Below are 43,939 nucleotides of genomic sequence, written 5' to 3' on the forward strand. Positions count from 1 at the left end.
TTTTAGAGGGGAAAATCCCTAGAACCCCAACATACTAAGGAAAACAGCGATATAAGTTTAATTGATATTTTGAATGAGTATGCATCATGTGAAACTATTCACTGCCAAAAATCTGTTCGCTTTTTGCACGTTGCGAACAAAATTTGACATGATAGCTTCAAATGCGTGCAATATATGTTCATTAGATTGTATAGTGAAAAAGCACGACACGACGTCATAGGGAAGTTGGCGTATTTAAGATGTAAAGGACTGTACGCATTTGGACGCGACCTTGTCGTGATTAATTTTGTTTAAAGCCCACCGCTTTTGAAAAATAAAAAGAACCAAAATGAAGTCACTTACACACGCTTTGTCTTGTAATAGCTCAAGCATATCTACACCCCAAAACGCCATTACGCGTTGCCTATGTAGTTCGCCGTTTATTGCCTCTATTATCTCGTCGACACTTGCTTTGGCTCCCCACGCTCTCGCCGATGAGAATGATCTATCTACTCCGCATAACAAAAAGGCGCTGGAACACATTGTTGTACAGGCGCAAAAGACCAGTCAAAACTTGCAAGATGTGCCCGTTGCGGTCACTGCGCTTTCAGGTCAAGACCTAGTTGAAACCGTAAGCCGAGATGTGTTTGACCTGCAAAACTACGTACCTGCTTTTGGCGCGTTTCAAAATCAAAGCGTAACAAATTCAGGGTTTTCAATACGCGGCATTGGCACGTCTTCACAAAACTTCGGCTTCGAGTCTTCGGTGGGTTTATACGTAGATGGTGTGTACCGTGCACGACAAAACGCGTTAATTAACGACTTAGTCGATATTGAATCTATTGAAGTGTTGCGTGGGCCACAGGGCACACTATTCGGAAAGAATACTGCCGCTGGCGCAATGACGTTAACTACGGTCGCACCTTCACACGACGAGCGCGACGGCTTTGCCGAAGCCATCATCGGCAATGATAACTTAGTTCGTTTAAGCGCTGGCTCATCGTTTTCGCTTATCGACGATGTACTTGCCATGCGAGTATCTGGCTTTAGTTCTCACAGTGACGGTTTTATTACAGACGAGCGCAGCAGGCAAACCCTGAATAACCGTAACCGTTCTGCGATAAAAGCACAGCTGCTTTACACTCCAACAGCTGACATTAGCGTACGGCTTATCGCTGATTACGGCGAGCTAGACGAACGGTGCTGCGGCGCACTAACTTTTCAAAACAATATTCAGGCTAATGACATAGCGGGTAAATTCGGCACTGATGCGCTGCTGCTACAACCGCCATTCAATGCTACTATTTATGAGCGCGATAACTTTTACGACTTTAAAACCTCGCTGTCGCAAACTCCCCTTTCAAAAATGGAAGACAAAGGACTATCAGTTCAAGTAGATGTGGCTTTAAACAAAGCATGGGATTTTGTGAGCATAAGCGCTTACCGCGCGTTTGACAGCTTAGATACGGTAGATACCGACTTTTCTGATGCGGACCTTCTTACTGCCACTAACGACGCCAAGCAGCAATCGTTTTCTCAAGAAATTAGATTACATTACACCAGTGAAGATGTGCGCGGTTTAATAGGTGTTTACTATTACAGCCAAAACTTAGATCTAACCTTTGATACTACCACGCAAGATGATTTTAGTGCGTTCTTTAATGCCGCCGCGCCCGATCTGATGCCTTTGGCTAACGCCATCAACGAGCTATCTGCAGTTACATCAGGCTTTATTGCGCCTGCTGCAGCACCAGCGCCGTCCGGTACTGCTTTCGCGCACAGCGCCGATCAAGAGCAAGACAGTATTGCTTTATTCTCTCAGCTGGATTGGCTGTTAAACAGTGATTTCACCTTAACAACGGGCTTGCGCTATACCCGCGAAGAAAAGTCGATTATCGGAGCCTACGATGAGCAAGGGCCTGGTATTGATGGACTAACTCAAGACCCAGCGCAATGGCCTAATGTAGGTCGTGCTGTAGTGGGGTTACAAAACATCGCTGCTGCGTTAGCGGAGGGACAAACTCCTACAGCACAGTCCCTTAACGCTATCGCACCATTTCAACGAGCGGGCTGGGGATATTTTTTCTTGGGATCTGCAGCGGTTATGCCACGCCCTGACTTAAACGAAGAGCTTGATGATTCACAGTTAACCGGCACGGTAAAACTGGCTTATCACCCTAATGACAACACGCTAACCTACGCTAGTTTTGCGACTGGTTACAAAGCTGGCGGTACGAATACCGACAGAATCTTACCTTCGCTTAGCCCGCTTTTTGATGCTGAAAAATCGCGAAGTGCTGAAATAGGTATAAAACACGATTTTGAAGAATACGGCGTGCGCGTAAATGCTGCGGCGCACTATACACAAATTAGCGACTTTCAGGCGACGACCTTTACCGGAACGGGGTTCAACCTGCAAAATGCGGGCGATATCATAGTAAAAGGCATAGAGCTTGAAGCTACATGGCTAATGACAGAAAGCACCGAATTACATGCAGTTGCGTCGCGCACATTGGCGAATTTTGATGAGTTCAAACGCGGTACCTGTTGGGTAGCGTACACGTGGCACACGGGCATTGACGACCCGGGCCGTGTGGAGCCAAACGACCCGTTCTGTTCAAGAGACGGTGACCGCGTAGGCTTCGAGCCTCAGAACTCACTGTCTCTTATGCTGAATCACTATTTCGAAGTTGGGAATTATCCTGCCTCCGCCAGTATTGACTACCAATACACGGGCGACGTATTTCTTGATGATGCGAACGACCCGTACAAATACGCTGACGACTTTTCATTATTTAACGTTCGCGTAAGTTTCACTATCCCACAATGGGATAGCGAAATTATTGCGTGGTCGCGCAACGTTTTCAATGAAGAGTACGTTGCACGAAGTGGCTTTGATGTACCCGTACAAACCGGAAAGATCATGGCCTACCCAGGCGCGCCTAGAAGCTTTGGCGTTACCTTCAGAAAGTCTTTCTAACGCTTTAAATGTGTAGGTTTGGTATGAAATACCGCATGGCACTGAGCAATAACAGACAGCGCTATATGCTCTGGTAGCTCACCACCAATGTCGAAACCAGCGGGGCTTGCGAAATACTGAGTAAAGTTGGTATCACCAAGCCCAGCTAAATCCATAATTTCCTGCTTACGGTGCAGCGGACCTAGCATCGCCGTATAGGTTATCGATTGCTTGCTTAGCACCTGCAGCGCTTTTGCATCAATTTCTCGGTGATGGGACATAAGCACCGCAGCTTGAATATTATGTTCGCCCATGTGAAGACGTAAGCCTTCAGTAGACGGGTCTTCAATTAAGTAATTTACCTCGGGAAAATGTTCAAGTCTTGCTTGTGCAGGCCTTGGATCCCAAAGACTGACTAAATAGCCCTGCAAACTAGCAAGCTTAGTCATAAAGGTAGCGTCGTAACCGCCTCCAACAACAAGTAAGTGGATAGGCGGCAGCATCAAAACTGACAACATGCGCTTGCCATCAACGTTGTCTAGCACAGCTTTTCTAGGTGTAGCAGAATGGTCTTCCAATTCCGTGCACTCACCCAAAGTGCCATCTACAGAGCAGCGCCACTCACACGCTTTCCCGTTTGATAAGCTTTTGCTCACCACATCCAATGATAGATACTGGTTGCTCTCGTTAACTGGTACGAGTGCTAAGTGCACCACACCGCCGCATCCAACACCTAGCTTAAACGCGATGTCTTCTTCATCTTCATCATCGTAAACTGCAGTTCGACTAACGCCGTCCGTCATTACTCGCTGGGCTTTTTTAACGATATCACTTTCTAAGCAGCCGCCGCTTAATATACCTAGCTGATGCCCTGCATCACTAAACAACATCATAGCGCCGGCTTTGCGATAGCACGAGCCTTCGGTTTTAAAAATGAAACCTAGCACCCATTTGTGCTTGTTTTTAAGTGGAAGCCACTGGGCCAACAAATGGTTAACGTGATTACTCATAACTACCTCTACACCCGTTTAACCTGCTTATTGCTGTGATGCCGCTTGGGCAATAAATGCAGCCAATGTTGCAGGCTCTTGCGCACCAGCCACACCCTGATTACCGATCACAAAAGTAGGTACACTTTGGATACCGCGCTGCATCCAAAGGGTTTCTTCCTCGCGAACTACTTGCGCGTATTTTTCACTTTTAAGGTTTTGTTCGGCTTCAGACTTATCAAGGCCAACCGTTTGTGCCAAGTCTACTAAAACACCTATATCATTAATGTTTTTACCATCTGTGAAGTAGGCACTAAATAAGGCCAGCTTCATTTCTTCTTCAAGGCCGTTTTCTGCTGCAAAATGGATAAGTTGGTGCGCCTTAAACGTGTTCTGCATGCGAGAGTCGTCAGTAAAATTAAACGAAAAGCCCAATTGCTCGCCTGCTTCTACTAGCCGCGCTCTGTTCTGCGCGCTTTGCTGCTCACTTATGCCGTACTTTTCCATTATATGCTCGCGAAGGTTTTGCCCTTCTTCTGGCATATTGAGGTTCAGCTCGAACGGGTGAAACTTAATATCCACTTCAATGTTATCTAGGGTTTTAATGGCTTCTTGTAGGCGCTGGTATCCAACAATACACCAAGGGCACACCACATCAGACACCATATTTACCGTTACTCTTTTTCCATCGCGCACATTTTGTGCACCTTGTAAATCTGCTGTCATGAAAGGGCTCACTTTATTGAATTCGAGAATGTGTAAGGGCTTAGATAAGGTTACAAAAAGAAACTTCAACCCCAAACTGCGATTATTTCGTCGCAGTTACATCAGTTTTTGCTGTGACTTTTTTTGTCGTGTCCATTGTGGTGCTGTAAAGCGTGGAAAGTTTTTCAAGGGCTGAGTGTGCCCATATTTCATAGCCTTTCGTGGAGGGATGAAAGCCATCTTCTGCCATCAAACCACTTTGCTGAATATCCGTCATAGTTCCGCTCACATTAAGTGCACTAACATATAATACGTCTACGTTAGCCCGGGCTGTTACGCTATCAGCCAAAGCTTGGTTTAGTAACCAGGCGCGGTAACCTAATAGTGCACGCAAAGGTTGCGGAAGCGCAGGAAAGCAATGAATTGGCGGTAGCGCAGTAAACAATATTGTTTCGCCCCCAAATTTATCTGACAGTAGTGTACTAATAGCATCGATGTTTTGTCGCCACCGTTTCAACGGTACAAATTTGGTCACGTCGTTAACACCAATAGAGACGAGCACCGACGAAAAGTGCTCGGCAGGCATTTCATGAAGAAGCTTGAGCACATCTTCACTTTTATAACCTGTTTTAGCATTCAACGTCACTCGCGTTGGCCCATGCTTAACAAGGTTTGAGTACAGCAGACCTGTGAGTGCCCCCATTTGCGTCGTTGCACCAACACCAGCGGCGGCAGAATCGCCTATAACCAAAACGTTATTAGTTAGCAGTAATTTACTATCGGCAGAGGTTAATACCCGCTCGCCGTCAGGCTCTGGTAGTACAGCGGTCTTCTTCCTCACCCACAATGCTTGAAGCAAAATGACTGGAAGAAGTAAAACAATTATCAGGTTTAATACCAAAACCTTGAAGTAGATCAAATCAGCCTCCTAAGCAATCCATTAAGCTTTAACCATCGAATTGAATTCGCGCCTAGATATCTACATATAAGTGCAGAGCCAATATGACAATAATTGCCGTACAACAACGTCCTGTATCAACCATTACCAAATATGCGTTGAATGCTCCTCGCTATACCTCTTACCCTACTGCACTTAAATTTGAACCGCTACACGATGACATACTTCCACAAGCACTTGCAGTGTCAAAAGCGCCGGCAGTAAGTCTCTACGTGCACATTCCATTTTGCAAAACGCTGTGCTACTACTGTGGCTGCAATAAAATGGTGACACGTCACAATGAAAAAGCGGACGAATATTTAGATTACATAGAAAAAGAAATTCTGTCTAAGCGTTATTTAACTGACGGCAGGCGTGCAGTTTCTCTGCACTTGGGTGGCGGTTCACCCAGTTTTTTGAGCGAGACTCAGCATACTTATTTAATGTACCTGCTTAAGAAACACTTTACCTTTGAAGCAGGTGCTGAACTGTCAATTGAGTTAGATCCCAGAAATATCGATAAACGCTATCTTCAAAACTTAAAGTGTCTTGGCTACACACGCATTAGCTTTGGTCTACAAGATACTGATTACAATGTTCAGAAAACCATAAATCGCGTACAAAGCACGTCTCACATTGCCGATTTAGTATTCGAGGCTCGGTCGCTGGGTTTCGACTCAGTCAACTTAGATCTAATTTATGGTTTACCGAATCAGTCAATTGAAACGTTCTCATCAACCATCGCCGCGACAAAAGCCATGATGCCAGATCGTATTTCGCTTTTTAGCTATGCACATCTTCCCGAGAGGTTTGCAGCGCAGCGTAAATTTGCTGAAGAAACACTGCCAAGTAGTGAAGAAAAAGCGGCGCTTTACAAGCTTGCCGTTAACAGCTTTACAAACATAGGTTATGAAATGATTGGTCTTGATCATTTTGCCTTAAGCAAAGACTCACTGGCTATTGCGAAAAATAAAGGCGAGCTTCACCGCAACTTTCAAGGCTATACTTTACGTGGAGACACCGACCTTATAGGGTTCGGCGTTTCAGCCATTAGCACGGTAGGTAATGCCTTTGCGCAAAATGCTAAGGAGCTAAAAGAATATTACCATCGGTTAGACAACCACCTGCCCAATGCGAAGGTTGGGCTGTCATTAAGTGCCGACGACCTGATTCGCAGAGACGTGATTTCTAGCTTAATGTGCAATTTAGCGGTAGACAAGCAAGCAATTGCCGACAAGCACCACATCATTTTTGATGAATACTTTGCTTCAGCCTTAAACAACCTTGAAGAACTTAAAGAAGACGGGCTTATCGAAATGACATCTCGGTATATTCGAGCGCCAGAGCCTGCTCGTATTTACATTCGGGCTATTTGTGCGCGTTTCGACGCTTATTTGAACGCAAGTGAAATACTCAGTAGCTACTCCAAAGCCATTTAAACCTAGGGCAGTTTAAACCGCGCAATCACTTGCATCCCTACATCAAGCTTGAGACGCGATAGAGAGATACAGCTAATGCTGGCATAAAGGGTTTGGTTACTGCCTAGTACATCAAGTTTTAACAACACTTTCGCGCTGTTTACGGTCGCTAGCTTTTTAGAAATTAGCTTTGTATCTGCGAGTTTTGTATCGGCGCTATTTTCAGGCTCGTTCAGGGGACTGAGTGGATTCACCACGGGTTCGATGCTAGATATAACACATGGCAGCGCATTTAAAATACTGATTGTGCTGGCATTGCCAAAGTCAGCAGTATTGGTATCGATGCTTACATCACAAGCTTTAACTGCAAAACGAACAGAAACTTGCCCACCGCTTTGCTTAGGCAAATAGGACACTGATTCCGCAGTGACGAATATCTCTTGCCCCGCTACCTCAACGCGCTCAATTCCGTTTTCCGACTGGCACTGCTCATTGCCCTGTAAGGTTAGAGCATTTTGACCTTGTTGCGTTTGGCTACCGTGTTTGTAGCTGACAACGGCGTTTTGTGACTGGTTGCTGTCGTGTGCGTCGCTTTGCGCAGTAACTTTAAATCCCTCAAGTACGCTAGACGGTGTCGCAAATCCTTCTTTTTCGAATACTTGAGTCAAAACATCGCGCGTTTTTCCACAAAGCTCGGTGCGGCCTTGGTCAATAAAAACCAACTCATCGCTAAACAAGGCAAGGTCATCTAAATCGTGAGAAATCACAAGGCATATGAGCTGCCCCGACACACACAAGTTGTTCAAGAACTGGTAAATTTTGCGGCGGGTGAAGATATCAATGGCGCTTAACGATTCATCTAGCAACAACACATCTGGCCCATTGACCAAGGCCCGCGCAATCGCGACCCGCTGCGCTTCTCCACCAGAGAGCGCCTGAACAGGCTTATCGATTAAATGTTCGCAATAACAGCCGCGCAAGCAGACGTCGATAGACATTGCATTAGGGCTTGCGTGACGCTGCGCCAAGGCTAAATTACCGCGCACATCGGTATGGGGAAATAACATGGGCTGCTGAAAAACGATACCGACCTTTTGAGAGGTCCACGGCGTTTGCACTTTTGCGCTTTTTTCTACGCCAGCTAGGGCGCGAAACAAGCTGCTTTTTCCCGCACCTGATGGACCGGTAACCCCAATGAATCGGCTTTGTGGCTGCAATGAGATTTGTGCGTTAATGCGATTTGGTAGTAGCGCAGATATTTGCATGTTAACGCGCCTCATCACTACGGGTGACACCGTTAAAACGATAGAGCGCCGCGAGCATTACGAATGAAAAAATCAAAAGGGTCAACGCAAGGTTGTGTGCACTGTTATATTCCAACGCTTCTACCTGTTCATATAGCGCGATAGACAGCACCTGAGTTTCTCCAGGAATATTGCCACCTATCATTAGTACTACGCCAAACTCGCCTATGGTATGTGCAAAGCTTAAGCCTAATGCCACCACGATGGGCGCTTTGCTTAAAGGAAGCGCTATTTTTATAAACGCTTCAAAGGCCGAAAACCCCAGCGTTTTTGCTACATCTAAATAACGGTTATCCAATTGCGAAAAGCCGCTGTACAAAGGCTGCAGAGCAAATGGTAGGGAGTAGATGACAGACCCCAACACCAAACCTTCAAAGCTAAATGCTAAATTGCTCCCGGTTAGGCTTTGCCATCCCTGCCCCAACGCACTTTGCGGCGAAAAAGCAATAAGCAAATAAAAACCCAGCACAGTTGGCGGTAACACCAAAGGCAACGCGAGTATCGACATCACCAAAGGCTTAGCTTTGCTCTGCCAGTTCGCTAAAAACCAAGCTAGCGGCAATGCGATTAACAATAGTAAACCACTGGTTATAAAGGCCAGCTTAAAGGTAAGTAATATAGCTTCAAGTGTCGATGCCCCAAAGAATTCTGTGAGCATACTTAGTTACCGCCGCCCGATGCAATGGTAGGTTCGTAGCCCCATTCAATTAAGCTGTGCTGCACCCCTTGCGACATTAAATACTGTACGAACAGGCTGGGTGATGACACTCCATTAGCGTCACTCAAACGAAACGCTCTGGTTGTCTCTTTGTCGCCTTTGAGAACAGGCTCATCAACTGGCGCTGCCGCATTTTTAATTGGAAGTGGTTCGAACAGATTCGGAGATAATGTAGCTACCGTTTTACTATTAACCACCAACGACTGAATGATGGGTTGATACAAGGTTTCAGGTACTGGGACGATAACCGTAACAGCATCGGCGCTTTTGGTATTCACAACACTGTTAAAGTTAGAAGGCAAATTAGAGGATAAGTCTGCGGGCAAATCTAAGGCCAATGAGTACGCAACGAACGCCCCTTTCACGCTGCCGGTGGTATAAAACTGCAAGGTTTGTAGCACGTTTTTACCCATCACTCTGTGAGGTGAAAACTGTTGCCATAAGGATAAGTTTTGCAACGTCTGTTGCGCAGCATCACCATAGGGAGCCAGTTTAGGATTTGCGATAGCCACCTTGTTTTGTGGATTTTCCATTAATTGAACAAGCTGCTTCGACAAGCAATCGGTAAGCTGAACGTTTATTTGTGCAGTTGTTTCACCAGTAGATGAGCGCGCGATTTGCTCGCAGTTTCTTTCACTCGATTTCTTACTAGATATTTCGCTGAATGACTCTCTTGATAAGTCGCCAGCATAGACAAACGCCAGTTTGCCTTTAGCATAATTCACCAGATTGCCGTGGTGAACTAGGTTATTATCAACTAACGCTTGCGGCCTAGCGCGATCTGCAGATAGAAACACGTCGAAGCTAGCACCATGTTGAATTTGCGCATACAAAGTGCCGCTAGAAGATACCGTTACCGCGACTTCTATGCCGGTTAGCTCAGTAAACTGCTCGGCAATACTCTTTAGCGGTTTTGCAAAGTTTGCCGCAACGGCTACGTTAATTTTTTCGTCGCGCTTGAAATTTACTGACTGGTTTTGTTTTTCGGCACTAATAACGCTCCCTTCATTTACAGTATTATTCGCCGCTTCAAAACTGCTCGCCTGTGCCACAGAACTTGAAAAAGCTGTAACGCCTAGGGCTACACTTGCACTTACCAAAATAAGCATGGCCAAGTTAACAAAGCTTGAAAGTCGCATTGCCAAAGAAAAAACCATTACTTTTTATGCATCCACTTGAGTGCCGCTTTATCGTCAGATGCTTTCGCCTCAACCCATTCAGATTTATCGCCCTTAAATTCTTTTTTCCAAAGCGGTACCGACTGTTTAAGCATGTCCATTAAGTAGCAGGCAGCGTCAAACGCCGCTTTACGGTGGGGAGCGGCGGCACCTACCCATACAATTTGTTCGTTGTTGTGTATGCGCCCTACTCTGTGCAGTGCGCCAGCACTGTTAAGTGAAAAGCGTTCGCTCGCTTGTTCAACCAGAAGCATTAACGCTTTTTCAGTCATGCCCGGGTAATGCTCTAATTCGATGCCGTCTATATCGCCAGCGTTATTAAAATCTCGCACTAGCCCAGTAAAAGTAACAATCGCGCCGGTGTTGCCGCAGGCCTTCTCATCTGCCGACTGCTTTAGCCTAGCGTAAAGCTCTCCTTGATCGAAATCTTCAACTTGAACTAGCGCGAACATAGCTAGCCCCCTGTCACAGGTGGAAATAGCGCCAGCTCATCACCGTCGCTAAGTACTGTTTGGAGATCGCAAAGCTCTTGATTACAGGCAGTAAGCACACTGCCCTCTAGGGCTAATGCCCACTTGTCACTACGCGTTTTAAGCTGCGATATCACGGTCTCAATAGTGCTGTTTTCGCTTATATGAAGCGCGATATTGTCCTCTCCCGTAATCTCTCGGGTTTGTGCGAATGTTTTTACCGTTACCTGCATGCTTTGCCTGTTATCTACGTTGTTAAGGTCGCTTTATGCGCGCAAATTAATCTTTCCAAGCCTCTGAAATGGGTTGAGCCTAAAGTGCGTTGCTTTTTGAGCACGTGTACGCTTTATGCACGTCATTTTTTAGCTCACTGGCCTTTGTGAAAACTAGGTGTCGAACTGCCAGTAGCCTGTCTTACCGCCTTTTTTCTCCAGAACCCGTACCCCTTCCATATGCATGCCAGGGTCGATGGCTTTGCACATATCAAACAAGGTTAACAGCGCCACATTTACACCCGTGAGCGCTTCCATTTCAACGCCGGTTTTACCGCTTAGCTTGCAATAGCAGGTGGCTTGAATTCGGTTTTGGTCGGCCTGAATGTCGAAGTTTATATCCACCTTTGACAGTGCCAATGGGTGACAAAGAGGAATAAGATCGGCGCAGCGTTTTGCCCCTTGAATACCCGCTACACGGGCAACTGCAAATACATCACCTTTTGCAATTTTTGATTCAGAGATTTGGCGAATAACGTCTTCGCTTACGTATAAAAAACCTTCTGCTGTGGCTTCTCGCTTGGTAACGTCTTTATCGCTAACGTCGACCATATTGGCTTCGCCGCCAGCGTTTAAATGGCTAAAGGTGCTCATGCTTCCACCAGATGCTTTACGAAATTACACGGTCTAAAGTCGGCATCAAGCTGGCTAGAAATAATTTTTTCCCACGCCGTACGACACGCGCCTGTTGAACCTGGCAGGCAGAAAATAACCGTATTATTAGCAAAGCCCGCTACTGCGCGAGACTGAATGGTTGATGTACCAATCTCTTCATAGCTAATTTGGCGAAATAGCTCGCCAAAGCCGTCGACTTCTTTGTCGAACAATACACTGATGGCCTCTGGCGTTGAGTCCCGGTGGGTGAAACCTGTACCACCGGTAATTAATACGGCGTGAATGTTTTTATCGGCAATCCACTTCGACACCACGGCGCGCTGCTGATAAATATCGTCTTTCACCAAGTCGCGATCATAAAGGTTATGGCCAACCGAGGTAAGCGCCTCTTTCAAGTAGTCTCCCGACTTGTCGTTTTCGAGGGTGCGCGTATCTGAAATAGTGAGTACGGCAATATTAAGGGGTTGGCTGACAACTGACATATGAAATCCTAATTTGATATGCGACATTTTGGCGGTTTTTGATAAAGTACCAGCCAAAATACTAATTGGTAATCACTTTATAAGGGTGCATGCCATGAATTCAACAACTAAGTTGGCATAAACTATGTCTAAAAGCCTAACTAATCAGCAGGCTATGCGCTATAACCGCCATATTGTACTTCCCAAAGTCGACCTAAACGGTCAGGAAGCGTTGTTAAACGCAAATATCTGTATCATTGGCATTGGCGGGCTTGGTACCGCGGCCGCAACTAGTCTGTGTGCCAGCGGCGTAGGCTCGCTTACACTCATCGACCATGACATTGTAGAGACCACCAACCTGCCAAGGCAAACCTTGTTTAGCGAACAAGATGTAGGCACAAGTAAAGTGGAGGCGGCTAAAGCGCGGCTTACTGCAATAAACAGCGACTGCGACATTACCGTAATGGCAGAACCGTTTTCGGCGCCCGACACTAGTCAGTTGTCACCAGAATTAAAGCAGGCCATAGAGCGTGCTGACGTTGTGCTTGATTGCACCGACAATACAAACTCGCGAGATTTAATAAACCTATTGTGTTTTAAACTAAATACTCCGCTAGTATCGGGGGCAGCCATTCGCTTTGAAGGCCAGCTTTTCGTCGCTATACCCGGTGAGAGCCGTTGCTATGCGTGCTTACGAACGCTATTTGAATCGCCCGATTTAAGCTGTGTAGAGGCAGGTATATTCTCGCCAGTAGTAAATATTGTTGGTACTTACCAAGCTATGCTTGCCATGCAAGTATTGATGGATTTCGATAATATTCCTAAAAACACGTTAATGACGTTTGATGCTCTGTCGCACGAGTGGCGAAACTGGAAGCTACCTAAAAGCGTGGACTGCGAGCTATGTGCTTGTTAAGTTTATGTGCATTTGCGGTATGAATTCTAAAAACGTGATTAAAAACAACAGACTAAAACAAAGAACAAGACAGAAAATAGGTTGATTTAAATGACAACCCAAGTAGTGAAAAAACACATGGTAGTGGCGCAAAACGCGTCTGGACGTAACATGAACGTGCCAATTTATCGTATGAAAGGCGCGCGGCCTGGCCCTACTGTGTATATTCAAAGTTCTATTCACGGCGCAGAAGTACAAGGTAACGTGGTTATTTACCATCTTATTCAGCGCTTAAAAGACATGGATATTTGCGGCGAGATTATCTTAGTGCCCAACTGTAATCCCATTGGTACAAACATTAAAGCCGGTGAATACACATTAGGACGTTTCGACCCTGTGAACGGCACAAACTGGAACCGTGGCTATTTCTTTGACAAAGGTGCAGTTGAGCATTTCGCCAAAACCGTCACCCGCGAAGAGTCGATTGAAGGCATAAAACAACGTTTTCGTGCACACCTGTCTAATGCTATCGACAACAAGTTGGCTGAACCCTGGGGTTTAGGGCTTGCGCAGCAGCTAAATCTAAAGCTACAGCAAATGGCGGTGAACGCCGACTTCGTACTAGATCTACATAACGGCCCAGTATCTACCCGCCACGTTTATGTTCCCGAATACGCCAAAGACAGCGCCAAATTATTTAACATTCCACACTGTATTTTTATTCCGAATGTATTTGCAGGCGCATTAGACGAAGCAACATTTTGCCCGTGGTGGACACTGCAAGAAAGTATAAAAACTAATTTAGAGCGTGAGATCAGCTTTAACGTTGAAGCCTTTACCCTTGAAATGGGTAGCCAAGAAGTTATCGACTTTAATGAAGGCAATATAGACGCCACCAGTATTCTTAGTTACCTAAACGCAAAAGGTGTATTGCACGAGTGCGATATTAAGCCGAAAGAGATGCAGCGTTTAGGCGTGTATTTAAAAGACTATAAAACCCTGTTTACTAACTGGGGCGGCATGGTGGAGTACATGGCGAAACCAGGCCAAACAGTTAAGAAAGGTGAGCCGCTAGCGCAAATTTTAAATATTGACGACCTAGATACGGACAACGGCAGCAGAACTTTAGAAGCGCCCTGCGATCTTATCCCTATTTTACACTTCCCTTCAGCATCAGTGTTGAGTGGTACGCAGTTGTATAAGGTGTTTACGAATTATAAGGAGTTGTAGGTTTTTGTACGCAATTTGATGGAATAAAACTTTATTACAACATGGTTGATTAGAGTACCTAGAAATGTCTCACGCTAGCTGCTGGTTTAATTTTTGAATTACTTCCTGCCGTTCAATTTATTGTATTGAACGGCAGAAGAGTACCTTAAGCGGCCCATCGCTCAAAGACCCTTCGATGGCTGCAATGAGCGTAAAGCGGACCTTGGGATAACGAATTTTTCCACCTAAAAGGACAGTAGACTATCAGCTAAACCAACTGCACACTCGCATCGTACAATATCTAGAAAAAGCAGCGCTGATCCAACATGACCCAGACAATACCTATCTAGACTTGCCGATAGATGATGAAGGTAGCTTACTACCACTTCCAGCAGCATCGGTCAGCTATAGGATAGCGGTAGGCGCAGATGCAGGTAAAAAAATATTCAGCTTGCGAACATTGCCATTCAAAGATTTGGAAAACTATGGCCAACTAGCAAAAAATAGCTGGATTTAGCCTACATGCAGGAATTTTTGCAGCTCAATCAGACAAACTAGAAAGATCGTGTCGCTATATCGCAAGACCAGCGGTGGGTGAAAAACGTTTAAGCCTCACCTCCACTTGCAACGTCAGAAATGAACTTAAGACGCCCTATACAGACCGAACTACACATGTTTTTTTCCACCACTTGACTTCATCAGTATGTTGGCCGTATTGGTACCACCGCCCAGGCTCAACCTTACCCGTTTTTATGGTGTGTTTGCTCCTAACAGTAATGTAAGAGCACGAGTTACCGTTTCCAAACGCGGTAAGAACAGCCCTCGCATAGCTGAGCGCCTGAAAGACTCAAATAAGCCATACCGTGCTCGTAGCATGAGTTGGGCGCAGGGATTAAAGCGAGTATTCAACACTGACATCACCATTTGCGAAGCTTGTACAAAGACGAATATTACAATAATCGCCTGTATTACAGATGCTGCAACCATCCAAAAGATACTTATGCATTTGAATAAAAAAGACTCACCGCTTACTGCCAGTCCGTGCAGAGCACCACCACTTGTTGAGTCAATATAGCTTGAATATTAACTTGTTGTGGCATCCTCTTTCACAATAAAATTTCAGCACTAATAGTCAGCCCCTTTTACCATATGGAGAATATTTAGTTCACCTTTTTATTACAAGGCTTCAATTTGCGTCACATGAAACGCCCCTTAAATCCAGCTGCGACAAGGGATAGCAAATACCGTTAATTCGCCTTATACTCGTTGGTGCTGTATTAACCAGAATTGTTAAACCAGCTTATGTACTAACCGGCAACGCTTTAATGGCAATCATTTTGTTAATCACTACCACTCAAACGTCAGTTTTAATCGCTATGGTGGTCTGTGATAGCGGTTGGCTTTTTCAACTCTATCATGTTCCCTACCATTTTTTCGCTGGCTATTCGAGGTCTTGGAGAGCTCACCAGCCGAGGCTCTGGACTTCTATGCCAAGCTATTGTGGGTAGCGCCTTATTACCTATGATTCAAGGCATGGTAGCAGATATGACATCAGTTCAACTTAGTTATTTTGTTCCAGTATGTGCGTACATTTACATCGCTTGGTACGCGGTTAACAGCCAACGCTTTTCTTAACTATTCACGATGCATCACATTTTTCAATTTTAGAGGTAGTGCTATGCGCTTTTTTGATCAGACTTTTCTATTATCACACTGTAAATCAATTCTCGATTTTTACACACACCGTGTTGTAGATGATACAGGCGGTTATCATCAAAATTATTTGGACGATGGTTCACTTTTTAATACTCATTTAAAACAACTTGTGAGCAGTACACGTATCATCGTCAATTACGCAACAGCCTCGATTGTTTTTAACAACGAAGACTATCGCCGCATTGCTAAACATGGTCTTGACTACTTAGAGAAAACCCATTGGCAAGCTGAATCCCAAACCTATGCCTGGACGCTTAATAACCATCAGCCGCTTGATATGACGCAGCAAGCATACGGCTACGCGTTCGTTCTACTCGCTTACTCGGCCCTTTTTAAGGCGAAAATAATAGAAGATAAAAAAGCCTTAATTCGCACTTACAACCTGTTAGAGGAGCGTTTTTGGCAAGCTGAATATGGCTTATATGCTGACGAAATTAGCCCAAGCGGAGAATTAAGTGAATATAGAGGCCAAAATTCAAACATGCACTTATGTGAAGCAATGCTTGCGGCTTATGACGCAACAAAAGACGTGCTGTTTTTAGACCGTGCATCAAAGATTGCCAGCAACATCGCACAACGCCAAGCGGCCCTCACCGACGGTCTGATTTGGGAACACTACACCCCAAATTTCCAACCTGACTGGGAATACAACAAAGACGATCCTAAAAATCTGTATCGTCCATGGGGATTCCAACCGGGCCACCAAACTGAGTGGACAAAACTATTACTCACTTTACACCGTTGCCGACCTGAATCATGGCAGGTCGACGCTGCTCAAACTCTGTTTGATCGCGCTTATGACATTGCATGGGACAAGGAGAATGGCGGCTTGATATATGGTTTTGCCCCCAATGGTAATTGGTGTGATACCGACAAGTACTTTTGGGTACAAGCAGAGAGTTTTGCTGCGGCAGCCATGCTCTATCACGTGACTAACGAAGCGCGCTATCTGGAATGCTACAACAATCTATGGAATTACAGCTGGGAACATATGGTCGATCACAAGTACGGCGCTTGGTACAGATTACTAGATCAACAAAATAATGCTTATAACAACGAGAAAAGTGCGGCTGGAGCGAAATGTGACTATCACACATTAGGCGCTTGCTTTGAAGTGTTACGGACTTTAAGACACAGCGCATAACAAGGACATACAGCCGAGAGTGCGGCTTTTTATTTAAAGGACGAGTTCATGAAATATACTGTATTACTAGCGCTAGTAGTCGCTCTTTTTTCGTGTAAACAAAGTTATATCCCAAAGACACAAAAAAGACGCACTTAAGGAAGACGTGCTTAGTTACGTTGACCCGTTCATCGGAACTGATGGTAAAGGTAAAACATTTCCCAGTGCAACAATACCTTATGGAATGCTTCAGTTAAGTCCAGATAAAGGTCGAGGCGGATGGGATTGAATATCTGGTTATTTTTACCCAGACAACATTATTGCAGGGTTTTGTCATACGCATCCGGAAGTTTTTTGTAAAGGAAACGTTTTTACTAACCAAATAACGGCCTTAATCAATGGAGGTCATCAGTGCATTACCTTAGAGTATGACCAGCATGACAACCTGAGCGATGTTGCGAGTCACGCGTTGCGCCTTTTCAATGGGCGGTATGATGACGTTTGAACTTTTAGCGCGCGTTCCCGAGCAAATGGAAAAAATAGCATTGCTAGACAGCAATGCACACGCAGATAAATCCCAAGGGCGATAAGTCTGGAGCGAGCATTTGAACTATGCTGTTTCGCATGGTCTAGACATGCTTATTCGCGATCAGTTTAGCAATGTATATCTACATAAGGCCATTGAAGCATTAATGAAACTAATTGCTCAGATGGCGCAGGATACGGGAATTGAGCGTTATAAAGCCCAGCTCGAAATTCTTGCAACGCGCCGGGATGCTAGCTAACTGTTAGCTAATTGCGCACATCCAATGCTGATAATTGGCGGTTGCAACGATGTGCTTTGCCCGCCATCAGAACAGCAAAGAAAGCATAACCTGGCGGCAAGTAGCAAATTGGTTATGGTTGAAGACTCGGGGCATTCTGCAATGCTTGAGCAAAGCGCACAAGTGAACCTGCATTTGTATGACTTTTTCGGAGGTGCTGCACATGCTTAAACAAGCGCTTAAAAACAAGCAAAGTCTTATGGGTATGTTCATAAAAGCGCCCCATTACAATGTAATTGAAGTATTCGTGCACGCTAGCATGGACGTTCCTGAGTTTGTTGCAAAAAGTCATAATTTAATCGCGATTGATGTAGTCTATTATGCTTACCTAAAACAGGAAAAAATGAACTGGTTTACAAAAAGAGATTGGCTTCAGGTTGGTTAGCACAAATATCCGATTATTGTGAAAACATTGGCTGAACATAGTCCTATGACGAGCCAACTCACCAGCCAGTTTTTCCGTGCTGGATGAATCCACTAGATAAGCCTTTCATCATAGCCGCCAGTAAAGTATATTTGGTATAGTAGTCATCAAGCTGTACATCACTGAAAGTCAGCCAGCACGGATGTTTAATCCCTTGCACGTAGGCAGGCCAATACCTGAAGGAACTCAGTTATATTATCGTCTAATTCGTTTGAGCTATTGTCTGAACACTTTCCACTTACCCGCAATCAAGACCTCTTCAGTGCGTCTGCCCGTCAAATCACCAGTAAGGTATTTTGGCAACCGGGAATATCCCAACGGGAAATTGTTGACCAAACGCAAATAGCACAGCAATCAGCCTCAAGAATCATCAAAGAGTTAGCCGAGCAAGGTGTGCTCAACACACAAGAGCGCGCCCCTACCGGAGGTCGTGGCAAACCCGGTATCGACCTTTTTATCAATCCAGACTTTGCTTACGGACTTGGATTTTCTATCACTCCCGAATTCCTCAGCATGACACTTATCGATCTCGAGGGGAAAACTCGCCATTCCTACACAGTGCGCCCAAGTTACCTAGATGTCGATACTGTCATGGACACATTCAAGGTTTTCTATGCGCAAATGGAGCAAGAAACCGATCTGGACTTATCCAGAATATTGGGTTGTGGTGTGGGAATCGCTGGCTACTTTGTCAATGACGAGACTCAAATGAACTATCCCTACTTTATCGAATCTTGGATGAATGTGGATATTCTCGCCTTGTTCGAAGACACATTTAAGGTACCAGTATGGGTAGAAAATGACGCCACAGCCGCTGCCGGCGGTGAAGGTGTAGCCGGAGCTGGACGCCAATACACAGACTTTGCTTATGTGTATATTGCCACCCTATTCGGTGGCGGTATTGTGGCAAACCGAGAAGTGTTGAGAGGTGCCAATGGCAATGCGGGCGAATTGGCAGAACTGTTACCCCCAGGTATTTACCCTCACCCCAACTTGAACCTACTGAAAACCATACTCGATCGCAATAACCAGCCCTATGAGTCGGTCATAGAAATGCTCGACAAACTCGACTTAGATCAGCCAGGTGTGGACGAATGGGTACATTATTGCAAAAATTCACTCACCTTGGTGATGTCTTCTTGCGCAGCCTTGCTGGATACTCAAGCCATCATTATCGGTGGTCGAATTACTGAAGAGTTAACTAATAAGCTGTTGGAAGTATCACATATTTACGCCCAAAATCGACGTAAATCTCCCCGCCCATTACCGGTGATGATAAGCGCAAAAGCGGAAGGTGATCCTGTCGCAATCGGTGCTGCAGCAATCCCCTTCCGGCATTTTATTACTTAGTATTGGTCAACCATACTGACTGATACGGCGACAACTCGATGTCCTGATGTAAATCCGATACTGTTTCACCTGACAATAAATCCGTCCATTGATCCGTCAACGCTAGGTTAAGCTCGCTCAGTGGCAAGGTTTGTGGCTGATTAGAAATATTGTATACGCAAAAAATCGACTGTTTGCGATCCAAGCTTTGACGCCAATAGCCAAACAACTGTAGTCCCAAGTGCAAAATAAACTGTGTTGCATTAGGATGGAAAGCGGGTTGCTCTTTGCGTATCCGAATCAACTGTTTCATTGCATCGTGAACTTGACTGTGATGAGAAGCATCATCGTCAAGTTGGGCGCACAGTGCGTCGTAATCCCAGCGGTGGCGATTAATAGAGCGATTGTGTTGAGTATTTTTCACTTTTTCATAATCGTTCTGCGTAGCCAGTAAACTGTGAATGTAAATACCGGGGATCCCTTCCATACCTAACATCACGGCATGGGCACACATAAAGCGTTGGAAATTCCACTCATCAGCACCATCTGTCGTTCCTTGCAGCGCGTTATACAGAGAAATATTCATTTCATAGGCTTTCTTGCCGCCATTTTCGGTATTGCGCCAGGAAATTTTGCCGCCAAAATTAGCCATAGTGGTGGTCAAAGTATCCACTTCCTCATCGCTGAGCAAACCTTCCACAGGGCGCAAACCTATACCGTCATGAGAGGCGATAAAGTTAAAATAAGTCGTCCCGTTTTGCGCCGGTGGCATACTCATCAGCCAGCGCTTCAAGTACAAACAATTGCCAGTTATCAAGGTATTAACCAACAAGGGTGGCAACGAGAAGTTATAGATACAATGGGCTTCGTTTGCGTTGCCAAAATAGGTAAGATTTTGGGTATTAGGGATATTGGTTTCGGTAATGATCACTGCGTCGGGGTAGACGTGTTCAATCATAGTGCGCAACAAGCGAATGATTTCGTGGGTTTGCGGTAGGTTAATACTGCTAGTACCGGCGATTTTCCAAATAAATGCCACAGCGTCAAAACGAAAAATGCGCACACCTGCGTCCAAATACTGACGAATAATTTTAGCAAAGGCAATCAACACCTCTGGGTTGCGAAAATCAAAGTCGACTTGGTCGTGACTAAAAGTACACCAAACGTGCTCAAGCCCTTTGCTAGTTGGGGTTTCACGTAACAAGCTAGATGTCCGGGGGCGTACCACTGCAGACAAATCAGTGGTGGGGGATTCGGTAAAGAAAAAGTCCGCCCCCGTACCCTCACCTTTAATAAAATTTTGAAACCACAAACTGCGGCTAGAGCAGTGATTGATCACTAAATCTGACATGAGTTTGCGCTTCGATGCTATCGAACTGATATGTTCCCAGTTGCCCAGTGACTCGTTCACAGAAGAGTAATCAATCACAGAAAAACCGTCGTCAGAGCTATAGGGGAAAAATGGCAGAATATGTACCCCTGTTAGCGTTTCTTCGAAACGTTCGTCGAGAAAATTATCCAGGGTTGCAAGTGGCGTTTCACCGTCTTTAACAATACTGTCGCCATAGGTGATCGCGATGACATCCTGCTCGGTCCAATTGTTCTGAAAGGGCTCGGGCATTTTAAATTCTTGATCAATACGCATGATTGCGATGAGCTCATCGGCCACATGGGACAAGGTTTTTGTTGTCTCAACGCCATCGTAAATAAAGGACAATTGATGTTGGAGTTTTTGGTGGACTTGCTCAACAGACTGGTACATAACTGACTTCACCGTAATTATTGATTGTTTTATTAATTTTCACTGGGCAATGACTTGCCCGAAACTATGGTTCTAGTCTCATCGAGACTAAATACCTGATCACATCGCGCAGGCAAATCGCGAAGTGCGTGTTGGGTTAAACGCTCAAAAAACTGCACAAAATTAGCCACTTGAGCTTCGTCCATCACACCCGAATTAGCTCTTCCCGAACTTTTTCGAGCCAGTTTTTGCTCTTGTTCTAGTCGCCACTGAAACACTTGGTCGAAGGAAGGTGCTTTTAACATCACCCAATGGTCCATTTGGGCATACAGTGGCTCGTAGTATCGAACAATTTGTTCATTCACATAGCGACGCCAGCACCCCTTTTGATCTTGTTCGCGTTCTAGGCCGTTTTGTGGCTCGCTCAGCTCGCTATCATCTTGCGCGTTGACTCCCCAACTCCAGCCTTCAAACAACACAATGTCCACGGGCGTGTTAACCACAGGCCACTTAGATTCGGGGGCAGGATTGTCAATGGCCTTGTTAAAACGGGGGAGTTTCACCTCACCTGACGCCTTGCTAAGCTGGGACAAAACTAATTCGATTAAGTTAACATCGTGAGTGCCAGGCACGCCCCGTGTCCGAAGCAAAGGATGAATACTCTCGGCTAACTGATTGCGCTTTTCTGTGGAATAGTAAAAATCATCCAAAGATAAAACCGCCACAGACAGTCCTTCTTGCCGACTTAGATATTCGGCAACAAAGTCAACCAAAGTTGATTTTCCAGAGCCTTGACAACCATTTACACCAACCATCAAGGTTCGATTTAACACTTTTTGTTTTAAGCGCAACTCTTCAGTTAACGGAATAAACCAACGCTGCACCGTTTCAATATAGCTAGCAGGTAATTGATGGCGATGCAGAAAATCGGGTAAAAATGAACTGTTAATAGCGGTAACTCCCAAGCAACTAGATTCAACGCGCAACATTAATACTCAATATGGGTATTAATATCAAGAGGAGATTGAGACAAGTTGGATTTTTTGTAAAATAATTGTTGAAATCAGACCAGATAAAGCATCCAAAATAAATACTAGAAGCCATTAAAATAAAACTCTTGATAAAATTTTAGAAATGTTAATTTTCAACTCTACTTCAAGCTTATAACTTTGAGCATAGCTATCATCACTGGTACACAAAAAAGACTAAACTCAGATCAGACCATCAAATTAGAACCCATCTCCAAAAACGATAAAACCAATAAAAAACAATGCCATATAAAAAATTAAAGTTAAATTGACGAGACAAAGCCATAACTTAATCAATCAATTAAAACCCGAAATGGGTTGTAAAGTTTTTGTAAGTGATTTATAACTGCGGTGTTGCTTCACTACAGCCTGGTGTAGCAAGCCGTCGATTTAACCAAGGCAAAGTGCCTTGAAAAGATCGAGTCACCCTAAAGCTAAGAGCATAAGAGACGTACAATGAGAATAAATAAACTTACCGCTGCAGTTACAGTCGCACTTGCCACTACTCTTCCCGTAATGGCGCAAGAAGCTGAAGAGCAAGACAAGGATTTCGAACAAATCATTGTCACCGGCACAAGTGTTGCCCGTGCAGAAGCTGATACACCAGCCAAAACAACACTCATCCCTGAAGAGGCAATTGCCCGTCGAGGTTTTTCCAGCCAAGCCAACATCTTGTTAACGGTACCCGGGATCAAGGTTGAAGGTGGCGGCGGTGAAGTCGCAACAAACGCATTCGTACGTGGTCTTCCATCTGGTGGACAATTTCAATTCACCCCATTAAATTACGACGGTTTACCTGCATTTCAGTCGGGCATGACATCATCTGCACAAGACGTTTATTACCGTCCTGATATTGGTATTGAGCGGGTTGAATTCGTCGGTGGCGGCGCATCAAACTTGTTTGGTCCAGGTTCAGTGGCAGGGATTATTAACTACATTTCTAAAACTGGCTCTGATGAAGCTGAAAGTACCGTACAGGTTGAAGTCGCGGAAGAAGGCCGTCTGCGCACCGACTTTTTCACCAGTGGGCCTCTGTCCACCGATGATGAGCTTTACTACGCGTTTTCTGGTTACTACCGTCACGACGAGGGTCCGTTAGATACAGGACTTGATACCAAGGGTTATCAAGTACGAGGCAACATCAAAAAGCTATTGGACGACGGACACATCACCGTCTACGGGCAAATGATTGACGATCAAGTGCAGTTTTTCTTGCCTCTGCCACTAAGTGGCGGCTCTCGCGACCGTTTAACAGGTAACAATGGCGAAACTGTCTACGTCACTCAAACCGTTGCAGCGGCCGACTTGCGTTATCAAACTGCCGATGGCGAATATGAATCTCCTATCCGCGACGGTGTATCTACCGTGGGTGGCTCACTGGCTATCGACTTTCAAAAAGAACTGAGTGATACCTGGAGTATCAGTGGTAAAGCAAAAGCCGCCGACTACGATCACCAATTCAACTTGTTCTTAGACGGTGATGGCGTGGCTAACTCGCCAGAACCGCTAGATGGGTATGCAGCCAATGCAGCTCGTGGCTTCAATGGACAGTCACTTACTGACCTTTACGGCACGCCTAACTACACATGGACAGAAACAGGCCAAGCCGTTCCTGACGACTATCTACTGTTCGGCAACCGTCTACTCGATCGTACCCGTGACGGTAACTTCTTCAGTACCGAGTTTAACTTAACCGGTCATTTCGATGACATTGGTGGCTTTGAACACACCTTAAACGTCGGTACTTTCTTAATGCGCTCATCGCAGAAAGACTTCAACATCATCACTTCCTATCTTGCTGACTTCAGTAACGGTGGCGATGCCCGACTGGTGGACTTGTCATTCACCGACGCCCAAGGCAATGTCGTGCATTACTCGCAAAACGGTATTACGGGACCGGGTACTTCTTACACGAATCGCGACCTCGAGTCTGACCGCACTGCTCTTTATATTACCGACCAAATGGAAAACGAGCGCTGGGCCATCGACTTAGGTGTCCGTGTTGAACGAGCGGAAGGGTCGATCAAATCAGAGGGCAACGAATGGGTGACGGTTAATAACGACCCAAGTTTGGCACCGAATCTACAAGTCAACCGCACGGGCAATGGGCGTTTTACCTACGGTGAAGTAGGCACGACCGAAGTGGCTGTATCAGGTGCACTTTTATACAAAATGGATGAGCACGACTTAAACTTCTATGCCAATGCGTCATCGGGTTATTTCTTCCCGCAAATTCGCAGTGTGCGATTTGACCAAAACGGCGACCCGCAAAGCTACGAAGGTGAAGATATCCGCCTTGCCGCCATCGGTTTGAAATACTTCCCGAAAGACTTGTATATCGACGCCTCAATTTTTACCGCGGAACTTAAAAACCGCCGTTCAGTCGATTTCGAAAATGGTCCCAATGGCGATGTGGTAGAGCGTGTTGTGTTGCAATCGACTGAGACCATAGGTGCGGAAATTATCGGCCGCTGGAAAATCAATGACAGCTTCAGTATCGACGGTAACATCACTTATCAAGACGCTGAATTCACTGAAAACGGTAACGCAGACGCCGTTGGTAAAGTGCCTCGTCGTCAACCTGACTTCACGGGTAACATTGCGGTTAACTACGACAACGGGTTCGTCGATGCTCGTTTAGGTGTGAGCTACTTTGGTGACGCGTTTGCCAATGACACCAATACGGTGGAACTAGATAGCCACAACATTACAACTCTTGACGCGGGTTACACGTGGGAATTTGACAATGACCAAACGATTCGCGTCGGCGTGGGCGTATGGAACTTGTTCGACAGTGACGGTGTCACCGAAGGTTCACCTCGCCAAGGTAACTCACAGGTCTCTGGTGGTGACTTCTTCGTCGGTCGACCAATACTACCTCGTCGGGTCAGTATTACCGCTCGATACGATTTTTAATTAGCTCTGACTGCTCCAATAGCCTGAATGATATTGGAGACAAAATGCCGGTGACATGTATTTTGCATGCCACTGGCCTTTATATTTTCACCGGTTTTATCAATAACAAGAGTAGTGTGCGTTTATGAATTTTATAGACTACCTGATCATTGGCGGATATTTAGTTGGCTTGCTGGCTATTGGCTTCTTGTGGCGAACCCAAGCAACCGAACAGGACTATTTCCTAGGCGGTAAGAACATGGGTTGGTTTCCACTCACGCTCTCCACTATGGCAACCCAACTATCGGCAATTAGCTTTATCTCCGCTCCCGCATTTGTCGGCATGCGCGAAGGTGGTGGTCTGCAGTGGTTGGCATATGAATTCGCGGTGCCATTGGCGATGATTTTAGTCGCCTTTGTGATTCTTCCCGCGCTGTATCGCTCAGGTGTCGTCAGTATTTACGATTTCCTCGAACGCCGATTTGGCCCCTCTACTCGCTACATGGTGAGTTTTGTGTTCCAACTTGTCCGATCCTTTGGTACAGGTATAGCTGTGTATGCCATCTGTATCATACTGCAAGCCATGTTCGACATGTCTCTTCTCACCTCGATCGTCACTGTAGGTATTATTACGCTCGTCTACTCTACCTCTGGGGGCATGAAAGCCGTGGTATACGGAGACGTGGTGCAAATGGTGCTGATTTTCATTGGGGTCTTATTTGTCGCGGGCTTTGCTATCGCTCAATTAGGAAGTGCGGATTTTTTCTGGCAAAACGTAGAAGCTGACCGATTCAATGCAGTCGTGACTGACGCGTTTGGCTTTTCAGGTGACGAATTTGGTTTGTTACCCATGATTTTTGGCGGCTTCGTGTTGTATGCGTCTTACTACGGCTGCGACCAAACTCAGGCGCAACGGGCGATGTCTGCCAAAAACGATACCGACATCAAAAAACTGTTATTTGCCAATGGTATTTTGCGTTTTCCACTGGTCTTACTGTACTGCATTACTGGGCTCATTGTCGGTGTCGTTGTCAAAACCAGTCCCGAGCTCATGGCTCAAGTGCCAGCGGGAAAGCCCGATTACATGATGCCAGTATTTATCCTTGAATACATGCCTAATGGCGTTATTGGTTTGCTGGTCATCGCTATCTTATCTGCGGCTATGTCCTCGTTATCGTCAACCGTTAACTCATTGGCGGCGGTTACATTGGAAGATTTGTCGGCGATGGGAGTATTAAAAACAGCGGATGAAAGCAGGAAAGTGGTGCATGCCCGCTGGATTTCACTATTTTGGGGCACGCTAATCCTCACACTCTCTCTTTACGCTGGCTCTATTGCCCCGACTGTGATCGAAGCCATAAATAAAGTGGGTTCTGCCCTCTACGGTCCTATTCTGGGAGTGTTCTTATTGGCCATTTTCAAAAATCGCACAAGCGCGCTGGGAGTAAATATTGGCCTACTCACAGGCATGTTATTAAACTTGTACTTCTGGTTGTATGAACCACAAATTTTCTGGATGTGGTGGAACTTCATCGGCTTATTGGTGACTGTGGTCATCGCCTATGCAGTTGCCCTACTCAAACCCAATACAAAAGTCACTGCCCAGGCGCCATCGAGCAAGCTTCATATCTCCAAGCAAGATATTTTAATAACTGGGGGCATTCTGGTGGGATTCTTCGTCTTAGTCGTCGCCCTTAGTTATTCTATCAGCGTCATCGGTCAGTCCATGATCCAATAATCAGCATTGTATGCGACACCTGCTTGAGCAGGTGTCGTTTTGTTACCCTTCATTCCCTAGGTAAATCAGTATGAAACACGAATTAGCAACATCAGCAAAACAGATCTTATTAAGCAACGACAGAAACGGATACACAGTGCCTACCGATGGTTTGTATCCTTATCAATGGAATTGGGATTCGGTATTCGTCGCATTAGGCTTTGCCCAATTTGATCGCAATCGCGCATGGCGTGAAATTGAGATTCTATTCGAATCTCAATGGGACAATGGTATGCAGCCGCATATTATTTTTCATCAAGTGGACCCGAACTACTTTCCCGGCCCCTCAGTATGGCAAACCAATCAACCCAACAAACACACCTCAGGTATTACCCAGCCTCCAGTGGCAGCCTCTATCGTAAGGCAATTATGGGAAAGTGGCGAGGCGTCGGAGCAAGCCAGAATGGAAGCCTTATATCCCAAATTAATGGCTTGGCACGATTGGTTTGCGACCTACCGCGATCCCATGGATAACGGCTTGGTTATGACTACACATCCATGGGAAACAGGCCGTGATAACTCTCCTGAATGGGATTTGCCAATGTCTGGCGTTGACACCTCACAAGTGGGAGAGTATTCCCGTCGTGACCTAAACCAAGTGGATCAGTCTATGCGCCCCACACACGAACAGTACGATCAATACCTTGCCATGGTTTTTTTTGGTCGAGACTGTGGCTGGGATCAAGATGAAATTGTTAAAAATGGCCCATTTCGAGTACTGGATGTGGGTATGAGTCTCATTTTATTGCGAGCAAATCAAGATTTGCTCGCGATGGCACAAGCATTGGGCTTTGAAGAAGACTGTAAGAAGCTGCAAGCAAGGATCACAAAAACTCAGATAGGTATCGACTTTCTGTGGAATGAGAACATTGGTGCGTACTGCTCCTATGATCTTATTGCACAACGCTCATCAGATAGTTTGAGCAATGCGTCATTCCTTGCGTTTTACGCCGATGTTGGCAGTCCCCTCCAGCGACAAAAACTCACCCAACACTTACTCAGAATTAAGGATACTGTCTCCTATTTACTGCCAAGTTGTGATCCGGCGAGTGAGCATTACAATCACATCTTGTATTGGCGTGGTCCAATTTGGGCTGTCGTCAGTTATATGGTCGGACTGGGGTTGATTGAACAAGGCGAGACAAAACTGGGTAATCAAGTGATGCTCGACACCATGGCGGTCATTGAAGCGGGCAACTTTTATGAGTCTTTTTCACCAGATACGGGGGAAGGAACCGGCGGTAAGCAATTTTCATGGTCTGCAGCAATATGGCTACACCTGAACGCCCAGCGAGATACATTTACCCTTCAGGACGAACCCAAAGCAAAATAACAGTCTAAAAGGTGCATCAATACACACCTAAAAACACTAACGAAAAGACGTACACGTCTGGCATCTATATTCGTAGGTGCCACCTTCCTGTGGTCATTTTCATGCACTTACATTCTCAGACTTGTATTCTTCAAGATGACAGATAATCACTTGTTTTGACGAGATTTCTGAAATGATGTCCGCCACCCGCGCAATAGATAAATGGGTCTCATCCAGTAACTCACAGGCGGAGTGTAGTCGCGTGTCATTTAACCAACCCACAAAACTTTTTGAGAAGTTAGCTAAAAAGTGACTAATTCGGCCAGGCGGTTATCACTGGGACGCTCTATCACTGCGTGCTCGATAAATTGATTTTATCCACCTGTGCGAACCGGTGCACTGACCATCATACGCGCTATCTGATTGGCCACTTTAGTACCATAAAAGGTAGCAACTAAGTGCAGACAACAAGCCAGCGCAGCAGCAGTACCCGCTGAAGCGACAATATTTTCCTAGGCGGTAAACAAACGGTTTGAGCCTAGTTTGACTCCGCCAAAACGGACGTTCCGCAAACTCATTCCTGCCCCTTTTCGTGTTACGATAACGTTTCCTATAATTACAGCACCTGAAGTGAAACTGCTACACTCCGCACTATCAAACCACTAGAAAAAACCAACCTATGAAGATGAAATTCAGAAAATACGCCGTTGAAGATAGAGAAGCATTAGTTGATACTTTACTTTCCAACTGCCCAAAGTACTTCATCGAAAGTGATAAGGCTGATTTTCTCGATTTTCTCGATAATTATGCCGATGAAAATTACCTAGTTACAGAAATTGAAGACAAAGTCGTTGGCTGTGGAGGACACTATACAAAAGGTGTTTCAAATGGGATTGCTTGGGTTATAGTTTGAACATAAATCGCTTGGACACAAAAATTTACTTGCGGTAGCAGATAGTTTTTACGCTGAAATTGAGAAGCGTATAAAAGCAGAGGGCCACTTGTATGACATTCAAATCAGTACGACATGGTGAAGTCATTTTCGAGTGGCGATCAACTGGTATATACTTCAGCCCAAAGTCTTCACAGTTGGCACTTTGTAACACAGAAGTGTCCAGAAATGAGTGGGCGGAACGTCTGCTTTTACAATATGATTTAATATACTAAGTTGCTGTTGAACGGCCGACTTTGGCACATAACGGAATTAAAAGCAGCGAGTGATGAATGTCCGTTGTTTGTCTGAAGCGGACTTGCGCAAAAGTTATGTCCAACGTCCGCTTAACGTACTTTTCTGCCGTTTAATTACAAATATTCGAACGGCTGCTATTGGCACAAAGCAGAAGTAGCTAGTCAATAATCTATTCGTCCACAACTTGTCTGAAGCGAACCTTTAATATTCGATTCAAAAATGTCCGCATAACGCTGTAAGACGCCCTAGCCGCTAATTCTATTAACAATAGAAGCTGCTGTATTCATCAAGTGTACTTAAAATGAATTAACGCTAATCTAATAAAAAGCGCCTAAGATCTTGTTCGTGCCGCATTACGTGCAAAGTAAAGGCTTTGTTGTCCTCAAACTTATTAAAAATTCGACAGGGCTTCACATAAAGCTCACGGTAATTTAGAGATGGTAATTCAGAAACTGACTTTCCTGATTTAGGATATTCCTCAAGCATATCTACTTTAGCGAAGACTTCTTTAACCAGTTGCTTTGCCGCAACTAAATTAGATACCGTTATGTATTCAGCAATATTGTCCAAGTCATTTAGAGCAGGTTCTGTCCATACTATTTCAGCCATTTATCCATTTTCTCTTTGGCCTGCTGGTTAGTTAAAACGTCATCATTTCTTATTGCCTGCTCACCTTTTGCAATACCTTCTAGAATCGACATGCGCTTTTGCATCATCTCATAATCATCAACATCGACTAAGTAAGCCGATGGCTGACCATGTTCAGTAATCAAAACAGGCTCTTTTGAAGTATGCAGGTCTTGCAAAATTTTTGTGGCTTGTCTCTTCAATGTAGTAACTAATTCTACTTTCACGATGCAGGCTCCAACTTTCAAATGTATCACTATAGTATCACTTAACGATGACCACACAAGATTTCATTCGCTGAAAGCAGATTTGAAAAGAACTTACCACAATCTTCGCCACTAAAATTAAACAAATCGCCAAACTCATTACGCTGATTGAATACATCAAAACCATTATCAGAATGTTTTAAACCATAGTTCCCATACTCAATTTTTTTCAATCAATTTTAGTTCATAGTGTTTTACAGGAAGCGGGCATTTTACGTTAGAAGTCATGGTAGTTTTTCCCCACAGAGGCTGGGTGTGCGGTAAACACGTAAATGGTGTTATTTTCCAAATCGAATTCTTTGTGAAGTAGTTTCGATTAGCTACTAGTGTTGTATTTGAACATTTTCTGTTCTACTTTCAACTATACAAGGATGACGTCTTTTTGCCGCTTTTCAGTGCTACTGAATAAAGAGTTCTTTGTGATAACAGATCAAAAGGACTCTAATATGAAAAACTTTATGGTATTGCTACTCACAGCTTGCATTCTCTCGGGCTGTATCATTAAAACGAATAAAGTGAATGAAGTTTACGCTGGTAGCACCGCAAACATTGAATTCGATGGAATTGTTGACGTAATTAAAGGAACGAACAAAGATATCAGAATAGTTTTTATACATGGAATGGGGGGATATTCTTCCACCGGAGGTATCAATGACTACTCGCGTGTCATCAACGATTTACGTTCAGCTCTTAAAATAAAAAGTCCCTACATTGATGACTCTCTCGATAGCTTTAGCTACAAGGGTCAAACTCTAACATTCAATGTATTGTGGTGGTTGGACATCACGTCTCAAGCCAAAATCAAACTAAGGGATATTGATGACGACCCTGTATTAAATCCAAATAGAACCGCAACGACAAAGCTCGCGAAAGATAGGCTACTTAATAATGGAATTGTTGACGTGGTCATGTATACGGGTAGTTCCAAAAAGCAAATAATACAAAGAGTTAGAAACCAAGTTTTAGACTTGGAAGAGCAGATTGATGAGAATGAAAAGCTCATTGTTGTCACCTTTAGTCTAGGCTCTAAGATCCTTATTGATGTTCTCAATGAACTGAAGGCGGATGGAGATCATGTTCTAGATAACCGTGTCGACATGATTTATATGATGGCAAACCAAATCGCTCTATTAAATACCGGAGATTCGGTTAACAAAGCTCCGAAAACGTTGTCTGAGAAAATGGCTAGCGATTATGACACACTTCACTCAATCTTAGATGACGGTACTATTGATGCTAGAAATGCTAATCAAAAAAAGAGAGTAATTGCGTTTAGCGATCCTAACGATCTTCTGTCTTACCCAATAGATGAGAGTAGTGTTGGCGAATTAAAAGGCCAATATGCCAATGTTGCGATATCAGTTGCGAGAAAAACCTACAAGGTTCCAGTCCCTGGTGTATACAAATACGGCGTTGTTGATTATTTACAAGCTCACACGGGGTATGTACATGATGAAGTAGTGTCAGATTATCTACTCTTTGGTACGAGTAAGTAACGATTCATTGCTTGGTCTAAATAGACGAAATATGAGTTTCACTTTTTAAAGATTAATGCCTTGCTCAATTTTGCCCGCCAATATTTATGTGTTGGCATAGGGGCCAGCAGCAAAGCTAGCCCAATAGATATAACAATACGCTGTGCCGCAGCATTATTCTGCGGCACTAGCTACTCATCAACGTTGCACTACACTACCCCTTCGCCTGCTATTAAATCGGCGAACCAGGCGGTAGCGGCTCTACTTCAAAAGTACTTGGCCATGCCTTACTTGCCCAATAAGTATCGAACTGTTCTTTCAGTATTTCATACTGATTATCGTCGGCTTCATCGTCTAACCATTCGCTGAATTCAAGAAGAGCAAGTTCGGCCTCCATTCTTACTTCAGGCGCTAGCTTTTCATTAGTAACCGCCTGCATAACAGCGTTCAACGCCACTAACTGTAAGCGTTTTGCTAGTGGGCTTTGTGACTTATTTTTATACCAGTGAACGTTAAGTATTTGCTTCACCAGCATAGAAACGCCTACTTTTTTGCGTCTGTCATTACTACTTCTTGTTTGCCACTCTAAGCGGTTTAAGCGCTCTGGGTGCAATAGTAATTCAAACGCAAAGTTAGATGCTGAAGCAGCGGCAGAAACAGGGTCTAACATTAACCCCATTTTGCCCTTAAAGTGCTCGCGAGTAATATCGTCGCCATAGGCTGTAGGTGGAATAAGGGCGAGTACCGATTCAGGTATAGTCAAGTAATCAGCGGTAGTGGCAGTAATTAACTGCTGCATCGCGCGCTGCTGCACCGCAGGTGCTACAAACTGTTGGCCCTGGGCTTTGGTATAGTCACCTTTGCGTTCGTATTCATACACTAAGCCGCCGACTTGCTTTGCAACGGCTTCTAACTGATAACGGTGGAGTAAGTAAATAGGCACTAAAGCATTTTCAAGCGAGGATAAACTGCTATTTGGGCTTAAGGTGTCTAAACCTAAATTGGCTAACGCCAGTTCGCGCGCTTGTGAAATTTCATCGAAAGCATCTAGCGGATTGCTACCGTTTTCCCACATATGGCCGTTTGCCGATGCATGGCGACTACTGCGGGTATCGGGGTCTGACTTAAAGCTTAATCCCTCATTACGGCCTTTTACGATAATTTTTGCCAAGGCTTCGGTTGCCTCTACGTCGCTGGCAAAGTCTTGATAGCCATACGCTACGGCGTGAATATCCCATGCGCCTATGCCTTTGTCATACGCGCCTTCTAGGCTAATTTTGCCATTTTTAATGCTAATTTTGGGATGAGGATAATCCATCACCGACGCACGGTTGTTTTCACTTGCTGCAAAGTTATGTGCTATGCCTAACGTATGCCCTACTTCGTGAGCAGACAGCTGCCTAATACGATCTAGCGCCATTTCTTGCTGCACAGTGGTGTCGGTATTACCCTCTTTAAACGGGCTTGTTAGGCCTAGGGCAATTAAATAGTCTTGTCTTACACGCAATGAGCCGAGCGTTACGTGACCTTTAATAATTTCACCAGTGCGCGGGTCGACAACCGACGAACCATAAGACCAACCGCGCGTTGCGCGATGTACCCAGTTGATTACGTTATAGCGCACGTCCATTGGGTCGGCACCTTCGGGCAATACTTTCACCTGAAACGCATCTTTGTAGCCTGCGGCTTCATAGGCTTGATTCCACCAGCTCGCCCCTTCTTTAAGCGCGGTCATTACGGGTTCTGGAATACCAGGATCTAGGTAATACACAATAGGCTCTACTGCTTCGCTCATTGCAGCATGCGGGGTTTTCTTGTTTAAACGATGACGGGTAATAAAACGCTGTTCGGTAGGCTCACTTATCGGTGTAGAGTAATCAAAGTAACTGAATTTCCAGTAGCCCGAGTACGGGTGGTACTCTCTGGGCTTGTAATTGTCGTCAGGCAGCGCCACAAACGAATGATGCAAGTGCACCGACAAGCTTTCTGGGTCGGGCGTAACTTGCTGCACGTATTCGCCTGGCTTCTTACCTGCAAAGGTGACTAAAGCCTCTAATTCAGTATTCTTTTCAAACCCTTTGGTTTTAGGTAAATACACGCCGCTTCGCATGTTATCTACGCTAAAACTGCCTTGGTTAGTTCCCGCTAAGCGATTGCCAATGCCGTGAATATCGCTTAATAAGAACGGTGTGTAATCTATTAGACTGGCGCTGTCGTTTTTGGCTACCAGCGTAAAACCTGCGATAACCGAATCAGCAAAGGCTTCATCAATGCTCTGTTTCTCAGCGTCGCTGCCGTGAGCTGCTCGGTATTTGGTGTTGTGCTGCTTTAATAAAACCTTGTTTCCAAATTTTTCAAAGCTTACTAAACGCGTATTGCCTAGCTGGCCGCGATCAAGGCCAATGTCGTTTGAACCTACGCCATACGGCAAACTACTTTGAAACAGGTATTCGGCGTGGTCTGTTGGCACCGCCAAGTAAACTCTGTCGCTTTCATCATCATAGTAAACAGGAATTAGCCCATCTTTTTTGGTCATATCGCTGGTGAATTCACCAATGCTTGGCAGCGCTGCCAATGCGGAAGACGTAGACACGACAAATAATACTGTAATCGCAATGGCCGATTTACCCGATGCTTTTACTTGTCGTGCCGCTTTATGAAAAATGTTCAATTGTAGCATGCAGTTAGTCCTTATTATTGTGAATTTCTAGCCTACCCTATGTGGCGGGTTTTGCCCAAGGTTGTTCATCGTTTAATGCGCTCTTTTTGCTTAGTATTTAGCTGTGAACGGGCTTGGTTTTTACTACCAAAGGTAATGCACTAAAAACGCAACTACATGGAGTAAAGCAGCTGGCATTGACTCTACTCAATTGTAAGTTAAACGTTCAAGAACATAATCGACAACAAATTGTTTGATCTTGGTCAACACCAATCGTTGTTTGACTTGTAGAGGTATTTTACGGCTTATAAAATCCGCCGCCTTGTTTAAAGCGTCTAGTAGCGGTTTTTATCTATGACTTCAAAATTATCACCTAATAGCAGCTCTTCTAACCTACGTGAAGACCCAGATTCAACATTGCCAAAACAAACGTTAATCGCGCCAGAATTGCTTGCACCTGCGGGTAGCTTACGCAACATGCGCTACGCTTTCGCCTATGGCGCTGATGCTGTTTATGCTGGGCAGCCACGCTACTCGCTTCGCGTAAGAAACAACGAATTCAGCCTTGAGAACTTAGCGATAGGCATAGAAGAAGCACATGCTTTAGGTAAAAAGTTCTATGTAGTAAGCAACATTGCCCCCCACAACAGTAAGCTAGGTACCTACTTAAAAGATATTTCACCAGTAATTGCTATGAAGCCCGATGCGTTAATTATGTCAGATCCTGGGCTTATTATGATGGTGCGCGACGCCTTCCCTGAAATGCCTATTCACCTAAGTGTACAGGCCAATGCAGTGAACTATGCCACGGTGAAGTTTTGGCAGAAACAAGGCATAGAGCGCGTTATTTTGTCCCGAGAGCTCTCTTTGGAAGAAATTGAAACTATTCGCGAGCATGTTCCAGACATGGAGTTGGAAGTGTTTGTGCATGGCGCGCTTTGTATGGCGTATTCGGGGCGCTGCTTATTGTCTGGATATATGAATAAGCGCGATCCAAATCAGGGCACTTGTACCAATGCTTGTCGATGGTCTTACGATGTTAAGGCAGGCGAGGAAAACGAAACTGGCGACATCGTTCTAACCAGTGAGATTAATAAGGCAGTTACAGCACCTCAAGTGGTAATTCCTACCCTTGGTGAAGGCACGCCAAGCCCCAAAGTGTTTATGTTAGAAGAAAAGGAAAAGCCTGGAGAACTGATGCCAGCTTTTGAAGACGAACATGGCACCTATATTATGAATTCTAAAGATTTGCGTGCCGTGCAACATGTTGGCAGGTTAACCCAAATGGGCGTGCATAGTTTAAAAATAGAAGGCCGCACTAAATCACATTACTACTGTGCCCGAACCGCTCAAGTCTATAGAAAAGCAATTGACGACGCGGTAGCAGGAAAGCCTTTTGATAGTACATTAATGGGAAGCTTGGAAACTTTAGCTCATCGAGGTTATACCGAGGGTTTCTTGCGTCGCCATGCGCACCACGCGTATCAGAACTATGAGTATGGCCACTCAGTCAGCGATAAACAGCAATTTGTTGGTGAAGTGATTGACCGTTGTGAAGAGTCTGGCTATGCAATTATAAACGTTAAAAACAAATTCTGTGTAGGTGACTCGCTTGAGTTGATGACGCCAAGCGGCAACATTACCTTTACTCTAAATGAGATGCTGGATAAGAGAAACCATTCTATTACGGATGCTAAGGGTTCAGGACACCAAGTAAGAATACCGATACCCAGCGATGTGTCTCTAAACTTTGCCCTACTGCTGCGAAATTTAGATGAAGGCGTTGATACCCGCAATCCGTTTCGAAAAGCACCTAATGCAGTAACACCTGAAAACGTGAGCGAGGCATAATTTATGGCACTGCTTATTCTTAATAGCTGCATAAACTGCGACATGTGCGAACCAGAATGCCCTAATGCAGCTATAAGTATGGGCAATAAAGTGTATGAAATAGACCCTTTGCGCTGTACTGAATGCGTAGGGCATTACGATGCGCCTACTTGCGTAGCGGTATGCCCAATCGATGTTGTTAAGCCCGACCCGCACAATAAAGAGTCACTAGACGAGCTGGCTGAAAAGTTTGTTCGTTTAAACAGTTAGCAAAAAAGTAATTCAGCGAGTTAATTGTACTTCTCAAAGAATTCCCTTGAATCATAACCAAGAGTGGTCCCTAATTGCGGTAAAGTTTGAATTGGCACTACTAATAAGGGGTTTATTTTGAAGTTTGCCTCTCGCGCTACGGCGATTTCTCCGTTTCTTGCTATGGCCTATGGCGAAAAAGCCACGGCACTAGAACAGCAAGGTAAAGATGTTATAAGACTTAATTTAGGCGAGCCTGATTTCGGCGCACCCGCGACAGTGCTCGCGGCAATGAAAGAAAGCTTGAGTGCCCCAGATTTTCCCTATACCTCGGCGCTGGGCATGCCTGAACTACGTGAAGCCATTGCACGTTTTTATGAAGTTAAACATGGCGTAGCGGTAAGCCCTTCTAGAGTGGTAGTTACCGCTGGGGCTTCTGGTGCTTTACTTTTGGCAAGTGCTGCCTTGGTTGAATCAGGCGACAACGTGATATTGGGCGACCCGTCTTACCCCTGTAACCGACGATTTTTAAACGCATTTGGCGCAGAGGTAACGCTGGTGCCAACACGCAGCGAGGATAACTTTCAGCTAACCGCTACAAGTGTTGCTGATAATTGGAAGCACAACACGAAAGGTGTACTTATCGCCACACCTGCCAATCCTACAGGTACGGTTATAGATGTAGAAGAACTGATTAAAATTGGCGAATACTGCAAATCCAAAGGTGGCTTTTTAATTGTTGACGAAATTTACTTGGATCTTTCGCTTTCGGCTAATCTTGATATTCGCGATGATGCATTCGCTTCCCAATCGACCCTGGGCACTAATACCAAACTTCAAACCGTACTTGCCAATACACAGCTTGAAGAAACAGTTGTCGTAATAAACAGTTTTTCCAAATATTTCGGTATGACCGGCTGGCGTCTTGGCTGGTGTGTGGTACCTGAAGCGATGACGCCCATCGTTGAAAAACTCGCGCAGAATTTGTTTATTTGCCCCTCTACCCTATCGCAAAAAGCCGCTCTTGCGTGCTTTACCCCAGAAGCTTTGGCGCAATGCGAGCAAAACCGCCATACGCTAGCAAAGCGAGCTTCCCTGGTTTTTAATGCTCTTGAAAATATGGGGCTTGGTTTAGATGCAAAGCCTGACGGTGCGTTTTACGCCTACATCAATATTAAGCACACAGGGCTAAGTGCAATTGAATTTTGTGATGCCCTACTTTCACAACATCATGTAGCGCTTACGCCGGGTAATGATTTTGGTGAGCACAATGCCAACCATTACGTAAGACTGTCTTTCGCCACTAGCATTGAACGCTTGAAAGAAGGCCTGTCACGGCTGGCTGAGTTTGTAGCGTCATTAAACTAACGGTTTTTACCAGTTACCGTTTAATTTCGTGAATAGACAAATATTACCGAAAAAAATGATAGATATGGGTGCTTGTGCGTATATTGAGTAACGCATATTGATGACACGTGTCGAAACGAAATAAAACAGGATAAAACAATGAGTAACGAACGGGAATTTGATGTAGTTATTTTCGGTGCTACAGGTTTTACGGGCAAATTAGTAGCTGAATATTTTCAGGCGCAGTATGGCAGCGACAGCAGTGTAAAATGGGCAGTGGCAGGTCGTAACGAAGCTAAACTTAATGATGTTAAACAAGAGCTAGGCATTAGCGATAGCGTTGCGAGTATTGTAGCCGACGGTGACGATGCCAACGCACTTGACACAATGACAAAGCGCACAGCCGTTGTACTTACCACTGTTGGGCCGTATCAAATTTACGGCGAAAAGTTACTTTCTGCATGTGTCGATAACGGCACTGGCTATACAGATCTTTGCGGTGAGCCTGCCTGGATGCACCAAATGATCAACAAGTACGAAGCGAAAGCTAAAGAAACCGGCGCAAACATTGTGTTCTCGTGTGGCTTTGATTCTGTGCCTTTTGACCTTGGTGTGCACTACCTTCAAGAACATGCCAAAAAGCAAACTGGCGATGTCATTGAATATGTAAAAGGTCGTGTACGCAAAATGCAGGGCACGTTCTCCGGCGGTACGGCTGCCAGTTTAAAAGCGACCATGGCTGCAGCGCACAAAGACAAGTCAGTCATGGCTGCGCTTATTAATCCGCACTCATTAACCGATGGCGCGTCAAATCAGCCACAGCCCGATGGCAACAAACCTTACTTCGATGAGCAGTTAGGCACATGGGTTGCACCATTTATTATGGCGGCCATCAATACTAAAAACGTTCATCGCACGAACTACCTGGGCGGATATAGCTACGGCAAGAACTTTCAGTATGATGAAATGATGATGACTGGCCCAGGTGAGAAAGGTGAAGCCATGGCGAATCACGTTGCCAAAGATAAGTCGCTTGCTAGTGATGATGGCCCTAAACCAGGTGAAGGCCCGAGCAAAGAAGAGCGCGAAAATGGCTTTTACGATGTCATGTTTGTGGGTACCGCTGCCAATGGTGATATGCTAGCCGTATCGGTAAAAGGCGACAAAGATCCAGGCTACGGCTCTACCAGTAAAATGATTTCAGAATCTGCTCTTTGCTTGTGCAAAGACGTTAGTTTATCTGGTGGTTTCTTCACACCTGCGGCAGCACTCGGTAACAAGCTTATCAGCCGTTTAGAAGAAAAAGCAGGCTTAACGTTTGCTATCGAGAAATAGCGATTCAAAAAATGAAGGCTGAACACAACTTGCGTTCAGCCTTTTCTCTCTGCGCTAGGTGTTATTGTTGTTTTTTAAGCGAGTACTGCTTTTAATGCTTTAACGCATGCGTCTGTTTCTGCTGGCGTACCCACACTTATTCGCGACCAAGAATCAAAACCGGGCCAGGTGCGCCCTACTACCTTTATACCCTGAGCTTTCATTTTTTCCGCAAACTTGTCGTGCGGCATACCCGTATCCATGTAAATGAAATTCCCTTGTGGATTCGGCGCATACGGCTGCTTTAATTCTTTGGCAACTTTTACTAACTTTTCGCGCTCAGTTTTAATCCGTGAGCGCATGGTGTTTAGGTTCGCGTGGTCATCCATGCTAGCCATACCCGCTACTAATGCCAAGTAATTCACACCACCCATGCGCAGCATACCGCCCATTGTTTTAGCTTGCTCAGCAGGCATGATGGCGTAACCGAGACGCTGTCCCGCCATGGCGTGAATTTTAGAGAAGGTGCGGCAAATCACCACGTTGTACCCTTCAGCTACTAGCTTCGATTGCACATTTGCGGGGTAAGCATCAGACATTTCAATGTAGGCTTCATCGATGAAAACCTGTGCTTTTTTCGATACGCGTTTTGCAAAAGCGGTAAGCTTCGCCGCATCTACCATGCTCCCTGTCGGGTTATTTGGATTACATACGTACACAGCAGTCGTATCTTCGGTTACTGCTGCTTCAATTGCATCTAGATCAAAAGTCATATCATTGGCTAACGGCACGTAGGTCACGTCTGCCCCCATAAACTCAGCGCCCCGTGGTACGCCTTCGTAGGTTGCCATAGACGTTACCAGCTTATTGCCGTTTTTGGTGATCCAGTCCGCATAGCCAAAAAGAATAGGTGAAGATCCATTCGTAATTACGATTTGCTCAGCAGATACGCCTTCTTGCTCAGCAATTTTTTGCGCTAACACTTCAACCGTAGCGTCGGTATAACGCGCTAGGTTTAAAAGCTCGCTTTGCATTGCCTTTGCGGCTTTTTTTGACGGCCCAAAGGCGTTTTCATTTGACGATAAGCGAATAAGACCATCGTTTACATTGGGGGTAGCAGACGGGAAGTGTTCAGTTTGCATCCCTGCGGCACGAAGGTCGCCCATAATACTGTCAACGCTGGTCGTTAGCGCTACTGCTCCTGCACCTAATCCCACTGACTTTAACCAATTACGGCGTGAAGAATTCACGGTGCTCTGTTGTTCATTTTTATTCATATTTCGCTCTGTCTTCCGTCTACATTCACTTTAGACTAAAGGCTTAATTTTAAACGCGCAATAGCATAAAAACGCTAAACCATTGACATAAATGCACTTTCTACGTGCATGTGGCGCACTAAAATTGACAACATAAGAAGTTTTAACGCGTTAAGTCGTTACATTACGGTGCAGCGTTATTTTGTCGTTTTTAGCGTTTGCGATGAATGACATTTTTTCTGATGTTAAAGGCGTAGCACTCTCTCGCTATTGGTTCTTCGCACTTGAAGCCTGTCTTTTAAACGACTGTGTAATCCATCTATGTAAATACAAAGTAAGAATTACGGCGAAACATTAATCGATTACTCAGTATGCAAAACAGGAGTTAAATATGGCTAAGGACCACGGCAACCAAATTAAAAACGACGACACTTACGAAGCCCTTCGCGAGGAAGGCTATAGCAAAGAGAAGTCGGCGCGCATTGCCAATGCGAAAGCCAATAGCGAACAAACGCCTTCTAAAGATGGTGGAAAAGGCAAAAAGTACGAGGATCGCACTAAAGAGGAACTGTATCAAAAGGCCAAGGAAGTCGGCATTGAAGGTCGCTCTAACATGAGCAAAGACGAATTAATTGATGCGTTACGCAATCATTAGTGGCGGATAGACCGCCACATACAAAAACTGGTCACTGTGGCGGTGATGATTACGTTTTATCAGACACGTATAATTTGTGCATTTCGTGGCAAACCTCAACTTCAAGTAAAGATCTTCCGCCTCAATAGTAGGCGACTAGCTCTTCGCCGCCCAGTACATGACAATATTTCATGATAAAATGAAAATAAGTCATTTTTATTCATAGTTAAATCAACGTATAACGTGTTCATAGCTTTTACAGCAGTCTCACTACTCGGTTTAACTTTAGGAATAGAAGCGCATTCTCATGAACAACAACGTGAACACAGATTTCTCTTTTACTATTAACAGCGTTCAGTTTAATGAAGATTATCGCCCTTCAGACAACACACGCATCACCACCAACTTCGCCAATTTAGCTCGTGGTCAACGCCGCAAAGAAAATTTGCGCGATGCACTAAGCATGATAAACAACCGCTTTAATGCACTGGCTAGCTGGGATAATGAAAGTGGCGATCGCTATGCCGTCGAACTTGAAATTGTGTCGGTAGATATCGACGTTGAGGGTAACGGCAACACATTCCCAACTATCGAAATCTTACAAACCAATATCATTGACAAAAAAACGGGTAAACGCACTCAAGGTATTGTAGGAAACAACTTCTCGTCTTATGTTCGCGATTATGACTTTAGCGTTCGTCTATCTAATCACAATCGTGGCCAGTCTTCGTTCAGTGTCCCTGCCGATTTTGGTGATTTGCACGGAAAGTTGTTTAAGTATTTCGTTAATTCAGAGGCCTATAAAGCACATTTTTCAAAGCTGCCGGTCATTTGTTTAAGCGTTTCCGACAATAAAACCTACCGTCGAACAGAAAATCAGCACCCCGTTTTAGGTGTTGAATATCAGCCTAATGAATCATCACTAACTGAACAGTATTTCAAGAAGATGGGCTTAAACGTGCGCTATTTCATGCCACCAAACAGTGCTGCTCCTTTTGCATTTTATTTCTTTGGTGATTTGTTAAACGACTACACCAATTTAGAACTTATCAGCACTATTGCTACGATGGAGACCTTCCAGAAAATTTATCGCCCTGAGATTTATAACGCTAACGCCCAGGCAGGTTTAAGCTACAAACCAAACTTGAAAAATAGCGATCACTCAGTGACTCGCATTGTTTATGACCGTGAAGAGCGGACTCATCTAGCCGTTGAACAAGGCAAGTTCGTAGAAGAGAACTTTATAAAGCCTTATCAACACAAGTTAGCGCAATTCACAGCAAGCTACGCTTGTTAAGTTCATTTAGATACTTGCGATATTCAAACCGCACATGTTGCGACTACAAAACTATGATAAGGGCAGCACGTTCTGCCCTTCGCGCATCCATACAAATTATCGATTAGAAGAAAGCGAATCACATGAAAAAACTACTCCCCACTTCAATTGCAGGCAGTCTTCCAAAACCATCGTGGCTTGCACAGCCTGAAACCCTGTGGTCGCCTTGGAAGCTAGAAGATGAAGCATTAGAGGAAGGCAAAAAAGACGCGCTTCGCGTTACGCTTCAGGAACAAACTCTATCAGGCATCGATATTGTGTGTGACGGTGAGCAAACCCGTCAGCATTTTGTAACTACCTTTATTGAGCACCTAGACGGTGTTGATTTTGAAAACCGTAAAACCGTACGTATTCGCAATCGCTACGACGCTAGCGTACCTGTCGTTACCCAAGCTGTTACACGGCCAAAATCAGTGTTCGTTGAAGACGCAAAGTTCTTAAGGAGCCAAACCGATCAGCCCATAAAATGGGCGTTACCTGGCCCTATGACGATGGTTGATACGCTGTACGACGACCATTATAAAAGTCGCGAAAAGCTTGCGTGGGAGTTTGCCAAAATACTAAACCAAGAGGCAAAGGAGCTTGAGGCTGCTGGTGTAGACATTATCCAGTTTGATGAACCTTCGTTTAACGTATTTTTCGATGAAGTCAATGAATGGGGTATTGCCGCATTAGAAAGAGCCATTGAAGGGCTTAAATGCGAAACTGCGGTACACATTTGCTACGGATATGGCATCAAAGCGAATACCGACTGGAAGAAGACATTGGGCTCTGAGTGGCGACAATATGAGGAGAGCTTTCCTAAGCTAGCAAAATCCAATATTGATATGGTTTCTCTGGAGTGCCATAACTCTCATGTACCAATTGAGCTAATCTCGCTTCTTAAAGGCAAAAAAGTGATGGTGGGCGCTATTGATGTTGCAACTGACACAATAGAGACACCAGAAGAAGTAGCAGCTACATTACGTGAAGCATTAAAGTACGTGGATGCCGACAAACTCTACCCTTGTACAAACTGTGGTATGGCCCCTCTTTCTCGACAGGTTGCTCGAGGCAAGCTTGAGGCGCTCAGCGCTGGCGCTGAAATAGTAAGGCAGGAATTAGCTCAGAAGCTCAGTGCTTAATACGCCTCAAAACTTTTGTTAAGCAAGAGCATTTTGAAAGCGCACTAAAGCCCACATCAACGTGGGCTTTTTTATTTCTAGCGGTTAAAAAGAGTATCAGCGTTATTCTCATCTTTTCGACCTTATTTAAGGTTAACTCCCCCACATTATTTATAGTTTCCACAGAATCAAGGATAATTAAAAACATCATAAAGAAATAAGAGAGAAAATATAACACATAGAGAAGTAACGAATATTTAACTTATGAGCAACATTAGTAATTACCTGATTTAAAACAGCGACAAAACAACTATTATTCACGTTAAAAAAGAAACTTTAATATACACCAGGGTGAGAGCATGAATGCTTAATTTTT

37 protein-coding genes and 3 pseudogenes are annotated in these 43,939 nt (G+C 44.8%); 24 read left to right on the forward strand and 16 right to left on the reverse strand.

The genetic code is table 11. The annotated features are described in order from the left end of the window. The first annotated feature begins 328 nt into the window (after nt 1-328). The gene (locus ACX5KA_RS11585) at nt 329-2,959 is read left to right on the forward strand and encodes a TonB-dependent receptor (protein ID WP_458731215.1); all 2,631 of its coding nucleotides are present in this window, start codon (nt 329-331) and stop codon (nt 2,957-2,959) included. On the opposite strand, the gene ACX5KA_RS11590 is transcribed toward ACX5KA_RS11585, so the two are convergent. From ACX5KA_RS11590 to ACX5KA_RS11600, 3 genes are all read right to left on the reverse strand, one after another. Beyond that, nucleotides 2,956-3,948, reverse strand: coding sequence for an XdhC family protein (locus tag ACX5KA_RS11590; RefSeq protein WP_458731216.1), 993 nt, complete (start codon nt 3,946-3,948; stop codon nt 2,956-2,958). The two genes, ACX5KA_RS11585 and ACX5KA_RS11590, sit on opposite strands and share 4 nt — an antisense overlap. A gap of 27 nt (nt 3,949-3,975) precedes the next feature. Continuing rightward, the gene (locus tag ACX5KA_RS11595) at nt 3,976-4,653 is read right to left on the reverse strand and encodes a DsbA family oxidoreductase (RefSeq protein WP_458731217.1); all 678 of its coding nucleotides are present in this window, start codon (nt 4,651-4,653) and stop codon (nt 3,976-3,978) included. An 82-nt stretch (nt 4,654-4,735) separates the two neighbouring features. Further along, nucleotides 4,736-5,551, reverse strand: coding sequence for an SGNH/GDSL hydrolase family protein (locus ACX5KA_RS11600; protein ID WP_458731218.1), 816 nt, complete (start codon nt 5,549-5,551; stop codon nt 4,736-4,738). Between the two features lie 83 nt (nt 5,552-5,634). Between ACX5KA_RS11600 and hemN the strand changes: the two genes are divergently transcribed. Next, a complete protein-coding gene (hemN, locus tag ACX5KA_RS11605; RefSeq protein WP_052235380.1) occupies nt 5,635-7,008 on the forward strand; it encodes an oxygen-independent coproporphyrinogen III oxidase in 1,374 nt (457 codons plus the stop codon). A gap of 2 nt (nt 7,009-7,010) precedes the next feature. Here the strand turns inward: hemN and ACX5KA_RS11610 are convergent, their stop codons facing one another. The 7 genes from ACX5KA_RS11610 to moaB all read right to left on the reverse strand — a co-directional run bounded on the left by ACX5KA_RS11610 (nt 7,011) and on the right by moaB (nt 12,026). Continuing rightward, nucleotides 7,011-8,252, reverse strand: coding sequence for an ATP-binding cassette domain-containing protein (locus ACX5KA_RS11610; RefSeq protein ID WP_458731219.1), 1,242 nt, complete (start codon nt 8,250-8,252; stop codon nt 7,011-7,013). Between the two features lies 1 nt (nt 8,253). Further along, nucleotides 8,254-8,949 (reverse strand): molybdate ABC transporter permease subunit, encoded by a 696-nt coding sequence (gene modB, locus ACX5KA_RS11615; protein ID WP_269351390.1) that lies wholly within the window; start codon nt 8,947-8,949, stop codon nt 8,254-8,256. 2 nt (nt 8,950-8,951) lie between these two features. Further along, nucleotides 8,952-10,148, reverse strand: a complete 1,197-nt coding sequence (modA, locus tag ACX5KA_RS11620; RefSeq protein ID WP_269351408.1) for a molybdate ABC transporter substrate-binding protein — start codon at nt 10,146-10,148, stop codon at nt 8,952-8,954. A gap of 17 nt (nt 10,149-10,165) precedes the next feature. Next, the gene (locus ACX5KA_RS11625; RefSeq protein WP_269351391.1) at nt 10,166-10,639 is read right to left on the reverse strand and encodes a molybdenum cofactor biosynthesis protein MoaE; all 474 of its coding nucleotides are present in this window, start codon (nt 10,637-10,639) and stop codon (nt 10,166-10,168) included. 2 nt (nt 10,640-10,641) lie between these two features. After that, the gene (locus ACX5KA_RS11630) at nt 10,642-10,890 is read right to left on the reverse strand and encodes a MoaD/ThiS family protein (protein ID WP_014949773.1); all 249 of its coding nucleotides are present in this window, start codon (nt 10,888-10,890) and stop codon (nt 10,642-10,644) included. Between the two features lie 153 nt (nt 10,891-11,043). Next, nucleotides 11,044-11,523, reverse strand: a complete 480-nt coding sequence (gene moaC / locus ACX5KA_RS11635) for a cyclic pyranopterin monophosphate synthase MoaC (protein ID WP_269351392.1) — start codon at nt 11,521-11,523, stop codon at nt 11,044-11,046. Next, on the reverse strand, nt 11,520-12,026 hold the full coding sequence (moaB, locus tag ACX5KA_RS11640; RefSeq protein ID WP_014949775.1) for a molybdenum cofactor biosynthesis protein B: 507 nt from the start codon (nt 12,024-12,026) through the stop codon (nt 11,520-11,522). The genes moaC and moaB overlap by 4 nt, the downstream gene beginning before the upstream one ends. A 124-nt stretch (nt 12,027-12,150) precedes the next feature. On the opposite strand from moaB, the gene ACX5KA_RS11645 reads away from it, so the two are divergent. The 10 genes and pseudogenes from ACX5KA_RS11645 to ACX5KA_RS11690 all read left to right on the forward strand — a co-directional run bounded on the left by ACX5KA_RS11645 (nt 12,151) and on the right by ACX5KA_RS11690 (nt 19,546). Then, nucleotides 12,151-12,921 carry a HesA/MoeB/ThiF family protein gene (locus ACX5KA_RS11645; protein ID WP_458731220.1) on the forward strand — a complete coding sequence of 257 codons (771 nt, stop codon included), beginning with the start codon at nt 12,151-12,153 and terminating at the stop codon, nt 12,919-12,921. Between the two features lie 90 nt (nt 12,922-13,011). Further along, on the forward strand, nt 13,012-14,130 hold the full coding sequence (locus tag ACX5KA_RS11650; RefSeq protein ID WP_039216482.1) for a M14 family metallopeptidase: 1,119 nt from the start codon (nt 13,012-13,014) through the stop codon (nt 14,128-14,130). Between the two features lie 509 nt (nt 14,131-14,639). Beyond that, a pseudogene (locus ACX5KA_RS11655) lies at nt 14,640-15,184 on the forward strand (transposase). 190 nt (nt 15,185-15,374) lie between these two features. Then, nucleotides 15,375-15,744, forward strand: a pseudogene (locus ACX5KA_RS11660) (glucose/galactose MFS transporter); the annotation flags it as partial. Between the two features lie 43 nt (nt 15,745-15,787). Continuing rightward, nucleotides 15,788-16,969, forward strand: coding sequence for an AGE family epimerase/isomerase (locus tag ACX5KA_RS11665; RefSeq protein ID WP_458731221.1), 1,182 nt, complete (start codon nt 15,788-15,790; stop codon nt 16,967-16,969). A gap of 48 nt (nt 16,970-17,017) precedes the next feature. Further along, nucleotides 17,018-17,234 (forward strand): annotated as a pseudogene (locus ACX5KA_RS11670) (hypothetical protein); the annotation flags it as partial. A gap of 319 nt (nt 17,235-17,553) precedes the next feature. Further along, nucleotides 17,554-17,733 carry a hypothetical protein gene (locus tag ACX5KA_RS11675; protein ID WP_458731222.1) on the forward strand — a complete coding sequence of 60 codons (180 nt, stop codon included), beginning with the start codon at nt 17,554-17,556 and terminating at the stop codon, nt 17,731-17,733. Between the two features lie 24 nt (nt 17,734-17,757). Next, nucleotides 17,758-17,943, forward strand: coding sequence for an alpha/beta fold hydrolase (locus ACX5KA_RS11680; RefSeq protein ID WP_273072634.1), 186 nt, complete (start codon nt 17,758-17,760; stop codon nt 17,941-17,943). Next, entirely contained in the window at nt 17,936-18,157 is a 222-nt protein-coding gene (locus tag ACX5KA_RS11685) for a hypothetical protein (RefSeq protein WP_458731223.1), read from the forward strand. Before ACX5KA_RS11680 ends, ACX5KA_RS11685 begins: the two co-directional genes overlap by 8 nt. Before the next feature lie 258 nt (nt 18,158-18,415). Continuing rightward, nucleotides 18,416-19,546, forward strand: coding sequence for an ROK family transcriptional regulator (locus ACX5KA_RS11690; protein WP_273072626.1), 1,131 nt, complete (start codon nt 18,416-18,418; stop codon nt 19,544-19,546). Here ACX5KA_RS11690 and ACX5KA_RS11695 read toward each other — a convergent pair. Then, the gene (locus ACX5KA_RS11695) at nt 19,539-21,287 is read right to left on the reverse strand and encodes an alpha-amylase family glycosyl hydrolase (protein ID WP_273072623.1); all 1,749 of its coding nucleotides are present in this window, start codon (nt 21,285-21,287) and stop codon (nt 19,539-19,541) included. The genes ACX5KA_RS11690 and ACX5KA_RS11695 overlap by 8 nt on opposite strands. Before the next feature lie 32 nt (nt 21,288-21,319). Further along, entirely contained in the window at nt 21,320-22,255 is a 936-nt protein-coding gene (locus tag ACX5KA_RS11700; protein WP_273072620.1) for a kinase, read from the reverse strand. A 495-nt stretch (nt 22,256-22,750) separates the two neighbouring features. On the opposite strand from ACX5KA_RS11700, the gene ACX5KA_RS11705 reads away from it, so the two are divergent. From ACX5KA_RS11705 to ACX5KA_RS11720, 4 genes are all read left to right on the forward strand, one after another. Then, nucleotides 22,751-25,210 carry a TonB-dependent receptor gene (locus ACX5KA_RS11705; protein WP_273072616.1) on the forward strand — a complete coding sequence of 820 codons (2,460 nt, stop codon included), beginning with the start codon at nt 22,751-22,753 and terminating at the stop codon, nt 25,208-25,210. A 124-nt stretch (nt 25,211-25,334) separates the two neighbouring features. Continuing rightward, nucleotides 25,335-26,927, forward strand: a complete 1,593-nt coding sequence (locus ACX5KA_RS11710) for a sodium:solute symporter family transporter (RefSeq protein WP_273072614.1) — start codon at nt 25,335-25,337, stop codon at nt 26,925-26,927. 70 nt (nt 26,928-26,997) lie between these two features. Beyond that, nucleotides 26,998-28,299 carry an MGH1-like glycoside hydrolase domain-containing protein gene (locus ACX5KA_RS11715; protein ID WP_273072610.1) on the forward strand — a complete coding sequence of 434 codons (1,302 nt, stop codon included), beginning with the start codon at nt 26,998-27,000 and terminating at the stop codon, nt 28,297-28,299. 658 nt (nt 28,300-28,957) lie between these two features. Next, nucleotides 28,958-29,191, forward strand: a complete 234-nt coding sequence (locus tag ACX5KA_RS11720; protein ID WP_273072607.1) for a hypothetical protein — start codon at nt 28,958-28,960, stop codon at nt 29,189-29,191. Between the two features lie 588 nt (nt 29,192-29,779). Here ACX5KA_RS11720 and ACX5KA_RS11725 read toward each other — a convergent pair. Together ACX5KA_RS11725 and ACX5KA_RS11730 are read right to left on the reverse strand one after the other, a co-directional pair. Further along, nucleotides 29,780-30,076, reverse strand: a complete 297-nt coding sequence (locus tag ACX5KA_RS11725) for a type II toxin-antitoxin system RelE/ParE family toxin (protein ID WP_458731224.1) — start codon at nt 30,074-30,076, stop codon at nt 29,780-29,782. Further along, complete coding sequence (locus tag ACX5KA_RS11730) at nt 30,064-30,321, reverse strand: type II toxin-antitoxin system Phd/YefM family antitoxin (RefSeq protein WP_039216488.1); 258 nt, start codon at nt 30,319-30,321, stop codon at nt 30,064-30,066. Before ACX5KA_RS11730 ends, ACX5KA_RS11725 begins: the two co-directional genes overlap by 13 nt. Nucleotides 30,322-30,806: 485 nt before the next feature. Between ACX5KA_RS11730 and ACX5KA_RS11735 the strand changes: the two genes are divergently transcribed. After that, nucleotides 30,807-31,856: a hypothetical protein gene (locus tag ACX5KA_RS11735; protein WP_269351401.1), complete on the forward strand. Its 1,050-nt coding sequence runs from the start codon at nt 30,807-30,809 to the stop codon at nt 31,854-31,856. Nucleotides 31,857-32,067: 211 nt separating this feature from the next. On the opposite strand, the gene ACX5KA_RS11740 is transcribed toward ACX5KA_RS11735, so the two are convergent. Next, nucleotides 32,068-34,515: a zinc-dependent metalloprotease gene (locus ACX5KA_RS11740; RefSeq protein WP_458731225.1), complete on the reverse strand. Its 2,448-nt coding sequence runs from the start codon at nt 34,513-34,515 to the stop codon at nt 32,068-32,070. 456 nt (nt 34,516-34,971) lie between these two features. On the opposite strand from ACX5KA_RS11740, the gene trhP reads away from it, so the two are divergent. The 4 genes from trhP (at nt 34,972) to ACX5KA_RS11760 (ending at nt 39,255) form a co-directional block, all read left to right on the forward strand. Further along, on the forward strand, nt 34,972-36,345 hold the full coding sequence (gene trhP, locus ACX5KA_RS11745) for a prephenate-dependent tRNA uridine(34) hydroxylase TrhP (protein WP_458731228.1): 1,374 nt from the start codon (nt 34,972-34,974) through the stop codon (nt 36,343-36,345). Between the two features lie 3 nt (nt 36,346-36,348). Further along, entirely contained in the window at nt 36,349-36,594 is a 246-nt protein-coding gene (locus ACX5KA_RS11750; protein WP_049587224.1) for a YfhL family 4Fe-4S dicluster ferredoxin, read from the forward strand. A 117-nt stretch (nt 36,595-36,711) separates the two neighbouring features. Continuing rightward, entirely contained in the window at nt 36,712-37,941 is a 1,230-nt protein-coding gene (locus tag ACX5KA_RS11755) for an aminotransferase class I/II-fold pyridoxal phosphate-dependent enzyme (protein ID WP_039216495.1), read from the forward strand. A 138-nt stretch (nt 37,942-38,079) separates the two neighbouring features. Then, a complete protein-coding gene (locus ACX5KA_RS11760) occupies nt 38,080-39,255 on the forward strand; it encodes a saccharopine dehydrogenase family protein (RefSeq protein ID WP_458731226.1) in 1,176 nt (391 codons plus the stop codon). 74 nt (nt 39,256-39,329) lie between these two features. Here the strand turns inward: ACX5KA_RS11760 and ACX5KA_RS11765 are convergent, their stop codons facing one another. Next, entirely contained in the window at nt 39,330-40,511 is a 1,182-nt protein-coding gene (locus ACX5KA_RS11765) for a pyridoxal phosphate-dependent aminotransferase (RefSeq protein ID WP_039216497.1), read from the reverse strand. A 370-nt stretch (nt 40,512-40,881) separates the two neighbouring features. On the opposite strand from ACX5KA_RS11765, the gene ACX5KA_RS11770 reads away from it, so the two are divergent. The 3 genes from ACX5KA_RS11770 to ACX5KA_RS11780 all read left to right on the forward strand — a co-directional run bounded on the left by ACX5KA_RS11770 (nt 40,882) and on the right by ACX5KA_RS11780 (nt 43,584). Beyond that, a complete protein-coding gene (locus ACX5KA_RS11770; RefSeq protein ID WP_458731227.1) occupies nt 40,882-41,145 on the forward strand; it encodes a DUF7218 family protein in 264 nt (87 codons plus the stop codon). Between the two features lie 298 nt (nt 41,146-41,443). Further along, nucleotides 41,444-42,421, forward strand: a complete 978-nt coding sequence (locus tag ACX5KA_RS11775) for a DUF1852 domain-containing protein (protein WP_458731229.1) — start codon at nt 41,444-41,446, stop codon at nt 42,419-42,421. A gap of 122 nt (nt 42,422-42,543) precedes the next feature. Further along, nucleotides 42,544-43,584, forward strand: a complete 1,041-nt coding sequence (locus ACX5KA_RS11780) for a methionine synthase (RefSeq protein WP_171338725.1) — start codon at nt 42,544-42,546, stop codon at nt 43,582-43,584. Nucleotides 43,585-43,939 lie beyond the last annotated feature (355 nt).

The organism is Alteromonas alvinellae, from assembly GCF_902705805.1.

What these genes read in the sequence shown, in the direction of transcription:
- ACX5KA_RS11585 (WP_458731215.1), top strand. Translation starts at nt 329, where the DNA reads ATGAAGTCACTTACACACGCTTTGTCTTGTAATAGCTCAAGCATATCT.
- ACX5KA_RS11590 (WP_458731216.1), bottom strand. Translation starts at nt 3,948, where the DNA reads ATGAGTAATCACGTTAACCATTTGTTGGCCCAGTGGCTTCCACTTAAA.
- ACX5KA_RS11595 (WP_458731217.1), bottom strand. Translation starts at nt 4,653, where the DNA reads ATGACAGCAGATTTACAAGGTGCACAAAATGTGCGCGATGGAAAAAGA.
- hemN (WP_052235380.1), top strand. Translation starts at nt 5,635, where the DNA reads ATGACAATAATTGCCGTACAACAACGTCCTGTATCAACCATTACCAAA.
- ACX5KA_RS11610 (WP_458731219.1), bottom strand. Translation starts at nt 8,252, where the DNA reads ATGCAAATATCTGCGCTACTACCAAATCGCATTAACGCACAAATCTCA.
- modB (WP_269351390.1), bottom strand. Translation starts at nt 8,949, where the DNA reads ATGCTCACAGAATTCTTTGGGGCATCGACACTTGAAGCTATATTACTT.
- modA (WP_269351408.1), bottom strand. Translation starts at nt 10,148, where the DNA reads ATGCGACTTTCAAGCTTTGTTAACTTGGCCATGCTTATTTTGGTAAGT.
- ACX5KA_RS11625 (WP_269351391.1), bottom strand. Translation starts at nt 10,639, where the DNA reads ATGTTCGCGCTAGTTCAAGTTGAAGATTTCGATCAAGGAGAGCTTTAC.
- ACX5KA_RS11630 (WP_014949773.1), bottom strand. Translation starts at nt 10,890, where the DNA reads ATGCAGGTAACGGTAAAAACATTCGCACAAACCCGAGAGATTACGGGA.
- moaC (WP_269351392.1), bottom strand. Translation starts at nt 11,523, where the DNA reads ATGAGCACCTTTAGCCATTTAAACGCTGGCGGCGAAGCCAATATGGTC.
- moaB (WP_014949775.1), bottom strand. Translation starts at nt 12,026, where the DNA reads ATGTCAGTTGTCAGCCAACCCCTTAATATTGCCGTACTCACTATTTCA.
- ACX5KA_RS11645 (WP_458731220.1), top strand. Translation starts at nt 12,151, where the DNA reads ATGTCTAAAAGCCTAACTAATCAGCAGGCTATGCGCTATAACCGCCAT.
- ACX5KA_RS11650 (WP_039216482.1), top strand. Translation starts at nt 13,012, where the DNA reads ATGACAACCCAAGTAGTGAAAAAACACATGGTAGTGGCGCAAAACGCG.
- ACX5KA_RS11665 (WP_458731221.1), top strand. Translation starts at nt 15,788, where the DNA reads ATGCGCTTTTTTGATCAGACTTTTCTATTATCACACTGTAAATCAATT.
- ACX5KA_RS11680 (WP_273072634.1), top strand. Translation starts at nt 17,758, where the DNA reads ATGCTGATAATTGGCGGTTGCAACGATGTGCTTTGCCCGCCATCAGAA.
- ACX5KA_RS11685 (WP_458731223.1), top strand. Translation starts at nt 17,936, where the DNA reads ATGCTTAAACAAGCGCTTAAAAACAAGCAAAGTCTTATGGGTATGTTC.
- ACX5KA_RS11695 (WP_273072623.1), bottom strand. Translation starts at nt 21,287, where the DNA reads ATGTACCAGTCTGTTGAGCAAGTCCACCAAAAACTCCAACATCAATTG.
- ACX5KA_RS11700 (WP_273072620.1), bottom strand. Translation starts at nt 22,255, where the DNA reads ATGTTGCGCGTTGAATCTAGTTGCTTGGGAGTTACCGCTATTAACAGT.
- ACX5KA_RS11705 (WP_273072616.1), top strand. Translation starts at nt 22,751, where the DNA reads ATGAGAATAAATAAACTTACCGCTGCAGTTACAGTCGCACTTGCCACT.
- ACX5KA_RS11710 (WP_273072614.1), top strand. Translation starts at nt 25,335, where the DNA reads ATGAATTTTATAGACTACCTGATCATTGGCGGATATTTAGTTGGCTTG.
- ACX5KA_RS11715 (WP_273072610.1), top strand. Translation starts at nt 26,998, where the DNA reads ATGAAACACGAATTAGCAACATCAGCAAAACAGATCTTATTAAGCAAC.
- ACX5KA_RS11720 (WP_273072607.1), top strand. Translation starts at nt 28,958, where the DNA reads ATGAAGATGAAATTCAGAAAATACGCCGTTGAAGATAGAGAAGCATTA.
- ACX5KA_RS11725 (WP_458731224.1), bottom strand. Translation starts at nt 30,076, where the DNA reads ATGGCTGAAATAGTATGGACAGAACCTGCTCTAAATGACTTGGACAAT.
- ACX5KA_RS11735 (WP_269351401.1), top strand. Translation starts at nt 30,807, where the DNA reads ATGAAAAACTTTATGGTATTGCTACTCACAGCTTGCATTCTCTCGGGC.
- ACX5KA_RS11740 (WP_458731225.1), bottom strand. Translation starts at nt 34,515, where the DNA reads ATGCTACAATTGAACATTTTTCATAAAGCGGCACGACAAGTAAAAGCA.
- trhP (WP_458731228.1), top strand. Translation starts at nt 34,972, where the DNA reads ATGCGCTACGCTTTCGCCTATGGCGCTGATGCTGTTTATGCTGGGCAG.
- ACX5KA_RS11750 (WP_049587224.1), top strand. Translation starts at nt 36,349, where the DNA reads ATGGCACTGCTTATTCTTAATAGCTGCATAAACTGCGACATGTGCGAA.
- ACX5KA_RS11760 (WP_458731226.1), top strand. Translation starts at nt 38,080, where the DNA reads ATGAGTAACGAACGGGAATTTGATGTAGTTATTTTCGGTGCTACAGGT.
- ACX5KA_RS11765 (WP_039216497.1), bottom strand. Translation starts at nt 40,511, where the DNA reads ATGAATAAAAATGAACAACAGAGCACCGTGAATTCTTCACGCCGTAAT.
- ACX5KA_RS11770 (WP_458731227.1), top strand. Translation starts at nt 40,882, where the DNA reads ATGGCTAAGGACCACGGCAACCAAATTAAAAACGACGACACTTACGAA.
- ACX5KA_RS11780 (WP_171338725.1), top strand. Translation starts at nt 42,544, where the DNA reads ATGAAAAAACTACTCCCCACTTCAATTGCAGGCAGTCTTCCAAAACCA.